The sequence below is a fragment of the Streptomyces sp. NPDC021212 genome (assembly GCF_044332925.1).
GTDB lineage: Bacteria > Actinomycetota > Actinomycetes > Streptomycetales > Streptomycetaceae > Streptomyces.
The window spans coordinates 1-57,671 of record NZ_JBIRPZ010000027.1; the positions used below are offsets into that span (position 1 = coordinate 1).

The window sequence follows — 57,671 nt, forward strand, 5'->3', positions numbered from 1 at the left end:
ACCGCGCTCGCTCGCCTGCACGTGACCGGCATCGCCGTCGACTGGCGGGCGTTCTACACCGGCACCGGCGCGCGGCAGGTCGAACTGCCCACCTACGCCTTCCAACGGCAGCGGTACTGGCCCGAGGCGGCTCGGAGCGCGGGGACCGAGGCCGGGATGGCCGTGGACGGGGTCGACGCGGAGTTCTGGGCCGCGGTCGAGAGTCAGGACCTGGAGGCCCTGGCGGCCCGCCTGGAGATCGACACGGACGCGTTGGACGGCGTGGTGTCCGCGCTGTCGGCTTGGCGTAACCGGAGCCGGACCCGGTCGGCGGTGGATTCGTTGCGGTACCGGGAGACATGGCAGGCGTTGAGCGGCACGCTGCCGACGGCGTTGTCCGGGACCTGGTTGGCCGTGGTCCCGGCAGACGAGGCCGAGCACGAATGGGTCCGGTTCGTGCTTGCCGCGCTGGGCGGGGACGTGGTGCGGGTGCTGGTCGAAGACGCCGAGCGCGCGCCGTTGGCCGAGCAACTGGCCCGGCAACTGGCCGAGTTGACCGCGCAGGGTGTGGCAGAGCCCTCGGGCGTGGTGTCTCTGCTCGCGGCTGACGAATGGGCTCGTTGGTCGGGGGTGCCCGCCGGTGCGATGGACACGGCGGTTCTGGTGCAGGCGCTGGAGGATGCCGGGATCGGGGCGCCCGTGTGGGCGGTGACTCGCGGCGCGGTGTCGGTGGAGCCCGCCGATCCGGTGAGCCACCCATTGCAGGCCGCGGTGTGGGGACTGGGCCGGGTCGCCGCGCTGGAGTACCCGGAGCGTTGGGGCGGACTGCTCGATCTGCCGCAGGAACTCGACGACCTGGTCGTGCGACGGTTGGTCGGGGTGCTGGCCGGGCCGGGTGATGAGGACCAGGTCGCGGTTCGCGCCTCGGGCGTCTACGGCCGTCGGTTGGTGTCCGCTCCCGCGCCCACCCCGTCCGTCGATCCCACGCTCACCCCCACCGTCGAGGGTGAGGGCGCGACGTGCTGGGACCCGTCGGGCACGGTGCTGATCACCGGTGGTACCGGCGCGCTGGGTGCGCACGTGGCCCGGTGGCTGGCCGAACGCGGCACGGAACACCTGCTGTTGGTGAGCCGCCGTGGACCGGGCGCGCCGGGCGCACCGGAACTGGAGGCGGAGCTGACCGCACTGGGCGCCCGGGTCACGGTCGTGGCCTGCGATGCCGCCGATCGGGCCGAACTGGAAGCCGTACTGGCCGCCGTCCCCGCCGAGTTCCCGCTGACCGGTGTGGTGCACGCGGCCGGGGTGCTGGACGACGTGATGCTGGACGGTCTGACCCCGGAGCGGTTCGAGGGAGTGTTCCAGTCCAAGGTCGCTCCGGCGCTGCTGCTGGACGAGCTGACGGCCGACCGCGATCTGTCCGTGTTCGCGCTGTTCTCATCGGTGGCCGGCGCCCTGGGCAACCTCGGCCAGGCGAACTACGCGGCCGCCAACGCGGTGCTGGACGCGCTGGCCCTGCGGCGCCGGTCGCGAGGTCTGCCCGCGACCTCGATCGCCTGGGGCGCCTGGAGCGGCGACGGCATGGCCGCGCGGGCGCGGCACGCGGGGACTACGGCGCTGGAACCGCGGCTCGCGCTGGAGGCCCTGTCCGAGCTGGTGGCCGAGCCGTACGCGACCACGGTGGTCGCTGATCTGGGCGACAAGCAGGTGCTGGAGGCGCTGTTCAGCCTGCGGTCCATCGCGTCGCTCACGACGCTGCCCGGCGCGCATGAGGCCGCGGAGACGGTCAGGGAAGCGCGGCGCGAGAGCGAAACGGCGGCATCGGCACTGCGCGAGCGTTTGCACGCGGCCCCGGAGAGCGGACGGCTGCCGGTGCTGCTCGACCTGGTCCGTACCCATGCGGCCGCCGTGCTCGGGCACCCCGGCCCGGATGCCATCAAGCCGGACAGGGCCTTCCAGGACCACGGGTTCGACTCGCTGACCGCCGTGGAACTGCGCAAGCGGCTCGGCCTGGTCACCGACTTGACCCTGCCCAGCACCATGGTCTTCGACTATCCGACCCCCATCGCGCTGGCCCGATATCTGCGGGCGGAGCTGCTGAGCGACGCCGCCGACGGCACCGACACCACCGATACGTACGGCACGGGTGCCGCACCGGCCGCGCCCACCGACGACGAGCCGATCGCGATCATCGGGATGAGCTGCCGCTTCCCCGGTGGCGTCAACTCGCCCGAGCGGTTCTGGGACCTTGTCTCCTCCGGGGTGGACGCGGTCTCGGAGTTCCCGGTCAACCGTGGCTGGGACACCACCGGCCTGTACGACCCGGATCCGGACCGCAGTGGCACGACCTACTCCACACAGGGCGGGTTCCTGCACGACGCGGGCGCGTTCGACCCGGTCTTCTTCGGCATCTCGCCGCGCGAGGCGCTGGTGATGGACCCGCAGCAGCGGCTGCTGCTGGAGACCGCGTGGGAGGCCGTCGAACGGGCCGGGATCGACCCGGCCGCCCTGCACTCCACCCTGACCGGCGCGTTCATCGGCTCCAGTTACCAGGACTACGGCCGTGGCGCGGGCGACGGCACCGAGGGCCACATGGTCACCGGGTCCATCCCGAGCGTGCTGTCGGGCCGCGTGGCGTACGCGCTCGGTCTCGAAGGCCCGGCCGTCACGGTCGACACAGCCTGCTCCTCGTCGCTGGTCGCCCTCCACCTGGCCTGCCAGAGTCTGCGCGACGGCGAGAGCTCGCTCGCGCTGGCCGGGGGCGCCACGGTAATGACGACGCCGGACGCGTTCGTGGCGTTCAGTCGCCAGCGCGCGCTCGCCGCCGACGGCCGTTGCAAGGCGTTCTCCGACGGTGCGGACGGCATGGCGCTGGCCGAGGGCGTCGGGCTGCTGCTGGTCGAGCGGCTGTCGGACGCGCGGCGCAACGGGCATCCGGTGCTCGCCGTCATCCGCGGCAGCGCGATCAACCAGGACGGCGCCTCGAACGGACTGACCGCGCCCAACGGCCCCTCCCAGCAGCGGGTGATCCGCAAGGCACTGGCCACCGCGCGGATCTCGCCCGCCGAGATCGACGCGGTGGAGGCACACGGCACCGGCACGCCGCTCGGCGACCCGATCGAGGTGCAGGCGCTGCTGGCGACCTACGGCCGTGACCGGGATCCGGAGCGGCCGGTGTGGCTGGGGTCCGTGAAGTCGAACATCGGCCACACCCAGTCGGCGGCGGGTGTGGCGAGTGTGATCAAGATGGTGATGGCGCTGCGGCTCGGCGTTCTGCCGCAGACTCTGCATGTTGACACGCCTTCGTCGCATGTGGACTGGTCCTCGGGGGCGCTCCGGTTGCTGGCCGAGCCGGTGCCGTGGCCGGAGACCGGGCAGCCGCGCCGGTGCGCGGTGTCGTCTTTCGGGATCAGCGGTACGAACGCGCACGCGGTGCTGGAACAGGCACCGGTCGAACCGGACCCCGAACGCGAACCCACCCCGGCTCCGTTGCCGTCCGAGCAGGCTCGGGAACTGGTGCCATGGGTGCTGTCGGCCCGGGACGGAGCCTCGCTGCGCGACCGGGCGGCAGACCTGGTATCGCACGTCGAAGCCGCTCCGGTGGACGTCGCCGATGTCGGCTTCTCCTTGGTGACATCGCGGTCGGTGTTCGAGCGGCGCGCGGTGGCCGTGGGCGCGGACCGCGCCGAATTGGTGGCCGCACTGGGCGGGTTCGCCGATGAGGACCTGTCGGCTCCCGTGGTCCGGGGCGAGGCCGATGTCGAGGGGAAGACGGTGTTCGTCTTCCCCGGGCAGGGCACGCAGTGGGCTGGAATGGGCGCCGCTCTGCTGGAGCGGTCACCGGTGTTCGCCGAGCGGCTCCGCGAGTGCGCGACGGCCCTGGGCCGGTTCGTGGAGTGGTCGCTGGAGGACGTACTGCGGCAGGAGCCCGGTGCGCCGTCGTTGGAGCGCGTCGACGTCGTGCAGCCGGTGTCGTTCGCGGTGATGGTGTCGCTGGCGTCGGTGTGGGAGTCGTACGGCGTCATCCCGGACGCGGTCGTCGGCCATTCGCAGGGCGAGATCGCGGCGGCCGTGGTCGCGGGCGCGCTGTCCGTCGAGGACGGTGCCCGCGTGGTGGCGTTGCGCAGCCAGGCGATCGGCCGGCGCCTCGCGGGGCGCGGCGGCATGATGTCGGTGGCGCTGTCCGCCGACGAGGCCCGGTCCCGGCTGGAGGCTTGGGACGAGCGGTTGTCGATCGCGGCCGTGAACGGCCCCGGTGCCGTGGTGGTGTGCGGCGATCCGGAAGCGCTGGACGAACTGTCCGCCCGCCTGACCGAGGAGGGCGTACGGGCGCGGAAGATCGCTGTGGACTACGCCTCGCACTCGGCGCACGTCGAGGATCTGCGCGACGAACTGCTCACCGAGCTGGCGCCGATCACCCCGCGCGCCTCGCTCGTCCCCCTGCTGTCCACCGTGACCGGTGACTGGCTCGACACGAGCGGCATGGACGCCGAGTACTGGTACCGCAACCTCCGCCGGACCGTGCGCTTCGCGCCCGCGGTCGCGCAGCTGCTGGAAGAGCAGCACCGCGCGTTCATCGAGGTCAGCGCCCACCCGGTGCTGACCATGGGGGTGCAGGCCCTGATCGACGAGGCCGCGGTGCCGGCCGTGGCCGTCGGCACCCTGCGCCGTGGCGAGGACGGGCCGCGACGCGTGCTGACGTCCCTGGCGGAGGCGTACGTACGGGGCGTACGCGTCGACTGGACCGCCGCCTTCGGGACGGCGGCCAAGCGGGTCGACCTGCCCACGTACCCTTTCCAGCACCAGCAGTTGTGGGTACCGCCGGTCGAGGCCGAGCGGGTCGAGGCGGCCGACCCGGCGGACGCCGCCTTCTGGGCCGCCGTCGAGCGCGCGGACCTCGCGGGTCTGACCGAGAGCCTGGACGTCGACGAGGAGGCCCTCGCGGCGATCCTGCCGGGACTGACCGCCTGGCGCCGTCGCAAGCACGAGCAGTCCACCGTGGACGACTGGCGCTACCAGGTCACCTGGACGCCGCTGCCCGCCCTGCCCCGGGCGACGCTCTCGGGCACCTGGCTGGTCGTCACCGCCGAAGGCGAAGGCCGTACGGGCGAGGGTGGTATCGGCGACGACGTGGTGGCCGCGTTGCGGGCCCACGGCGCACGCGTACGCCGGGTGGCGCTGGACGAGTCCTGCCTGGACCGTGCCGTGCTGGCGTCCCGACTGGCCGACGCGGTCGAGACGGATGAGGCGGACGGGGCAGACGAGACCAACGGCATCGCCGGGTTCGTGTCCCTGCTGGCCGCCGCCGAGGAGCCGTGCCGGGCGTATCCCGAGCTGGCCGCCGGCACGGCCCTGGGCGTTGCCCTCGTACAGGCCCTGGAGGACACCGGTGCCGAGGCACCCCTGTGGTGCCTGACCCGGGGCGCGGTCGCCACCGGGCGTTCCGACCAGGTCACCCGCCCGGTCCAGGCGCAGACGCTCGGCGTGGGCTGGACCGCCGCGCTGGAACACCCGCGCTTCTACGGCGGAGCGGTGGACCTGCCGGAGACCCTGGACGAGCGGGGCGGGCAGCGGCTGGCGGCCATACTGGCCGGAGCCGGGCCCGGGGCCGGACCGGAGACCACGGGCGGCGAGGACCAGCTCGCCCTACGCACCTCCGGTGTGCTGGCCCGGCGCATCGTGCGCGCCCCGGCCGGCGACCGCGAGCCGCGCCGGACCTGGGAACCGCGCGGCACGGTGCTGGTCACCGGCGGCACCGGCACGCTGGGCCCGCATGTCGCGCGCTGGCTGGCGAACCAGGGCGCCGAACGGATCGTCCTGGTCAGCCGCCGGGGCATGGCCGCGCCCGGCGCCGCCGAGCTGGTGGATGAATTGGCCGGGCAGGGCACCGAAGCCACCGTCGTCCCCTGCGACATCACCGACCGCGAGGCGCTCGCCGCGCTGCTGGACCGGCTGACGGCCGAAGGCCACACCCCGCGCACCGTCATTCACGCCGCCGCCGTCATCGAGCTGCACACGCTGGCGGAGACGGACATGGCGGCGTTCGCGAGGGTCATGCACGCCAAGGTCGCCGGTGCGCGGAACCTGGACGAGCTGCTGGCGGACACCGAACTCGACGCCTTCGTGCTGTTCTCGTCCGTCGCCGGCATGTGGGGAAGCGGTCAGCACGCCGCGTACGTGGCGGGCAACGCCTACCTCAGCGCGCTGGCCGCCCACCGGCGCGCCCGCGGCCTGACCGCGACGTCCGTCCACTGGGGCATCTGGGCCAACGAACTCGGCATCGGCCGGGTCGCCCCGGACCAGATCCGGCGCACCGGCCTGGAGTTCATGGACGCGGGCCTCGCGCTGACCGGGATGCGGCGCGCGATGGACGACGACGAGACCGTGCTCGCGATCGCCGATGTCGACTGGGACCGCTACTACCCGGTGTTCGGCTCGGTCCGCCCGACGCCGCTGTTCGACGAGGTGCCCGAGGTGCGGCGGCTGGTCGAGGCCGCCGAAGCGCAGGCCGGGCAGGCGGGCAGCGGCGAGTTCGCGGCGAAGCTGGCCGCTCTGCCGCCCGCCGAGGCGGACCGGCTGCTGCTGGACACCGTACGAGGCCAGGCCGCTGCCGTGCTCGGCCATGGATCCGTCGAGACGGTGGCCGAGCGGCGCGCCTTCCGGGAGGTCGGCTTCGACTCCCTGACCGCGGTCGACCTGCGTAACCGGCTCGCCGCGATCACCGGGCTCAGCCTGCCCGCGACCATGGTGTTCGACTACCCGACCCCGGTGGCGCTGGCCGAGTTCCTGCGTAGCGGGATCACCGGCGACCAGCAGCGGACCGCGGCCCCGGCCGTGTCCGCCACCACCGACGAGCCGATCGCCATCATCGGCATGAGCTGCCGCTACCCGGGCGAGGCCAATTCGCCGGAAGAGCTGTGGGAACTGGTCATGGGGGGCGCGGACGCGATCTCCGGATTCCCGGCCGACCGCGGCTGGCCCACCGACACCCTGTACGACCCGGACCCGGACACCCCGGGGCGTACGTACTGCGCGCAAGGCGGTTTCCTGCACCACGCCGCCGACTTCGACCCCGCCTTCTTCGGCATCTCGCCGCGCGAGGCGATGACCATGGACCCGCAGCAGCGACTCCTGCTGGAGACCGCGTGGGAGGCGTTCGAACGCGCCGGGATCGTCCCCGACACCGTGCGTTCCACCCTCACCGGCGCGTTCATCGGGGCCAGCTACCAGGACTACCAGGCAGGGGGCCCGCCCAGCGGCGACGGCGCGGACGGCTCGGAGGGCCCGGACGGGCACGCGGTCACCGGCACGCTGTCCAGCGTGCTGTCGGGCCGGGTCTCCTACCTGCTGGGCCTGGAGGGCCCCGCGGTCACCCTCGACACCGCCTGTTCCTCCTCGCTGACGGCGTTGCACCTGGCCTGCCAGTCGCTGCGCAACGGCGAGAGCACGCTCGCGCTCGCCGGTGGCGTGAGCCTCATGTCCACGCCGAACACCTTCATCGGCTTCAGCCGCCAGCGGGCGCTGGCCCCCGACGGACGCTGCAAGGCGTACGCGGACTCCGCCGACGGCATGGCGCTCGCCGAGGGCGTGGGCATGGTGCTCGTGGAGCGGCTGTCGGACGCCCGGCGCAACGGGCACCCGGTCCTCGCGGTGGTCCGTGGCAGCGCGGTCAACCAGGACGGCGCGTCCAACGGCCTGACCGCCCCCAACGGGCCGTCCCAGCAGCGCGTGATCCGGCAGGCCCTGGCCAACTCGGGGCTGTCCGCGGCGGACATCGACGCGATCGAAGGCCACGGCACGGGTACCGCGCTCGGCGACCCGATCGAGGCGCAGGCGCTGCTGGCGGCCTACGGACAGGACCGGACGCGGCCGCTGCTGCTGGGCTCGGTCAAGTCCAACATCGGACACACCCAGGCCGCCTCCGGCGCGGCGAGTGTGATCAAGATGGTGATGGCGCTGCGCCACGGCGTCCTCCCCCCGACCCTGCACGCCGACACCCCGTCGTCCCACGTGGACTGGTCGGCGGGCGCGGTGGAACTGCTGACCGAGCCCACCGACTGGCCGCAGACCGGGCGGCCGCGCCGGGCCGGCGTGTCCTCGTTCGGTATCAGCGGTACCAATGTGCACACCGTTCTCGAACAGGCACCGCTCGTCGAGGAACCCGCCGAGCCCGCGGCCGGGCCTCGCGCGGAGATCGTTCCCGTCGTGCTGTCCGGCCGTACCGACGACGCGCTGCGGGCGCAGGCCGGCCGGCTGCTGTCCCTGGTCGAGGACCGGCCCGGAACGCACCTCACGGACCTGGCGTACTCACAGGCGCTGTGCCGGTCGAGCTTCGAACGCCGCGCGGCCGTCATCACCCGCGACCAGGACGGTCTGCGCCGCGGCCTGCTGGCGCTGCGGGACGGCCTGAGCGACGCGAGCGTGGTGCACGGCGGCGGGGCCGGCACGGGCCGGGCCCGGCTCGCCTACCTGTTCACCGGGCAGGGCGGCCAGCGTCCCGGCATGGGACGGGAGCTGTACGAGCGGTTCCCGGTGTTCGCCGACGCGCTGGACGCCGTACTGGCGCACCTCGACACCGAGCTGGCCCGCCCGCTGCGCGAGGTCATGTTCGCGGACGACGGCACACCCGAGGCCGCGCTGCTCGACCGGACCGGCTACACCCAGCCCGCACTGTTCGCGATCGAGGTGGCGCTGTTCCGGCTGCTCGAATCCTGGGGCATCGCACCCGACTACCTCGCCGGGCACTCCGTCGGTGAACTGGCCGCGGCACACGTCGCGGGCGTGTTCTCGCTGGAGGACGCGTGCACGCTGGTGGCCGCACGCGGGCGGCTGATGGAGGACCTGCCCGCCGGAGGGGCCATGGTCGCCGTCGAGTCCACCGAGGACGAGGTCGCTCCGCTGCTCACCGACCGCGTGTCCATCGCCGCCGTCAATGGCCCGGCCTCGCTGGTGATCGCCGGGGACGAGGACGCCGTCGAGGCGATGGCGGCCGGCCTGGCGGCGCGCGGCAGGCGGACCAAGCGGCTCCGGGTGAGCCACGCCTTCCACTCGCCGCGCATGGACGCCATGCTCGACGACTTCGCCGCCGTCGCCGCGCGCGTGACCTACCACGCCGCGGCGATCCCCCTCGTGTCCACCGTCACCGGCGAACTCGCCACCGATGAGGAGCTGGGCTCCGCGGACTACTGGGTGCGGCACGTCCGCCGCACCGTCCGCTTCGCCGACGGCATGGCCACCCTCGCCGGGCGGGGCGTACGCACCTTCCTCGAGCTCGGCCCGGACGGGGTGCTCAGCGCCATGGCCCAGGACTGCCTGGACGACGAGGCACGGGCACGCACCGCAGTGATCCCGGCACTGCGCCGTGACCGCGACGAGGTGCCCGCCATCACCGCCGCGCTGGCGGGCGCGCACGTGGACGGCGTGCCCGTGGACTGGTCCGGCTTCTTCGCCGGAATGGGCGCACGGCGCATCGAACTGCCCACCTACGCCTTCCAGCGCCGGCGGTTCTGGGCGGAGCCCGCACTTCCGGCGGCGCCCGCCGCCGGGGACGGAGCGGACGCCGACTTCTGGTCCGCGGTGGAGCGCGAGGACACGGACTCGCTGGCCGCCACCCTCGACCTCGACGCCGAGGCGGTGAGCGTGCTGGCCCCGGCGCTGTCGTCGTGGCGCCGTCGCCGCCGTGACAGGTCCAGCGTCGACGCACTGCGCTACCAGGCGATCTGGAAGCCGGCGAGCGCCACGCCGACGTCGCAGGCCCTGCCCGGCCGGTGGCTCGTGCTCACCCCGGCCGGGTCCGGCGACGACACGTGGCAGACCGCTGTGATCGACGGCCTCGGCGCGCCGACCGTACGCGTCGAGGTCACCGCGGCCGACCGCGGATCGCTCACCGAGTGGCTGCCCGAGGGCGAGTTCGCCGGGGTGCTCTCCCTCCTCGCGCTCGATGACGACGACGCGTTGGACGGTGGCGGGGGCTCTGCCCGCACGGCCACCGCGTTCCAGGCGCTCGGCGACGCCGGGATCGACGCCCCCCTGTGGTGCGTCACCCGGGGCGCGGTGTCCGTCGGCCGCTCCGAGCCGGTGCACAGCCCGGCCCAGGCCGCCGTGTGGGGCCTCGGCCGCGTCGTCGCACTCGAACACCCCCGGCGCTGGGGCGGGCTGATCGACCTGCCCGAGCGGATCGACCCGGCCACGGTGCGCCGGCTCCGGAGCGTCCTCGCGGACGCCGGCACGGACGCCGAGGACCAGGTCGCCGTACGCGCCTCCGGCGTGTTCGCGCGCAGGCTCGCACACAGCCCGGTGACGACGGACGACAGGGCCGGGCGCGAGTTCACACCGCGCGGCACCGTCCTGGTCACCGGCGGCACCGGCGGCCTCGGCGGACACGTCGCCCGCTGGCTGGCCCGCGAGGGCGCGGACCATCTGCTGCTGATCAGCCGACGCGGACCGGAGGCGCCGGGCGCCGACGGTCTGCGGCGGGAACTCACCGAACTCGGCGCCCGGGTCACCATCACGGCCTGCGACGCCGCTGACCGGGACGGACTCGCCGCGGTCCTCGCGGACATTCCCGAGGACTGCCCGCTCACCGCGGTCATGCACACCGCGGGCGTGATCGAGGACCGCGTCGTGGACGACCTGACGCCGGATGATTTCGCGGCCGTACTGCGCGCCAAGGCGGTGTCCGCGCGGAACCTGGACGAACTGACCCAGGACGCCGAGCTGTCGGCATTCGTGCTGTTCTCCTCGACGGCCGGCGTCATCGGCGCCGCCGGGCAGGGCAACTACGCCGCCGCGAACGCCTACCTGGACGCCCTCGCGGAACACCGCAGGACCCGGGGCCGCGCCGCCGTGTCGATCGCCTGGGGCCCGTGGGCCGGATCGGGCATGGTCGGCGGCAGCGCCGTGGGCGGCGGCATGGACGCCGACCACGACAGCGGCGAGATCGAACGGCGGGTACGGCGTGGCGGATTCACGCCCCTCGCACCGGACCTGGCCATCTCCGCGCTGCGCGCCGCCGTCGAGCACGACGACACCGCCCTCACCGTCGCCGACATCGACTGGGGCCGCTTCGTCCTCGCGCACACCTCCGCCAGGCCCGCCCCGCTCGTCGGCGACCTGCCCGAGGTGCGGCAGGCCCTCGTGACCGACGGCGGCGCCGCCGCGGCCCGTATGCCCGGCGAGTCGGAGCTACGGCAGCGGCTGGCGGGCATGCCCGACGCCGAGCGCGGCAGGTTCCTGCTGGATCTGCTGCGCACCCAGGTGGCCGCGGTGCTCGGCCACGCCGACGCAACCACCGTCGAGGCCGACTGGACCTTCCGGGACCTGGGCTTCGATTCGCTGACCACGCTGGAACTGCGCAACGGGATCGCCACGGCCACCGGGCTGACCCTGCCCGCCTCGCTGGTGTACGACTACCCGACCCCGCAGGAACTGGCGGAGTTCCTGCTCGCCGAGTTGCTCGGATCGCTGCCGGAGCGGGCGGACCCCGCCACCCGGCCGGCGGACCCCGCCACCCGGCCCACGGCCGACGACCCGATCGCGATCGTCGGCATCGGCTGCCGCTTCCCCGGCGGCGTGACCTCGCCCGAGGACTTCTGGCAGCTGCTCTCGGAGGGGCGCGACGCGATCTCGCCGTTCCCGACCGACCGGCACTGGGACCTGGACGCGCTGGCGGCCGGGTCGTCCATCACCCGCGAGGGCGGATTCCTCAGCGGCGTGGCCGAGTTCGACGCCGGGTTCTTCGGGATCTCGCCCCGCGAGGCGCTTGCCATGGACCCGCAGCAGCGGTTGCTGCTGGAGACCTCGTGGGAGGCGCTGGAACGGGCCGCCATCGACCCCGGCGCGCTGCGCGGCAGTCAGACGGGCGTCTTCGTCGGCACCAACGGCCAGGACTACACCACCGTGCTGCGGGCCGGTTCCGAGGACGTACAGGGGTACGCGGCCACCGGCAACACCGCGAGCGTGCTGTCGGGACGCGTGTCGTACGTGCTCGGCCTCGAAGGCCCGGCGGTCACCGTCGACACCGCCTGCTCGGCCTCGCTGGTCGCCCTGCACTGGGCCACCCGGGCGCTGCGCGGCGGCGAGTGCTCGCTGGCGCTCGCCGGTGGCGTGTCGGTGATGTCGGGCCCGGACGCCTTCGTGGAGTTCAGCGCCCAGGGCGGGCTGGCCCCGGACGGCCGCTGCAAGGCGTTCTCGGCCGACGCGGACGGCACCTCCTGGTCGGAGGGCGTCGGCGTGCTCGTACTGGAACGGCTTTCCGACGCGATACGCAACGGGCACGAGGTCCGCGGCATCGTGCGCGGTACCGCCGTCAACCAGGACGGCGCGTCCAACGGCCTCACCGCCCCCAACGGCCCCTCCCAGCAACGCGTCATCCGGCAGGCGCTGGCCGACGCGGGGCTGGCGTACACCGACGTCGACGCCGTCGACGCACACGGCACGGGCACCACGCTGGGCGATCCGATCGAGGCGCAGGCGCTGCTGGCGACCTACGGCCAGGACCGCGAGCGCCCCCTGCTCCTGGGCACGGTCAAGTCGAACCTCGGTCACACCCAGGCAGCGGCCGGTGTCGCGGGTGTGATCAAGATGGTCCTGGCGATGCAGTGGGGCACGCTGCCCGAAACACTGCACGCGGACGCCCCGTCCCCGCACATCGCCTGGGCCTCGGGGGAACTCGCGCTGCTCAGCCGTCCCACCGCCTGGCCCGAGACCGGCGGACCTCGCCGGGCGGGCGTGTCGGCGTTCGGCATGAGCGGCACGAACGCCCACGCCATCATCGAACAGGCACCGGCGGACACGCGGCGACCGGAAACCGAACCCGCCCGGACCGTACCCGCGGTAGTGCCGTGGCTCGTCTCCGGCAAGACCGCGGAGGCGCTGCGCGCCCAGCTCACGCGGCTCACGTCCTTCACCGAGCACCACCCCGAGCTGCCCGCCGTCGACGTGGCCTACTCGCTGGCGACGGCCCGCTCCGCCTTCGCGCACCGCGCGGTGCTGCTCGCCACCGAGGACGGAGTGACGGAGGTCGCGCGCGGCGTGGCACGCGGCGCGCGCGGACCGGTCGCCTTCCTGTTCTCGGGGCAGGGGAGTCAGCGGCTGGGTATGGGGCGGGAGCTGTACGGGCGTTTCCCGGTGTTCGCGGAGGCGCTGGACGCCGTGCTGGCGCAGTTCGATCCTTCGCTGCGGGAGGTGCTGTGGGGCGGGGCGCCGGAGGTGCTGGATCGGACCGGGTTTGCGCAGCCCGCGTTGTTCGCGGTGGAGGTGGCGTTGTTCCGGCTGGTCGAGTCGTGGGGTGTGGTGCCGGATTATGTGGCCGGGCATTCGATCGGTGAGGTCGCGGCGGCGCATGTGGCGGGGGTGTTCTCGCTGGAGGATGCCTGCCGTCTGGTGGCGGCTCGGGCGCGGTTGATGGATGAGTTGCCGGCCGGTGGGGCGATGGTGGCGGTTGAGGCGGCCGAGGATGAGGTGGTGCCGCTGCTGACCGACGGGGTGTCGGTGGCGGCGGTGAACGGTGTGGGGTCGGTGGTGGTGTCCGGTGAGGAGGGCGCGGTCCTGGCGATCGGGGCCCACTTCGAGGGTGAGGGGCGCAGGACGAGCCGTTTGCGTGTCTCGCACGCGTTCCACTCGCCGTTGATGGACCCGATGCTGGAGGAGTTCGGCCGGGTGGCCGGGGAGTTGGAGTTCCGTGAGCCGCGGCTGGCGGTGGTGTCGAACCTGACCGGCACGGTCGCCACCGCCGGTGAGCTGTGCTCGCCGGAGTACTGGGTCCGGCACGTCCGGGGGACGGTCCGCTTCGCCGACGGCATCCAAGCCCTGCGCGAGGCGGGCGTGGGCGCGTACGTCGAACTCGGCCCGGACGGGCAGCTGTCCGCCGCGACGGGGCAGCTGGTCGAAGGCCCGCTGGTGGTGCCGGTGCTGCGCCGCGACCACGGTGAGGAAACCGCGCTGGTGACCGCGTTGTCCCGGCTGCATGTGCACGGCACTTCCCTCGACTGGCGCGCCTTCTTCGCCGGGACGGGCGCGGGATGCGTCAGCCTGCCGACGTACGCCTTCCAGCGTCGGCACTTCTGGCCCGAACCGGCGACGCCGAGCGCGTCGGCCGACCCGGTCGACGCCGAGTTCTGGTCGGCGGTGGAGCGCGAGGATCCGGCGGCACTGGCCGAGACGCTCGGCCTCGACGGCGACGCGGCGAGCGCGATGGCCCCGGCACTGTCGGCGCTCTCGTCGTGGAACCGCCGCAGGCGCGAGGTCGCAGTCGCCGATGGCTGGCAGTATCGGGTGAGCTGGGTGCCGGTGCCGGTGCCGGACGTGGTCGCCGAGCAGCCGGGTCGGTGGCTCGTGCTCGCGGAGGCGGATGACCCTTGGGCTTCCGCCGCCGTCGATGCCCTGGGTGGTGACGCGCCGGATGCTGAGGCCGTCTGCGTGGTCCGCCGGGTGTCCGACGCCGACCGTACCGACTTCACCGGCGTGGTCTCGCTGCTTTCGTCCGAACCCGGTCCGCTGGAGCTGCTGGAGGCGCTGGCGGAGGCCGGGATCGCCGCGCCGCTGTGGTGCGTTACGCGGGGCGCCGTGAAGACGGGGCCCGGTGACCGTGTCGATGACGCCCGTCAGGCGGCGGTGTGGGGTGCGGGGCGGGTGGCCGCGCTCGAACGGCCCGAACGCTGGGGTGGCGTGATCGACTTGGTCGAGGCGCCGGACGCGCGGTTCGCCGCGCTGCTCGGCTACGCCTCCGATGGGCCTCTTCCGCTGCCCGCCCCGGAGGACGAGCTCGCGGTGCGGCCCTCCGGGGTGTTCGCGCGGCGCCTCGTCCGGGCCACGGCGCCCGCCGGGAGCTGGACCCCGTCCGGCACCGCGCTCGTCGTCGGCACCGGACCGATGGGCGTCCGGGTCGCCCGCTGGCTGGCCCGGGAGGGCGCCGGGCATCTCGTCCTCATCGGGCGCGACACAGCCGGCCTGACGGATGCGGATCTCGCTGCCGAGTGGGGAACCCCGGTCACCGTACTGGCCTGCGACACCGCTGATCGCGACGAGCTGGAGGCCGTACTGGACGCCCTCCCGTCCGGTGAGCTGACCGCCGTCGTGCACGCCGAAGAGCTCGTCGGCGCCACGTTCTCCGAAGCGCTCGGCGGAGTGACGAACCTCGACGATCTGCTCGCCGACCGTGAGTTGGACGCGTTCGTCCTGTTCAGCTCGGTCGCCGGAGTGTGGGGGGTACGAGGCCGAGGCGCCGAGGCGGCCACGGGGGCCGTTCTGGAAGCCATGGCGCAGCGGCGCCGCGACCGTGGCATGGCCGCGCTGTGCGTCGCGTGGGGTGCGTGGGCGGAGGTCACCGAGCGGTCGACGACCGGCCACCTCCGGGCGAGCGGGCTGCCCGTGCTGGACACGGAGGTGGCGCTCGCGGCCCTCGGCCGTGCGGTCGCGAGTGGCGAGGCATCGCTGACCGTGGCCGACGTGGAGTGGGACAGCTTCGCGCCCGCCTTCACCGCGGCTCGGCCCGGCGCGCTCCTGGCCGACCTGCCGGAGGCTCGCGCGGCGCTCGACGCCGCGCTACGGGACGGCGAGACCGCCGGCATCGCAGGGATCGCGGGCACCGAGGGACCTGCGGCGACCGAGCTTCGGGACAGGCTGCTCGGCCTGCCCGAAACCGAGCGATTCGGCGAACTGCTCGCCGTGGTGCGGGAGAAGAGCGCCCTGGTGCTGGGGCACACCGACGCCGGTGCCGTCGAGGCCGATCTGCCCTTCCGGGACCTCGGGTTCGACTCCCTGACCGCCGTCGACCTGCGCGACCAGCTCACCAGGGCGACCGGACTGAGCGTGCCCGCCACCGCCGTATTCGACTTCCCGACCCCGAACGAACTGGCCGACCACCTGCTGACCGCCCTGCTCGGCGAGCGGACCGCCCCGGCCGCCCCGGCCGCCCCGGCGGCGCTGTCCGCCCGTACGGCCGACGACCCGATCGCGATCGTCGGCATGAGCTGCCGCTTCCCCGGCGGGGTGCGGTCGCCGGAAGACCTCTGGGAACTCGTCCTGGCCGGCACCGACGCCGTCGGTGACATGCCGGTGGACCGAGGCTGGGACTTCGACGCCCTTCTGAACGGCGACACGGGAGGCAACGGCGCAAGCGTCACCCGCAGCGGCGGCTTCCTGCACGACGCGGCCGACTTCGACCCCGGCTTCTTCGGGATCTCTCCGCATGAGGCCCTGGTGATGGACCCGCAGCAGCGCCTCGTACTCGAATCGGCCTGGGAAGCCCTGGAGCGGGCGGGAATCGACCCGGCCGCGCTGCGCGGGACCGACACCGGAGCGTTCGTCGGCGGCGGCAGCGGCGACTACCGCCTGCCCGAGCACCTCGGCCGGTGGGAGACCGCGCAGTCGGCGAGCCTTCTCTCCGGCAGGCTGGCGTACACCTTCGGGCTCCAAGGCCCCACCGTCTCGGTGGACACCGCCTGCTCGTCGTCGCTGGTCGCTCTCCACCTGGCCGCGCAGGCGCTGCGGTCGGGGGAGTGCTCGGTGGCGCTGGCGGGCGGCGTGACCGTGATGGCGACCCCGGTCGGCTTCGTGGAGTTCAGCGCACAGGGCGCGCTCTCGCCGGACGGCCGTTGCAAGGCGTTCTCCGAGGACGCGGACGGCACGGGCTGGGCCGAGGGCGTGGGCATGCTGGTGATCGAACGCCTCTCGGACGCGCGCCGCAGCGGTCACCCCGTGCTCGCCGTACTCCGCGGCTCGGCGATCAACCAGGACGGCGCCTCCAACGGTCTCACCGCGCCGAACGGACCGTCGCAGCAGCGGGTGATCGAGCGCGCGCTGGCCGCCGCCGGACTCTCGCCCGCCGACATCGACGCGGTGGAGGCGCACGGCACGGGCACCACGCTGGGCGATCCGATCGAGGCACAGGCCCTGCTGGCGACCTACGGGCAGGACCGGACGCGTCCGCTGCTGCTCGGCTCCCTGAAGTCCAACATCGGGCACACCCAGGCCGCCTCGGGCGCGGCGGGGGTGATCAAGATGGTGCAGGCGATGCGGCACGGCTTGCTGCCGAAGACTCTGCACGCGGACACGCCTTCGTCCCATGTGGACTGGAACGCCGGTGCGGTCCGGCTGCTGACCGAACCGGCCCAGTGGCCGGACCCCGGCCGCCCGCGCCGGGTGGGCATCTCCTCGTTCGGCGCCAGCGGGACGAACGCGCACGTGATCCTGGAGCAGGCACCGCCGACCGAGGAACCCGCGCGACTGTCTCCCGCCGACGGTGAGACCGTTCCGGTCCTGTTGTCCGCCAGGACGCCGGACGCCTTGCGGGCGCAGGCACGACGCCTGTTCGCCCACGCCGACGCGCGGCCCGGGCTCGAGTGCGCCGACGTGGCGTACTCCCTGGCCACCACCCGCTCGCTGTTCGAGCACCGGGCCGCGCTGCTGGCCACCGACCGAAGCGAGCTGCTGGCCGCACTGGCCGCCCTCGCCGACGGCGAAGACGGCCCGCACATCCTCCGCGCGGATGCGCCACGCCCCGGGAAGCTGGCCTTCCTGTTCTCGGGGCAGGGGAGTCAGCGGCTGGGTATGGGGCGGGAGCTGTACGGGCGTTTCCCGGTGTTCGCGGAGGCGCTGGACGCCGTGCTGGCGCAGTTCGATCCCTCGCTGCGGGAGGTGATGTGGGGCGGGGCGCCGGAGGTGCTGGATCGGACCGGGTTTGCGCAGCCCGCGTTGTTCGCGGTGGAGGTGGCGTTGTTCCGGCTGGTCGAGTCGTGGGGTGTGGTGCCGGATTATGTGGCCGGGCATTCGATCGGTGAGGTCGCGGCGGCGCATGTGGCGGGGGTGTTCTCGCTGGAGGATGCCTGCCGTCTGGTGGCGGCTCGGGCGCGGTTGATGGATGAGTTGCCGGCCGGTGGAGCGATGCTGGCGGTTGAGGCGGCCGAGGATGAGGTGGTGCCGCTGCTGACCGATGGGGTGTCGGTGGCGGCGGTGAACGGTCCGGGATCGGTGGTGGTGTCCGGTGACGAGGATGCCGTTCTGGCGATCGGGGCCCACTTCGAGGGTGAGGGGCGCAGGACGAGCCGTTTGCGTGTCTCGCACGCGTTCCACTCGCCGTTGATGGATCCGATGCTGGAGGAGTTCGGCCGGGTGGCCGGGGAGTTGGAGTTCCGTGAGCCGCGGCTGGCGGTGGTGTCGAACCTGACCGGCACGGTCGCCACCGCCGGTGAGCTGTGCTCGCCGGAGTACTGGGTCCGGCACGTCCGGGAGACGGTCCGGTTCGCCGACGGGGTCCGCGCCCTGGCGGACCGCAAGGTCACGGCGCTACTGGAACTCGGCCCGGGCAACGTACTGCTGGGCATGGCCCGCACCACCCTGCCCGACGACGCTGCCGCGGTGCCGACGCTGCACCCGGAGCGGCCGGAGCAGGCGTCCGTCGCGGCGGCCCTGGCCCGGCTGCGGCTGCGCGGTGTCACCGTCGACTGGCAGTCGTACTTCGCGGGAACCGCGCGGCAGGTGGACCTGCCGACCTACGCCTTCCAGCACGAACGGTTCTGGCCGGACGCCACGCCCGCGCCCGCGTCCCGTACGAGCGAAAGGGACGGGGCAGGCCAGGCGGACGACGCCTTCTGGTCCGCCGTCGAGGGCGCGGACTTCGCCTCGCTCGGAGCGGCGCTGAACGTCGAGGACGACGCGCTGTCGCGGGTGCTGCCCGCGCTGCTGGACTGGCGCAGGCAGCGCCAGGAGGAGTCCACGCTGGACGGCTGGCGCCACCGCATCGTCTGGAAGCCGGTCTCCGGTGCTCCCGCCGACACCCCGACGGGGACGTGGCTCGCCGTCCTCCCCGCCGCGTACGCCGACGACCCGTGGGCCACCGCGGCCCTGGACGCGCTGGGCACCGATGTGGTGTGCGTGCCGGTCACTGCGTACGACCGCCAGAAGCTGGCGGCCGGCCTCCGCGACCACGCCGACGCCCATTCCGGTGCCTACGCCGGTGTGCTCTCCCTGCTGGCACTGGACGAAGCGGATTCCGGCACCGGTGCCCCCTCCGGCACGGTCGGCACCGCCACGCTCGTGCAAGCGCTGAGTGACGCCGGGATCACCGCCCCGCTGTGGTGCGTGACGCGCGGTGCGGTGTCGGTCGGGCGCTCGGATGCGGTGACCGGGCCGGTGCAGGCGGCCGTCTGGGGCCTGGGCCGGGTCGTCGCGCTGGAGTACCCGGACCGCTGGGGTGGTCTGATCGACCTCCCGGGCGAACTCGACGAGCGGGTCGCCGCCGGATTCGCCGCCGTGCTGGCCGGATGGGACGGCGAGGATCAGGTAGCGGTCCGCAAGAGCGCGGTATTCGGCCGACGGCTGATCCCGTCCCCCGCCGACCGGCCCACCGAACGGCCCGACCGGCACGCCGCCGCGCCCACCGGCGCGGGGGCCTGGGAGCCGACCGGAACGGTCCTCATCACCGGTGGCACCGGTGCGCTCGGCGGACAGGTCGCCCGGTGTCTCGCCCGCGCGGGTGCGCCGCATCTGTTGCTCGCCGGGCGACGGGGCTCCCAAGCGCCGGGAATCGGCGCGTTGTCCGAGGAACTGGCCGCGCTCGGGACGCGGGTCACCGTCGCCGCGTGCGATGTCGCCGACCGGGCGCAGCTGACCGCGCTGCTGGAGGGCGTTCCGGCCGAACACCCCCTGACCGGGGTGGTGCACACCGCTGGTGTGCTGGACGACGGCGTGCTCGACCGGTTGACCCCGGAGCGGTTCGGGACCGTGTTCCGGTCCAAGGTCACCTCCGCGCTTCTGCTCGACGAGCTGACGCGCGGGGCGGACCTGTCGGTGTTCGCGCTCTTCTCCTCCGCGTCCGCCGTCGTGGGCAACCCCGGTCAGGCGAACTACGCGGCGGCGAACGCCGTGCTGGACGCCCTGGCCGAGCAGCGGCGGGCGCATGGCCTGCCCGCGACCTCGATCGCCTGGGGTGCCTGGGGCGGTGGCGGCACGGCGGGGAAGGCCGAGGCCGAAGAGGCGGCCCGCCGGGCGGGGGTCCACGCGATGGACCCGGAGCTGGCGAGCGAGGCGCTGCGCCGGCTGGTGACGGAAGCGGATCCCACCGCGCTGGTCGCCGAGATCGCCCCGGAACGGTTCGCCCAGGCGTACGGCGCGGCCCGGCCGAGCCCGTTGCTCCGCGAACTGCCGGGCTACCAGGAGCTGGTGGCCGCACGCGGCGAACCGGCGGACTCCGCGGGCGACGTGCTGCGGGAGCGGCTGGTGAGGCTCCCCGCGGGCAGGCGTCTGGAGGCCGTGCTCGACCTGGTCCGCACCCGGTCCGCGTACGTACTCGGCTACCGCACCGCGGACGCGGTCGGCGCCGAGCGGCCGTTCCGGGACCTGGGGGTGGATTCCCTCGGCGCCGTCGAACTGCGCAACCAGCTCGGCGCCGCGACCGGCCTGAGCCTGGCGGCGACGCTGGTGTTCGACTACCCGACGCCCCTGGCACTGGCCGAGCACATCGCCGGACGGCTGGCGCCCGACGGCTCCGGGGCCGGGGCCCAGGACGCCGAGGTCGCCGAATCGGCCGAGGACGCGGAGATCCGGTCGTTGCTCGCCTCGGTGCCGGTCGGCCGACTCCGCGAGATCGGCCTGCTGGAGCCGCTGCTCCAACTGGCGGGCGACGGGACCGGGACCGGGGCCCCCGCATCGGACGCCGAACCGGACGAGGAGTCCATCGACGCCATGGCACTGGAGGACCTGGTACGCGCCGCCCTCCAAGGACAACCCGACGGTGAGTCACGCCGAGGACCCGACGACGACACGTTCCCCGACGACGAGTCACCCGAACGACGGAGGCAGTCATGAGCACGTCCGGCGAGCAGGTCGCCCAGGCACTGCGCGCGGCGATGAAGGAGACCGAGCGCCTCCGGAGGCAGAACCGGCATCTGATCGCCGCGGCCACCGAACCGGTCGCCGTCGTCGGCATGGGCTGCCGCTACCCCGGCGGCGTACGCTCCCCGGAGGACCTGTGGCGGCTGGTGGCGGCCGGCACCGACGCGATCTCCGGATTTCCCGTCGACCGTGGCTGGAACCTGAGCGCACTGCGCGGCGCCCAGGTCGACGAGCGCGGCAACGAGGTCAGCCGGCAGGGCGGATTCCTCGACTGCGCCACGGAGTTCGACCCCGGCTTCTTCGGCATCTCGCCGCGTGAGGCGCTGCGGATGGATCCGCAGCAGCGGCTGCTGCTGGAGACCTCGTGGGAGGCGATCGAACGGGCGGGCATCGACGCGAACCGCCTGCGCTCCAGCCGGACCGGCGTGTTCATGGGCACGAACGGCCAGGACTACGCGTACCTGATGGTGCGCTCGCTGGACGACGCGACCGGCGAGGTCGGCACCGGGATCGCGGCGAGCGCGGTGTCCGGGCGGCTGTCGTACACCCTGGGGCTGGAGGGGCCCGCGCTGACCGTCGACACGGCGTGCTCGTCCTCGCTGGTCGCCCTGCACCTCGCCACGCAGGCGCTGCGCGGCGGCGAGTGCTCGCTGGCGCTCGTCGGCGGGGTCAACGTGATGTCCACGCCGGGGCCGCTCATCGAGTTCAGCCGTCAGGGCGGCCTCGCCCGTGACGGGCGGTGCAAGGCGTTCGCCGACTCCGCCGACGGCACCGGCTGGTCCGAGGGTGTCGGCGTGCTGGTGCTGGAGAAGCTGTCCGACGCGCGGCGCAACGGGCATCCGGTGCTCGCCGTGGTGCGCGGCAGCGCGGTCAACCAGGACGGCGCGTCGAACGGGTTCACCGCGCCCAACGGCCCGGCGCAGCGGCGCGTCATCCGGCAGGCGCTGGCCGCCGCCGGACTCGCCCCGGCCGACGTGGACGTGGTGGAGGCGCACGGCACCGGCACGCCGCTGGGCGACCCGATCGAGGCGCAGAGCCTCCTGGAGACCTACGGCCAGGAACGGGATACGCCGCTGCTGCTGGGGTCGGTCAAGTCGAACCTCGGGCACGCCCAGGCCGCGGCCGGGGTCGCCGGGGTGATCAAGACGGTCATGGCGATGCGTCACGGCACCGTGCCGAAGACCCTCCACGCCGACACGCCGTCATCTCGTGTGGACTGGTCCGCCGGAGCGGTGGACCTGCTGAGGGAGTCGCGCGAGTGGCCGGACACCGGCCGCCCTCGGCGCGCGGGCGTGTCGTCGTTCGGCGTGAGCGGCACCAACGCGCACGTCATCCTCGAACAGGCGCCGGACACCCCCGCCGAGGAGACCCCCGGGGCCCCCGGGACCTCCACGACGGCGGAGCGGCGGCCGACCGCGCTGCCCTGGGTGCTGTCCGGAGCCACCGAGGCCGCCCTGCGGGACCAGGTCACCGCCGCGCTCTCCCTACTGGACGAGGAATCCGGACCGCGCCCGCTCGACGTGGCGTTCTCCCTGGCGACGTCCCGGACGAGTCTCGAACACCGGGTGGCCGTCGTCGCGGACGGCCGCGAAGCGCTCCGGGACGGGCTGGTGGCCTGGGCCGAGAACGGCGCGGCGCCCTCCGTGGTGGACGGCACCGTCCCCGACCGCACGAAGCTGGCCATGCTGTTCTCCGGGCAGGGGGCGCAGCGGCTCGGCATGGGGCGGGAACTGTACGACCGGTTCCCGGCGTTCGCCGAGGCGCTGGACGCCGTCCGGGCCGCACTCGATCCGGGTCTGGACCGCCCGCTGCGTGATGTCATGTGGGGCAAACACGCCGACGAACTCGACCGGACCGGATACGCCCAGCCCGCGCTGTTCGCCATCGAGGTGGCGCTGTTCCGGCTGCTCGAATCGTGGGGCGTGCGGCCTGATGTCGTCGCCGGGCACTCCATCGGTGAGGTCGCGGCCGCGCACGTCGCAGGCGTGCTGTCGCTGACCGACGCGTGCACGCTGGTGAACGCGCGGGCGCGGCTCATGGAGGATCTGCCCGCCGGCGGGGCGATGGTCGCGGTACGGGCCACCGAGGACGACATCACGCCCCTGCTGACCGAGCGGGTGTCGGTCGCCGCGGTGAACGGGCCGTCCTCGGTGGTCGTGTCCGGCGACGAGGAGGCCGTACGGGAGATCGCGGCGCGGCTGGAGGCGCGGGGCCGCCGTACCAGCCGGCTGCGGGTGTCGCACGGCTTCCACTCGCCGCTGATGGACCCGATGCTCGCTGCCTTCCGTCAGGCCCTCGCCGGGCTGGAGTTCCACGAGCCGCGGATCGCGGTGGTGTCGAACCTGACCGGCCAGGTGGCCGACGCGGGTGAACTGTGCTCACCGGAGTACTGGGTGCGGCACGTACGGGAGACCGTGCGCTTCGCCGACGGGGTACGGGCGCTGGCCGACGCCGGGGCCCACGTGTTCGCGGAGCTCGGGCCCGACGGGGTGCTCTCGGCGGCGGCCCGCGAGTCGGTGCCGGAGAAGGCCGCGGTGCTTCCCCTGCTCCGCAAGGACCGCGGTGAAGAGGCCGCGCTGGTGACCGGGGTCGCAGGGCTGCACGTGGGCGGGGTCGCGGTGGACTGGGCGGCGTTCTTCGCGGGCACCGGGGCCCGCCGAGTCGACTTGCCGACCTACGCCTTCCAGCACGAGCGGTTCTGGCCCTCCGGGGCCGACCTGTCCACGGACCTGTCCGGGACGGGGCTGGAGCCCACCGGGCACCCGCTGCTCGGCGCGGTGATGGTCGTGGCCGGTGCGGACGAACTGGCGCTGACCGGCGTGCTGTCCCCGGCGGCGCAGCCCTGGCTCGCCGACCACAGGGTCGGCGGTGTGATCCTTTTCCCCGGCACCGGATTCCTGGAACTGGCCGTCCGGGCTGGTGACCAGGCGGGCTGCGACCGGGTCGAGGAACTCACCATGGTCGTACCGCTCGCGCTGGCCGAGGACGGCGGGACCCAGGTCCAGGTGCGGGTGGGCGAACCCGACGACGAGGGCGGCCGGGAGATACGGTTCTTCGCGCGCCCCGCGGAGGAGCCCGGGGCGGCCTGGACGCTGCACGCCGTCGGACGGCTCGCCCCGGGCGAGCGGGTGGCCGAATTCGACGCCACGCGATGGCCGCCGCCGGGCGCGAAAACCATGGACATCGACGGGTTCTACGACCGGTACGCGGAATCCGGCCTGGACTTGGGGCCGACGTTCCGCTGCCTGCGGGCGGCCTGGCGCCGGGGCGACGAACTCTTCGCCGAGGTGGCCCTGCCGCAGACGGCACGCGACGCCGGCGATTTCGGCATCCACCCCGGACTGCTGGACTCGGTGCTGCACGTCGCGGCGGACTCCGGCGACGGCGAGCGGTTGGTGCCCTTCGAGTGGACCGGGGTCTCGCTGCACGCCTCCGGCGCCGACGTGCTGCGGGCCAGGGTGCTCAGGACCGGCCCCGACACCGTCGTCGTCGCCGCGGCCGACGTACACGGCGCGCCCGTGATCTCGGTGGACTCGCTGTTCCTGCGGGCGCCGTCGGCCGCGCCCGCCACCACGCCCGCGGGCCCGGACCCGGCCGACTCGCTGTTCCGCCTGGACTGGGTCCCGCAGACCACCCCGGACGCCGTGGACGGGACCTGGGCCGTGATCGGCGCGGACGACTTCGGACTGGGCGCGGCGCTGGACTCGACGGGTACCGTCTGCCAAGGTGCGCCGTCCCTGGCCGAGTTGGCCGAGTCGGCCGAGGTGCCGCAGGTCGTCGCCGTAACGCCGGCGGGGGGCTGCGGTCCCGAGGCCGTGCACGCGCTCACGTGCCGTGTGCTGGGCCTGATCCAGGAGTGGCTGGCCGAGGAACGCTTCACCCGCTCCCGCCTGGTGTTCGTGACCCGGGGTGCGATCGCGTCGGACGGCGAGGACGTCACCGACACGGCCGCCGCGGCGGTGTGGGGCCTGGTGCGGTCCGCGCAGTCCGAGAACCCGGGCCGGTTCCTGCTGGTGGACCTCGACGACGCGGCGGCGGCAGGCCCCGTACTGCCGGGCGTGCCCGGGTTGCTGGACCTCGACGAGCCGCAGGCGCTGATCCGGGCCGGGCAGCTGCGGGTCGGCCGGCTGGCGCGTGTGGCGTCGGGCGGCGGGCTGGTGCCGCCGGCGAACCGGCCGTGGCGACTGGACAGCCGGGCGAAGGGCAGCCTCGACGCGCTGGCCCTGACGGAGTGCCCCGAGGTTCTCGAGCCGCTGACCGGGCGCCAGGTGCGGGTGGCCGTGCGGGCGGCCGGGATCAACTTCCGCGACGTGCTGAACGCCCTGGGCATGTACCCCGGCGAGGCCGGGCTGTTCGGTTCCGAGGCGGCGGGCGTGGTCGTGGCGGTCGGCCCGGAGGTGAGCGGCCTGCGGCCCGGCGACCGGGTGCTGGGCATGGTCTCCGGTGGGTTCGGCCCGGCCGTCGTGGTGGACGAGCGGCAGCTGACGGCCGTGCCGGAGGGCTGGTCGTGGGAGACGGCCGGGTCGGTGCCGCTGGTGTTCCTCACGGCGTACCACGCGCTGGTGGACCTCGCCGCGGTACGGCCGGGCGACAAGGTGCTCGTGCACGCGGGCGCGGGCGGTGTCGGCATGGCGGCGATCCAGCTGGCGCGCCAGCTCGGCGCGGAGGTGTTCGCCACCGCGAGCGAGGGCAAATGGGACACCCTGCGTGGACTGGGTGTCGCCGAGGACCATATCGCCTCCTCCCGCAGCACCGGCTTCGAGGCGGCCTTCGCCGCCGTCGCGGGTGACGGCGGGATCGACGTCGTACTCAACGCGCTGTCCGGCGAGTTCGTGGATGCGTCGCTGCGGCTGCTGGGTCCCGGCGGCCGGTTCCTGGAGATGGGCAAGACCGACGTACGGGACCCGGACAGTGTGCCCGAGGGTGTGCGTTATCACGCTTTCGACCTGGGCTGGGTCGCCCCCGACGGCATCCAGCGGATGCTCGCCGCGCTGATGGAGCTGTTCGGGGTGGGCGCGCTGGAGCCGCTGCCCGTGCGTGCCTGGGACGTGCGGCGGGCGCCGGACGCGTTCCGCCACATGAGTCTGGCGCGGCACGTCGGCAAGCTCGTCCTGACTCTGCCGCCCGCGTGGGACCCCGAAGGCACCGTCCTGATCACCGGCGGTACCGGCGGTCTGGGTGGGGAACTCGCCCGCCATCTGGTCGCCGAGCGCGGGATGCGGCACCTGGTGCTGGCCGCGCGCCGCGGGCCGGACGCGCCCGGCGTGCACGACCTGCGGGCGGAACTGTCCGAGTACGGCGCCGAGGTCTTGGTGGTTGCCTGCGATGTGGCCGACCCGGACGCCGTACGGGCACTGGTGGCCGCGATCCCCGGCGAGCATCCGCTGACCGCGGTGGTGCACACGGCGGGCGTGCTCGACGACGGCGTCGTCGGCTCGCTCACCCCCGAGCGCGTGGACACGGTGCTGCGGCCCAAGGTGGACGCGGCCTGGCACCTGCACGAGGCCACCCGCGAACTCGACCTGGCCGCCTTCGTCCTGTACTCCTCGACCGCCGGTGTGATGGGCGCCCCGGGGCAGGCGAACTACGCGGCGGGCAACGCGTTCCTGGACGCCCTCGCGCACCACCGCAGGGCCGCCGGGCTGCCCGCCGTGTCGCTGGCCTGGCCCGCGTGGGAGCAGGGCGTCGGCATGACCAGCGGCCTGGAGAACCAGGACCTGCGCCGCGCCGCCGCCCTCGGCCTGCCGCTGCTCTCGACGGCGCGCGGACTGGCCCTGTTCGACGCCGCCACCGCCGGCGACGACGCGCTGGTGGTCCCGCTGCCGGTCACCGGGGGCACGGGCGGGGGAGCACTCCCCGCGCGGGCAGCGGTCCCGGCGCTGCTGCGCGGACTGGTCCGCACCGGCCGCCGCGCCGCGACCAGCGGCGGAGCCGGCGCGTCGCGAGCTGCCCTCGCCGAGCACCTGCGCGGGCTGCGGCCCGAGGAGCGGGCGCGCCATCTGGTGAACCTGGTGCGCGACGAAGCCGCGCGCGTGCTCGGGCACACGTCGCCGGACTCCGGCCCGGGCGGCTCGGCCGTTTCCGCGGACAAGGACTTCCGTCGGCTCGGGATCGACTCGCTGACCGCGATCGAGCTGCGCAACCGGCTGTCCTCGGTCACCGGGCTCACCCTGCCCGCGACGCTGGTCTTCGACTACCCCACGCCGCGTGGGCTCGCCGGGTTCCTGCTGGGGGAGCTGGTGGAGGAAGGCCAGAACGCGGACGCCCCGGCCTCGCTCACGCCGGTCGCGGTGGCCGATGACCCCATGGTCATCGTCGGAATGAGCTGCCGGTTCCCGGGCGGGCTGGACTCGCCGGAGGATCTGTGGCGGTTCGTCGAATCGGGCGGCGATGCCATCTCCGGCTTCCCCGAGGACCGGGGCTGGGAAGGGAACGCGGAGGGCGACGGCGCCGCGGGCGGGTTCCTGCGCGGCGCGGCCGACTTCGACGCGGGCTTCTTCGGGATCAGCCCGCGTGAGGCGCTGGCCATGGATCCGCAGCAGCGGCTGCTGCTCGAAGTGTCCTGGGAGGCCGTCGAGCGGGCGGGCATCGATCCGGTGGCGCTGCGGGGCAGCAGGACCGGAGTGTTCGTCGGACTCAGCGGCTATGACTACTCCACGCTGGTCATGCAGTCCTCCGCGGACGTCGAAGGCCATGCGACCACGGGCCTGTCGGGGAGTGTGGCGTCAGGTCGGCTGGCCTACGTCCTCGGGCTGGAAGGCCCGGCGGTCACGGTGGACACGGCGTGCTCGTCGTCGCTGGTGTCGCTGCACCTCGCCACGCAGGCCCTGCGTGCAGGGGAGTGCTCGCTGGCCCTCGTGGGGGCGGTGATGGTCATGGCCACCCCGGTGACCTTCGCGGGATTCTCCCGGGTCGGCGGCCTGGCGCCGGACGGCCGCTGCAAGGCGTTCGCCGAGGCCGCGGACGGCACCGGCTGGTCCGAGGGCGTGGCGACGCTGGTAGTGGAACGGATGTCCGACGCGGTGCGCAACGGACACGACATCCTCGCAGTGGTGCGGTCCTCGGCGGTGAACCAGGACGGTGCCTCGAACGGTCTGACCGCGCCGAACGGCCCCTCCCAGCAGCGGGTGATCCGCCAGGCGCTGGCCGGTGCCGGGCTGAACCCGGCGGAGGTCGACGCGGTGGAGGCGCACGGCACCGGCACCACCCTCGGCGATCCGATCGAGGCACAGGCGCTGCTGGCGACGTACGGGCAGGACCGGGAGCACCCGCTGTACCTGGGCTCGGTGAAGTCGAACCTCGGCCACGGGCAGGCGGCGGCAGGCGCCGCCGGACTGATCAAGACGGTCATGGCGATGCGGCATGGGGTGCTGCCGCGGACGTTGCACGTGGACGAGCCGTCGTCCCATGTGGACTGGTCGGCAGGGGCCGTTGAGCTGTTGACGGAGAACGTGGCGTGGCCGGAGACGGACCACCCGCGCCGGGTGGGAGTGTCCTCGTTCGGGATCAGTGGTACGAACGCGCATGTGATCCTCGAGCAGGGTCCCGAGCCGGTGGTGGAGGCCGGTGGGGAGCCGGAGGTCAGGCCGGCGGTGGTGCCGTGGCCGGTGTCGGCCGTGAGCGATGCGGCGCTCGATGCGCAGGTGGAGCGGATCACGTCGTTCGCGGACGGGCGGCTGCCGTTGGACGTCGGGTTCTCGTTGGTGACGGGCCGGTCGGTGTTCGATCATCGGGCGGTGTTGCTGTCGTCGGCGGATGGTGTGGTCGAGGTGGCCCGGGGTGTGGCTGCCGAGGGCCCGCTTGCTGTGGTGTTCTCGGGGCAGGGTGCGCAGCGGATCGGGATGGGGCGGGAGTTGTACGGCCGGTTCCCGGTGTTCGCGCGGGCCTTGGACGCGGTGCTGGCCGAGTTCGATCCAGCGGTGCGTGAGGTGATGTGGGGTGAGGATGCCGGGGCGCTGAATGCGACGGGGTGTGCTCAGCCGGCGCTGTTCGCGGTCGAGGTGGCGCTGTTCCGGCTGGTGGAGTCGTTCGGTGTCGTGCCGAGGTTCGTGGGTGGGCATTCGATCGGTGAGGTGGCCGCGGCGCATGTGGCGGGTGTGCTGTCGTTGGAGGACGCGTGTGCTTTGGTGTCCGCGCGTGCTCGGTTGATGCAGGCGCTGCCGACCGGTGGTGCGATGGTGGCGGTCGAGGCTACCGAGGACGAGGTGCGGCCGTTGCTGTGCGACCGGGTGTCGGTCGCGGCGGTGAACGGGCCGTCGTCGGTGGTGCTGTCCGGTGAGGAATCGGCGGTCGCGAAGATCGTCGCGCGGTTGGAGGGGCGTCGTAGGAGCGAACTGGCGGTCAGCCACGCGTTCCATTCGCCGCTGATGGATCCGATGCTGGACGAGTTCCGTACGGTGGTCGGGGAACTCACCTTCCACGAGCCCACGATGCCGGTCGTGTCGAACCTGACCGGTGCGCTCGCGACGGCCGGCGAGCTCTGCTCACCGGAGTACTGGGTACGCCACGTCCGCGAGACCGTACGGTTCGCAGACGGGATGCGGACGCTGTCCGGCGCGGGCGCGGCGGTGTTCCTGGAACTGGGCCCGGACGGTGTGCTCTCGCCGGTGATCCACGAGTCGGTGGCCGACGGGACCACGGTCGTCCCGGTCCTGCGCAAGGACCGGGACGAGGAGACCGCAGCCCTGACCGCCCTCGCGCGCCTGCACGTGGCCGGGGTGGACGTGGACTGGCCTGCCTTCTTCGCCGGGACCGGTGCGCGCCGGACCGACCTGCCGACGTACGCGTTCCAGCGCGAGCGGTTCTGGCCGGAGGCGGCCGAACCCGTGGCAGCGGGCGACGGCATCGACGCGGAGTTCTGGTCGGCGGTGGAGCGGGAGGACCTGGATTCCCTCGCGTCGAGCCTCGATGTGGACCCCGACACCCTCGGCGCCATCGTGCCCGCGCTGTCGTCCTGGCGCGGCCGGCGCCGGACGAGGTCGACGGTCGACTCCTGGCGCTACCGGGAGAAGTGGCGGCCCCTGGAGGATTCCTTCCCGGCCGTACTGCCGGGCACCTGGCTGGCGGTGCTCCCCGCCGAGGGCGACGGCTGGGCGCGTGACGTCGTGGACGCGCTGGGTCCCGCCGTGATCCGCTTCGCACCGGCGGATGGAGACCGTACGGTGCTCACCGCGCGGTTGGCCGAACTCACCGCCGACGGAACCGAGTTCGCAGGCGTGGTATCACTCCTCGCCGCGTCGCCGGACGGCCTCGCGGACACGGCGGCGCTGCTGCGGGCCCTGGGCGACGCGGACATCGCGGCGCCCGTGTGGGCGGTGACCCGCGGTGCGGTGTCCGCGGATCCCGGCGGCCCGGCGATCGATCCGGGACAGGCCGCGTTCTGGGGACTGGGCCGGGTCGCGGCACTGGAGTACTCGGACCGCTGGGGCGGCCTGGTCGACGTACCGGGCGTGGACGCGCTGAACGCGGACGTCGCGCGGCGGCTGATCGGCGTGCTCTCGGGATCACTCCCCGGCGCCGGTGACGAGGACCAGGTCGCGGTGCGGGCCTCGGGGGTCTTCGGCCGACGTCTGGTGCCCGCGCCCGCAGGGAACGCGGCACGGCGGTGGCAGCCGACCGGCACGGTGCTGATCACCGAGGGCACCGGGACGGTGGGCGCGCACGTGGCGCGGTGGCTGGCCGGGCACGGCGCGGAACACCTGCTGCTGCTCGCCCGTCCGGGGCCGGACGCGTCCGGTGCGGCGGAGCTGGAGGCCGAACTGACCGCGCTCGGCACGCGGGTCACGATCGCGGCTTGCGACGCGACGGACCGGGCCGGACTGGAAGCGGTGCTGGCGGCGATCGGGCCGGAGTCCCCGCTGACCGGTGTCGTGCACGCGGCCGGTCACCTGGAAGAGCCCACCGCGCTCGACGGTCTGCCCGCGCGGCGTTTCGAGGACGTGTTCCGGGCCAAGGTCGAGCCCGCCCTGCTGCTGGACGAGCTGACCCGCGACCTCGACTTGTCGGTGTTCGCGCTGTTCTCCTCGGTGGCCGCCGCCGTCGGCAGCCCTGGCCGGGCGGACTACGCCGCCGGGAACGCGGTGCTGGACGCGCTCGCCGAGCGCCGCCGGGCACAGGGCCTCCCGGCGACATCGATCGCCTGGGGCGCCTGGCGAGGGGCCGGAGCGCCGGAGGCGGCCGGATCCACCGTCCTCGATCCACGGCTCGCGATGGAGGCGATGGCCGAGCTGGTGGCCGAACCGGACGCGACCGCGGTCGTCGCCGACCTCCGGCAGCCGCAGTTGCTGAAGGCTCTGCTCAGCCTCCGTACCAGTGCCGCGTTCACCGGACTGCCTGGCGCCCGCGCGGCCGCACGGGCGGCGCGGAAAGCCCGGCGCGACGGCGAGTCCACAGTGTCGGAGCTGCGTGAGCGCCTGCTCGCCACCCCGGCGACCGAGCGGGGGGCGGTGCTGCTGGACGTCGTACGGACCCATGCCGCCGCCGTACTCGGACACGCCGACCCGGAGGCCATCGGCGCGGACCGGGCGTTCCAGGACCACGGGTTCGACTCGCTGACCTCGATGGAACTGCGCAACCAACTGGCCCACGCCACCGGCCTGGCGCTGCCCGCGAGTCTGCTGTTCGACTACCCGAGGCCACGGGTGCTGGCCGAACACCTCGTCGCCGAGCTGCTGGGGCGGGGGGAGCGGGCCGATGCGCCGGTCCTCACCCCGGTTTCGCCCGGCCCCGCGGACGACCCGGTGGTGATCGTCGGCATGGCCTGCCGGTTCCCCGGCCGGGTGCGTACCCCGGAGGAGTACTGGGACCTCGTCGCGTCCGGCCGGGACGGCATCGCCGGGTTTCCCACCGATCGCGGCTGGGACCTGGAGACCCTCGCCGGGAATCAGCCCGGCTCCAGCGCGACCCTCGAGGGCGGTTTTCTCTACGACGCGGCCGACTTCGATCCGGGCTTCTTCGGGATCAGCCCGCGTGAGGCGCTGGCCATGGATCCGCAGCAGCGGCTGCTGCTCGAAGTGTCCTGGGAGGCGATCGAGCGGGCGGGCATCGATCTGGAGGGCCTGCGCTCCAGCCGGACCGGGGTGTTCGTGGGCACCAACGGCCAGGACTACGTGCACCTGGTGACCCGCGCGCGCGAAGACCTCGGCGGTCACATCGGCACCGGGCTGGCGGCGAGTGTGCTCTCCGGTCGGCTGTCCTACGTCTTCGGACTGGAAGGCCCGGCGTCCACCGTCGACACGGCGTGCTCGTCGTCGCTGGTGTCACTGCACCTGGCCGCGCAGGCCCTGCGTGCCGGGGAGTGCTCGCTGGCCCTGGCCGGTGGCGTCACCGTGATGACGACCTCCGTGAGCTTCGAGGGGTTCAGCATCCAGGGCGGGCTGGCGCCCGACGGACGGTGCAAGCCGTTCGCCGAGGCCGCCAACGGAACCAGTTGGTCCGAGGGCATCGGCATGCTGGTGGTCGAGCGGCAGTCCGACGCGGTGCGCAACGGGCATCACATCCTCGCCGTGCTGCGGGGCTCCGCCGTGAACCAGGACGGTGCCTCGAACGGTCTGAGCGCGCCGAACGGCCCCTCGCAGCAGCGGGTGATCCGCCAGGCGCTGGCCGGTGCCGGGCTGAACCCGGCGGAGGTCGACGCGGTGGAGGCGCACGGCACCGGCACCATGCTCGGCGATCCGATCGAGGCGCAGGCGCTGCTGGCGACGTACGGGCAGGACCGGGAGTATCCGCTGCTGCTGGGCTCGGTGAAGTCCAACATCGGCCACACGCAGGCCGCGGCGGGCGTCGCCGGTGTCATCAAGTCCGTACTGGCGATGCGGCATGGGGTGCTGCCGCGGACGTTGCACGTGGACGAGCCGTCGTCCCATGTGGACTGGTCGGCGGGGGCCGTTGAGCTGCTGTTGGAGAACGTGGCGTGGCCGGAGACGGACCACCCGCGCCGGGTGGGAGTGTCCTCGTTCGGGATCAGTGGTACGAACGCGCATGTGATCCTCGAGCAGGGTCCCGAGCCGGTGGTGGAGGCCGGTGGGGAGCCGGAGGTCAGGCCGGCGGTGGTGCCGTGGCCGGTGTCGGCCGTGAGCGATGCGGCGCTCGATGCGCAGGTGGAGCGGATCACGTCGTTCGCGGACGGGCGGCTGCCGTTGGACGTGGGGTTCTCGTTGGTGACGGGCCGGTCGGTGTTCGATCATCGGGCGGTGTTGCTGTCGTCGGCGGATGGTGTGGTCGAGGTGGCCCGGGGTGTGGCTGCTGAAGGTCCGCTTGCTGTGGTGTTCTCGGGGCAGGGTGCGCAGCGGATCGGGATGGGGCGGGAGTTGTACGGCCGGTTCCCGGTGTTCGCGCGGGCCTTGGACGGGGTGCTGGCCGAGTTCGATCCCGCGCTGTGTGAGGTGATGTGGGGTGAGGATGCGGAGGCGCTGAATGCGACGGGGTGTGCTCAGCCGGCGCTGTTCGCGGTCGAGGTGGCCTTGTTCCGGCTGGTGGAGTCGTTCGGTGTCGTGCCGAGGTTCGTGGGTGGGCATTCGATCGGTGAGGTGGCGGCGGCGCATGTGGCGGGTGTGCTGTCGTTGGAGGACGCGTGCCGGCTGGTGTCGGCGCGGGCCCGGTTGATGCAGGCGTTGCCGGTCGGCGGGGCGATGGTGGCGGTGCAGGCGACGGAGGACGAGGTGCGGCCGTTGCTGTCCGACCGGGTGTCGGTCGCGGCGGTGAACGGGCCGTCGTCGGTGGTGTTGTCCGGTGAGGAATCGGCGGTGCTGGAGGTCGCCGGGCGTTTCGAGGATCGTAGGACGAGCCGTTTGCGGGTCTCGCACGCGTTCCATTCGCCGCTGATGGATCCGATGCTGGACGAATTCCGTACGGTGGTCGGGGATCTCACCTTCCACGAGCCCACGATGCCGGTCGTGTCGAACCTGACCGGTGCGCTCGCGACGGCCGCCGAGCTCTGCTCACCGGAGTACTGGGTACGCCACGTCCGCGAGACCGTACGGTTCGCAGACGGGGTACGGACCCTCTCCGAGAGCGGCGTGAAGACCTTCCTCGAACTCGGGCCCGACGGCGTGCTCTCGGCCATGATCCAGGGTTCGGCGCCGAACGGGACCACCGTCGTTCCCGCGCTGCGCAAGGACCGGTCCGAGGAAGCCGCCATGGCCACCGCGCTCGCGCGCCTGCACGTCACCGGCGCTCCGGTGGACTGGCGGGTGTTCTACGCGGGCACCGGTGCGCGCCGGACCGACCTGCCGACGTACGCGTTCCAGCGCGAGCGGTTCTGGCCGACGGCATCGCTGCGCTCCGCGGACGCGGCCGGCCTCGGTCTGGCCGCGACCGAACACCCCATGCTCGGCGCCGTGATGGCCGTCGCGGGCTCGGCGGAGGTGGTCCTCACCGGCACCCTGTCGCTCACCCTGCACCCCTGGCTCGCCGACTACACCGTCGACGGTGCGGTCATCCTGCCGGGCACGGCCTTTCTGGAGGCCGCGATCCGAGCGGGCGACCAGGTCGAGTGCGAGCGGGTGGCGGAACTGACCCTGACCGAGCCGCTGGTGGTGCCGGAGCGGGGCGCGGTGCGGATTCAGACGCGGGTCGGCGAACCCGACGACGCCGGGCGCCGGGAGCTGTGGTTCCACGCGCGTTCCACCGACGACCCCGACGCCCCGTGGACGCCGCACGCCCACGGGTGGCTCGAACCGGGGGAGCGGGGGGCCGGCTTCGACGCGGCACAGTGGCCGCCGGCCGGCGCGACCGGGATCGGGCTGGACGACCTCTACGAGCGCTTCGCCGACGTAGGTCTGGCCTACGGGTCCGCGTTCCAGGGACTGCGGGGGGTCTGGCGGCGCGGCAAGGACCTCTATGCCGAGGTCGCGCTGCCCGACGAGGTGCGCGACGCCGACGGCTTCGGCCTGCACCCGGCACTGCTGGACTCCGTGCTGCACGCGGCTGTGTTCACCGGCGGCGAGGAGGACGGTGAACGGCTGCTCCCGGCCGAGTGGCGCGGGGTGTCGCTGCACGCCGCGTCCGCGCGGGTGCTGCGGGCCCGGCTGACCCGCGAAGCGGACAGGCTCGTCCTGGCCGCGGCCGATGCGCAGGGCGCGCCGGTCCTCTCGGCGGACTCGGTGGTGCTGCGGCCGCCGGCGGCCCGGCCGGACGCACCGGCCGGCCCGGACCACCGGAAGTCCCTGTTCCATCTCGAGTGGGTGGAACGGCCGGAGCCCGGGACAGCCGCCGACGACTCCGCCTGGTTCGTCCTCGGGCCCGACGAGCTCGGGCTGGCCGACGCGCTCGGTCAGGACGCGGAACCAGTGAAGTCCCTAGCCGAAGTGCGCGATCGTGGCGGCGCGGTGGCACCGCGGATTCTCGCGGTACCCGTCGCGGGCCATATGAATGGCGGCCCGGAGACGGTGCACGAGGTGACGCATCGGGTGCTGGCGCTGATGCAGGAGTGCCTGGCCGAGGACCGGCTGGCCCGCACCCGCCTGGTGTTCGTCACCAGGGGAGCGGTCGCGCCGGAGGGCGAGGACGTACCGGGCCTGGCCGCCGCGGCGGTGTGGGGCCTGGTGCGGTCCGCGCAGATGGAGAACCCCGGCCGGTTCCTGCTCGCCGATCTCGACGGCTCGGCCGCCTCCGCGGCCGTGCTGCCGAGCCTGCCGGGTACGGACGAGGAGCAGTTCATGGTGCGGGAAGGGACCGTTCGGGTCGCGCGCATGATGCGTGCGCCCGAACCGTCCGCGCCCGCCCGGGACGGCTCCCCCTGGGGGCCGGAGGGCACGGTGCTGATCACCGGTGGCACCGGCGGCCTGGGTCGCGAGCTGGCCCGGCACCTGGTGACCGAGCGTGGGGCCCGGCATCTGGTGCTGGCGAGCCGCCGAGGCGCCGAGGCGCCGGACGCGGCGGAGCTGCGCGACGAGCTGACCGCCCACGGCGCGGAGGTGTCCCTCGCCGCCTGCGACTTCGCCGACCCCGTCGCCGTACGGGAAGTCCTGGCCGCGGTCCCCTCCGCACACCCGCTGACCGCGGTGGTGCACACGGCCGGTGTGCTCGACGACGGAGTGCTCGACGCGCTGACCCCGGAGCGGGTGGACGCGGTGCTGCGGCCGAAAGTCGACGCCGCGTGGTATCTGCACGAGGAGACGCGGACGGCGGACCTCGCGGCGTTCGTCGTCTACTCCTCGGTGGCGGGCGTGATGGGCAGCCCCGGGCAGGCGAACTACGCCGCCGCCAACGCCTTCCTCGACGCGCTGGCCCAGCACCGCAGGAGCGCGGGGCTGGCCGCGACATCGCTGGCGTGGGGCCCCTGGGCGCAGGGCACCGGCATGACCAGCGGGCTGAGCGATGCCCACATCGAGCGCATGAACCAGTCCGGAACGCCACCGCTGACCCTGGAACAGGGCCTCGCCCTCTTCGATGCCGCCACCGGCCGCGACGAGGCGAACCTGATCGTGATGCGTACGGCGGGCAAGGCCGGCCCCAGCGCGACGATGTTCGCCGGCGCCGTGCCTCCGATCCTGCGCGGCCTGGTCCGCGCCGGTCGCCGGACCGCCGCCGCCGAGAACCGGGCGGCCGACCTCGCGGCGCGGCTCGCGGATACCCGCGAGCACGAGCGGGTGCGCTTCCTCACCGATCTGGTGCGGGGCGAGGCCGCGGCCGTACTGGGGCACGGTTCGCCGGACCAGGTGAGTGCCGAGCGGGAGTTCGACCGGCTCGGGTTCGACTCGCTCACCGCGCTCGAGCTGCGCAACCGGCTCACCGCCACGACAGGGCTGCGGATGACCGCGACCCTGATCTTCGACTACCCGACACCGGCCGCTGTCGCCGGCCTCCTGGCGACCCGCCTCGGCGAGCCCGCCCCGGCGGACGCGGGCCCCGCCCTGCCCGCCGAACTCGACCGACTGGAAACGGCGCTGTCCGCAGCGCTGTCGGCGAAAGACCTCGGCGAGGCCGTCAGGGCCGGGGCCGCGGCGCGGCTCCGGAAGATGCTCGCACGGGTGACCGGCACCGGCACCGAGACCGGCGAACAGGACGTACAGCAGCGGATCGAGGCGGCGAGCGCCGACGAGGTCCTGGCCTTCATCGACAGTGAGCTCGGCCGACCGACGGACCACTGATCCCCGATCCCCGGTCGATCTCTCAAGCGGAAGCAGAAAGGCGCCTTGACCATGGCGGACGAAGAGAAGCTCGTCGAATACCTGAAGCGGGTCACCGCGGATCTGCACCAGACGCGGCGGCGGCTTGAGAAGGCCGAGTCCGGCAGGCACGAGCCGGTGGCGATCGTCGGCATGGCATGCCGGTTCCCCGGCGGGGTGCGCTCGCCGGAGCAGCTGTGGGACCTGGTGGCCTCGGGCGATGACGCGATCTCCGGCTTCCCGACCGATCGCGGCTGGGATGCCGAAGTACTCGGCGGGGACGGCCGCGGCCGCAGCGCCGCCGGCGAAGGCGGATTCCTCTACGACGCGGCCGACTTCGACCCCGGCTTCTTCGGCATCAGCCCGCGCGAAGCCCTCGCCATGGACCCGCAGCAGCGGCTGCTGCTCGAAGTGTCCTGGGAAGCGATCGAACGCACCGGGATCGACCCGCTCTCGCTGCGCGGCAGCCAGACCGGCGTGTTCGTCGGCACCAACGGCCAGGACTACATCCGGCTGGTGGCCGAGGCACGGGAGGACATGGACGGCCACGGCGGGACCGGGCTCGCGGCAAGCGTGATCTCCGGGCGGCTTTCCTACGTGTTCGGCCTCGTGGGCCCCGCCGTCACCGTGGACACGGCGTGCTCGTCGTCGCTGGTGTCGCTGCACCTGGCCGCGCACGCGCTGCGCAGCGGGGAGTGTTCCCTGGCGCTCGCGGGCGGAGTCACCGTGATGGCGACCCCCGCCAGCTTCGCCGGGTTCAGCCTGCAGGGCGGACTGGCGCCCGACGGCCGCTGCAAGCCCTTCGCCGAAGCCGCGGACGGCACCGGCTGGTCCGAGGGCGTCGGCGTGCTCATGGTGGAACGGCTGTCCGACGCGATACGCAACGGGCACGAGATCCTCGCCGTGATACGGGGATCCGCCGTCAACCAGGACGGCGCGTCCAACGGTCTCACCGCGCCCAACGGCCCCTCCCAACAGCGGGTGATCCGCCAGGCCCTCGCCAGTGCCGGGCTCTCCCCGGCGGACGTGGACGCGGTGGAGGCGCACGGCACCGGCACCACCCTCGGCGACCCGATCGAGGCCCAGGCCCTGCTCGCGACGTACGGGCAGGACCGGGAGCAGCCGCTGTACCTGGGCTCGGTGAAGTCGAACCTCGGACACACGCAGGCCGCGGCGGGCGCCGCCGGACTCATCAAGACGGTCATGGCCATGCGGCACGGAGTGCTGCCGCGCACGCTGCACGTCGACACCCCCTCGTCCCATGTGGACTGGACCGAGGGCGCGGCCGAACTGCTCACCGCCAACACCGACTGGCCCCGGACCGACCGCCCGCGACGGGCGGGCGTGTCCTCGTTCGGGATCAGCGGCACCAACGCCCATGTCATCCTCGAACAGCACACGCCGGACGAACCGGATGCCGCCGAGAGCCTCTCCCCGGTGCCCGGCGCGGTGCCCTGGCCCGTCGCGGGCAGGACCGAGGCCGCGCTGGCCGCGCAGGTGGAGAGCCTGAAGCAGTTCGCGGCACAGAACCCCAAGTGCTCGCCGCTCGACGTCGGTTTCTCCCTCGCCACCGCCCGGTCGGCGTTCGAGCACCGCGCCGTGCTCCTGGCCTCCGACGAGGGGCTCCTCGAAGTCGCCCGGGGAGAGGCCGGGGACGCGCCGGTGGCCGTCGTCTTCTCCGGGCAGGGCGCACAGCGCCTCGGCATGGGACGCGGCCTCTACGACCGCTTCCCGGCCTTCGCGGAAGCGTTGGACGCCGTGCTCGCGGAGTTCTCCCCGCCCCCGTCCACGGCGTCGGAAAGCCTCGCCGGGTCGGGGCCGGAACGGTTGCGTGATGTGATCTGGGGCGAGGACGCCGACGCGCTGAACGACACCGGCCACGCTCAGCCCGCCCTGTTCGCGATCGACGTGGCGCTGTTCCGCCTGGTCGAATCGCTGGGCGTGCGCCCGCGGTTCGTGGCCGGGCACTCGATCGGCGAGGTGGCGGCCGCACACGTCGCGGGCGTACTGTCCCTCCCCGACGCCTGCCGCCTGGTCGCGGCACGCGCCCGTCTGATGCAGAAGCTCCCCGCCGGCGGCTCCATGGTGGCCATCGAGGCCACCGAGGACGAGGTCCGGCCGCTGCTCACCGACCAGGTGTCGATCGCGGCCGTCAACGGTCCCTCGTCGCTGGTGCTGTCCGGCGAGGAGGACGCCGTCTCCGAGGCGATCGCCCACCTGGAGGGGCGCCGCACGAGCAGGCTGTCGGTCAGCCACGCCTTCCACTCGCCGCTGATGGACCCGATGCTGGAAGAGTTCCGCTCCGTCGTCGAGCGACTGACCTTCGACAAGCCCGAGATCGACATCGTCTCCAACCTGACCGGCGCGCTCGCCACGCCCGACGAGCTGCGCTCGCCCGACTACTGGGTGCGGCACGTCCGCGAGACCGTACGGTTCGCCGACGGCGTACGGGCGCTGGCCGCCGCCGGTGCCGGTGTGCTGCTCGAGCTTGGCCCGGACGGGGTGCTCGCGCCGCTGATGCGCGAGTCCGTGCCGGAGCGCATCGCCGTCGTTCCCCTGCTGCGCAAGGACCGCGACGAGGAATCAGCGGCCGTCACCGGCCTGGCCAGGCTGCACGTGGCCGGGGCCGGTGTGGACTGGCGGGCGTTCTTCGCGGGCACCGGCGCCCACCGGACCGACCTTCCGACGTACGCCTTCCAGCGCGAGCGGTACTGGCCGGAAGCGGCCGGGTCCGTCCCGCTCTCCGGCTCGGTGGACGGGGCGGATGCCGAGTTCTGGGCCGCGGTGGAGCGCGAGGACCTGCCGTCCCTGGCGGCCCGCCTGGACATCGACACCGACGCGCTGGGCGGCGTGGTGCCCGCGCTGTCGGCCTGGCGCGCCAAGCGACGGGCCCGTTCGCTCGCCGACTCGCTGCGGTTCCGGGAGAGCTGGCAGCCGCTGCGCGGCGCGTCCGCGGCCGCCCTGCCGGGCGTATGGCTGGTGGCGCTGCCCCCCGACGGGTCGGAAACCGACACCCCGTGGGTGCGGTCGGTGCTGGACGGGCTCGGCCCGGACGTGGTCCCGGTGACGCTGGAGAAGCGGCCCGACCGTTCCGAACTCGCCCAGCAGCTTGGCGAGTTGGCGGCGGGCGGCACAAGGTTCGCCGGAGTGGTCTCGCTGCTTGCGGCGAACGAGGCACGCCGCTGGTCGAGCGTGCCGGTGGGTCTGGTCGACACCGCCGTACTCGTGCAGGCCCTCGACGACGCCGGGATCCACAGCCGGGTCTGGGCGCTGACCCGCGGCGCCGTGTCGGTGGACGAGAACGACCCCGTCACCAGCCCGCGGCAGGCCGCCCTCTGGGGACTCGGCCGGGTCGCCGCCCTGGAGTACCCGGACCGCTGGGGTGGCGTGATCGACCTGCCGCCGGAGCCGGACGACCGTACGCTCCGGCGGCTCATCGGCATCCTCGGCGGGCCCGGCGACGAGGACCAGGTCGCCATCCGCGCCTCCGGCGTGTTCGGCAGGCGGCTGCTGCCCGCTCCCTCCCGCGACCCGGCGCCGGCCTGGCAGCCCGCCGGCACGGTGCTCATCACCGGCGGCACCGGCGCGCTCGGTGCGCACCTGGCCCGCTGGCTGGCCGAGCACGGCGCGGAACACCTGCTGCTGCTCAGCCGCCGCGGCCCCCAGTCGCCGGGCGCGGCGGACCTGGAGGCGGAACTGACCGCGCTCGGCGCGCGCGTCACCATCGCCGCCTGCGACACCGCGAACCGCGCCGAGCTGGAGGCCGCTCTGGCGGACATCCCCGAGGAATTCCCGCTGACCGGGGTCGTGCACGCCGCCGGCGTGCTGGACGACGCCGTGCTCGACGGGCTGACCCCGCAGCGGTTCGGCGCGGTGTTCCGGGCGAAGGTCTCCCCGGCGATGCTGCTCGACGAGCTCACCCGCGACCGGGACCTGTCGGTATTCGCCCTGTTCTCCTCGGTGGCCGGTGCCGTCGGCAACCCTGGCCAGGCGAACTACGCCGCGGCCAACACGGTGCTCGACGCGCTGGCCCAGCAGCGCCGGGCGCAGGGCCTGCCCGCGACCTCCGTCGCCTGGGGCGCCTGGCAGGGCGGCGGGATGGCCGCCGGCATCGAGGACGTGCTGCACGAGACCGGTACCACGGTGCTGGAACCCGGGCTGGCCCTCGGCGTGCTGGCCGAACTGGTCGCCGCGCCCGACCCGGTCACGGTCGTCGCCGACCTGGGGCAGCAGGACGTCCTGGAGGCGCTGTTCAGCCTGCGGCCCAGCGCGTCGCTGAGTGCGCTGCCCGCCGCCCGCGCGGCGCAGCGGTCGGCCCGCGACGTCCGGCGCGACAGCGAGTCGGCGGCCTCCGCCCTGCGGCGGCGGCTGTACGCGGTGCCGGAGTCCGAGCGTACGGCGCAGCTGCTTGACCTGATCCGGACGCACGCTGCCGGGGTCCTCGGGCACGCCGGCCCGGACGCCATCAGCGTGGAGCGGGTCTTCCAGGACCACGGGTTCGACTCGCTGACCTCGATGGAGCTGCGCAACCAGCTGGCCCGCGCCACCGGCCTCGCGCTGCCCGCGAGCCTGCTCTTCGACTACCCGAGGCCCCAGGCACTGGCCGAGCACCTCGCGGCCGAACTGATGGGCCACGGGACCGAGGGTGACGAAGCGGCGCTCGTCGTGGCACCCGCCGGTGTCCCCGACGGCGCCGACGACCCGGTCGTGATCGTCGGTATGGCCTGCCGCTTCCCCGGCGGCGTCGACTCGCCCGATCAGCTGTGGGACCTGGTCTCCTCCGGCCGCGACGCCATCTCGGACTTCCCCACCGACCGCGGCTGGGACCTGCGGGGCGAGGGCGGATTCCTCTACGACGCCGCCGACTTCGACCCGGACTTCTTCGGCATCTCGCCGCGTGAGGCACTGGGCATGGACCCGCAGCAGCGGCTGCTGCTGGAGACCGCGTGGGAGGCGATCGAGCGGTCCGGCATCGACCCCGTCGGGCTGCGGGGCAGCAGGACCGGCGTTTTCGTCGGCAGCAACGGCGTGGACTACATGCATGTGATCGCCCGCGCCCGGGACATGGAGGGCCGGGGCGTCATGCTCGGCCCCAGCGTGATGTCGGGTCGGGTGTCCTACGTCTTCGGCCTGGAAGGACCGGCGGTCACCGTCGACACGGCCTGCTCGTCGTCGCTGGTGTCGCTGCACATGGCCGCCCAGGCTCTGCGGGGCGGTGAGTGCTCGCTGGCGCTGGCCGGTGGCGTGACGGTCATGACCACCTCGGCCAGCTTCGCGGGGTTCAAGCACCATGGCGGGCTCGCCCCGGACGGGCGGTGCAAGGCGTTCGGGGACTCCGCCGACGGGACCGGCTGGTCCGAGGGGGTCGGCGTGCTCGTCGTGGAGCGGCTGTCCGACGCGCGGCGCAACGGCCACCCCGTCCTCGCGGTCGTGCGGGGCAGCGCGCTCAACCAGGACGGCGCGTCCAACGGACTGACGGCGCCCAACGGCCCCTCCCAGCAGCGCGTGATCCGGCAGGCCCTGGCGAGCGCCGGCCTGACCCCGGCGGACGTGGACGCGGTGGAGGCGCACGGCACCGGCACCACCCTCGGCGACCCGATCGAGGCGCAGGCCCTGCTGGCGACCTACGGCCAGGACCGGACGCGCCCGCTGCTGCTGGGCACGGTGAAGTCCAACATCGGCCACACCCAGGCCGCCGCCGGCGCGGCCGGCCTGATCAAAACGGTCATGGCGATACGCCACGGCGTGCTGCCACGGACGCTGCACGTGGACGAGCCGTCGTCCCACGTGGACTGGTCGGCGGGAGCCGTTGAGCTGCTGACCGAGAATGCCGCATGGCCGGAGGCGGGGCGCCCCCGCCGCGCCGGGGTGTCCTCGTTCGGCATCAGCGGCACCAACGCCCACGTGATCCTCGAACAGGCCCCACAGGAGCCGGTGGAGGATGCCGAACCGCCCACCGTCACGCCCGGCGTCGTGCCGTGGGTGGTGTCGGCCAAGAGCGAGACGGCCCTCGAAGCCCAGGTGGACCGGGTGCGGTCCCTCGCGGCCGGGACCGCGGAACGCGCTCCGCTGGACATCGGGCTCTCGCTCGCCACGGAACGGTCGGCGTTCGACCACCGGGCGGTGCTGCTGGCCTCCGAGGGCGGAGTGGCCGAGGCCGCCCGGGGCGTGGCCGGCCAGGGCGCGCCGGCGGTGCTGTTCTCCGGTCAGGGTGCGCAGCGGCTCGGCATGGGACGGGAGTTGTACGCCCGGTTCCCGGCATTCGCCGAGGCCCTGGACACGGTGCTGGCAGGGCTCGATCCCGCGCTGCGCGAGGTGATGTGGGGCGAGGACGCCGAGGCGCTGAACCGGACCGGGGCCGCTCAGCCCGCCCTGTTCGCCGTCGAGGTGGCGCTGTTCCGGCTGGCCGAATCCCTCGGCATCGCGCCGAAGTTCGTGGCCGGCCACTCGGTCGGTGAGATCACCGCCGCTCACGTCGCGGGAGTGCTGTCCCTCGCCGACGCCTGCGCACTGGTGTCGGCGAGGGCCCGGCTGATGCAGGGCCTGCCCGGTGGCGGGGCGATGGTGGCGGTCGAGGCGACCGAGGACGAGGTGCGGCCGCTGCTGTCCGACCGGGTGTCGGTCGCGGCGGTGAACGGGCCGTCGTCGGTGGTGCTGTCCGGAGAGGAGACAGCGGTCGCGGAGATCGTGGCAGGGTTCGAGGACCGCCGGACGACCGGGCTGGCGGTCAGCCACGCGTTCCACTCGCCGCTGATGGACCCGATGCTGGACGATTTCCGTGCGGCAATCGGCGGGCTCACCTTCCACGAGCCGCGCATCCCGGTCGTCTCGAACCTGACCGGGCGGCTCGCCACGGCCGACGAGCTGCGCTCGCCCGACTACTGGGTGCGCCACGTCCGCGAGACCGTACGGTTCGCCGACGGCGTCCGCACACTGGCCGACGCGGACGTGCGAACGTTCCTCGAACTGGGCCCGGACGGCGTACTGTCGGCCATGGTCCAGGAGTCCTCACCGGACGAGGCCGTGGCCGTGCCGATGCTGCGCGCGGACCGTCCGGAGGAGACAGCGGCCGTCACCGCGCTCGCGCGGCTTCACGTGACCGGTGTGCCCGTGGACTGGCAGGCGTTCTTCGCGGGCACCGGCGCCCGCCGGGTGGACCTGCCGACGTACGCCTTCCAGCGCGAGCGGTTCTGGCCGTCGGGCTCGACCGTCCCGACGGACCTGTCCGGCGTGGGCCTCGCCCCGACCGGGCACCCGCTGCTCGGCGCGGTGATGGTCGTGGCCGGTGCGGACGAACTGGCGCTGACCGGCGTGCTGTCCCCGGCGGCGCAGCCCTGGCTCGCCGACCACAGGGTCGGCGGTGTGATCCTTTTCCCCGGCACCGGGTTCCTGGAACTGGCCGTCCGGGCTGGCGACCAGGCGGGCTGCGACCGGGTCGAGGAACTCACCATGGTCGTACCGCTCGCGCTGGCCGAGGACGGCGGGACCCAGGTCCAGGTGCGGGTGGGCGAACCCGACGACGAGGGCCGCCGGGAGATACGGTTCTTCGCGCGCCCCGCGGAGGCGCCCGAGGCGGACTGGACGCTGCATGCCGTCGGACGGCTCGCCCCGGGCGAGCGGGTGGCCGAGTTCGACGCCACGCGGTGGCCGCCGCCCGAGTCGACCCCGGTCGACCTCGACGGGCTCTACGAGCGCTACGCCCGGGCGGGCCTGGAGTACGGACCGGCCTTCCGCGGCCTGCGGGCCGTCTGGCGCCGTGGCGAGGAGGCGTTCGCCGAAGTCGTCCTGCCGGACGAGGCACCGGACGCGGACGGCTTCGGGATTCACCCGGCGCTGCTCGACGCGGTGCTGCACGCCGCCGCGTTCGCCGGGGAGGAACCCGAGTATGCCCTGCCCTTCTCGTGGAACGGCGCCGTACAGCACGCTTCCGGCGCGTCCGTCCTGCGCGTTCGGCTGGTGCGCACCGGCCCGGGCACCGTCACCCTGGCCGCGACCGACGTCGAGGGCACACCGGTGATCTCGGTGGACTCGCTGACACTTCGGCCACCGTCCGCCCAGCCGGATACGCTCGCCGGGCGGGACCCGCTCGACTCGCTCTACCGGGTCGAATGGGTTCCCGCCCCGACCGAGCCCGCACCCCTCGCCGGGGCACGGTGGGCCGTCATCGGAGACGACCAGCACGACCTGGGCAACGCGATGGCCCTGGGCGGCGAGACCATCGCGGCCTACACCGCGACCCTGGCCGGGGCGATCGGCGAGGGCGGCGACAACGGACCCGTGCCGAACGGCTTCGTGGTCTCGGTCGCGGGAGGACCCGGCCCCGAGGCCGTACACGAAGCCACTCACCGTGTGCTGGGCCTGATCCAGGAGTGGCTGGCCGAGGAACGCTTCACCCGCTCCCGCCTGGTGTTCGTGACCCGGGGTGCGATCGCGGCGGACGGCGAGGACGTGACCGACCCGGCCGCGGCGGCGGTGTGGGGCCTGGTGCGGTCCGCGCAGTCGGAGAACCCGGGGCGGTTCCTGTTGGTGGACCTCGACGACGCGCACATATCGGCCGGGGCGCTGTCCGGTCTGCTGGCCACCGACGAGGAGCAGTGGGTGCTGCGGGAACGGACCGCGCGGGTCGGTCGGTTGGCGCGTGTGGTGTCGGGTGGGGGGCTGGTGCCGCCGGTGAACCGGCCGTGGCGACTGGACAGCCGGGCGAAGGGCAGCCTCGACGCGCTGGCCCTGACGGAGTGTCCCGAGGTTCTCGAGCCGCTGACCGGGCGCCAGGTGCGGGTGGCCGTGCGGGCGGCCGGGATCAACTTCCGCGATGTGCTGAATGCTCTGGGTATGTACCCGGGTGAGGCCGGGTTGTTCGGTTCCGAGGCGGCGGGCGTGGTCGTGGCGGTCGGGCCGGAGGTGAGCGGCCTGCGGCCCGGCGACCGGGTGCTGGGCATGGTCTCCGGTGGGTTCGGCCCGGCCGTCGTGGTGGACGAGCGGCAGCTGACGGCCGTGCCGGAGGGCTGGTCGTGGGAGACGGCCGGGTCGGTGCCGCTGGTGTTCCTCACGGCGTACCACGCGCTGGTGGACCTCGCCGCGGTACGGCCGGGTGAGAGGGTGCTCGTGCATGCGGGCGCGGGCGGTGTCGGCATGGCGGCGATCCAGTTGGCGCGCCATCTCGGCGCGGAGGTGTTCGCCACCGCGAGTGAGGGCAAATGGGACATCCTGCGTGGACTTGGTGTCGCCGAGGACCATATCGCCTCCTCCCGCAGCACCGGCTTCGAGGCGGCCTTCGCCGCCGTCGCGGGTGACGGCGGGATCGACGTCGTACTCAACGCGCTGTCCGGTGAGTTCGTGGATGCGTCGCTGCGGTTGCTGGGTCCCGGTGGCCGGTTCCTGGAGATGGGCAAGACCGACGTTCGGGACCCGGACAGTGTGCCGGGGGGTGTGCGTTATCACGCTTTCGACCTGGGCTGGGTCGCCCCCGACGGCATCCAGCGGATGCTCACTGCGCTGATGGAGCTGTTCGGGGTGGGGGCGCTGGAGCCGCTGCCCGTGCGTGCCTGGGACGTGCGGCGGGCGCCGGAGGCGTTCCGCCACATGAGTCTGGCGCGGCACGTCGGCAAGCTCGTCCTGACTCTGCCGCCCGCGTGGGATCCCGAAGGCACCGTCCTGATCACCGGCGGTACCGGCGGTCTGGGTGGGGAACTCGCCCGCCATCTGGTCGCCGAGCGCGGGATGCGGCACCTGGTGCTGGCCGCGCGCCGCGGGCCGGACGCGCCCGGCGCGCAGGACCTGCGGGCGGAACTGTCCGCGTACGGCGCCGAGGTCTTGGTGGTTGCCTGCGATGTCGCCGACCCGGACGCCGTACGGGCCCTGGTGGCCGCGATTCCCGGCGAGCATCCGCTGACCGCGGTGGTGCACACGGCGGGCGTGCTCGACGACGGCGTCGTCGGCTCGCTGACCCCCGAGCGTGTGGACGCGGTGCTGCGGCCCAAGGTGGACGCGGCCTGGCACCTGCACGAGGCCACCCGCGAACTCGACCTGGCCGCCTTCGTCCTGTACTCCTCGGTGTCCGGGGTGATGGGCAGTCAGGCCCAGGCGAGCTACGCCGCGGGCAACGCCTACCTCGACGCCCTCGCGGCGTACCGGCGCGGCCAGGGGCTGCCCGCCACCTCGCTGGCGTGGGGCTTCTGGGGCCGCCGCACGGGAATGACCGGCCACCTCACCGAGACCGACATCCAGCGTATGAGCCGGTCCGGCACGCCGCCGCTGACCCCGGAGCTGGGCCTGACCCTCTTCGACGCGGCCATCACGTGCGACGAGGCCCAGCTGGTCCCGCTCCGGGTGGACCGGTCGCGGGCGCTCCAGCAGGTGCACCCGCTGCTGCGCGACCTCATCCCCAGCTCCCGGCCCACGGCGGCCGGGACGGCGAGGTCGCTGGCCACCGTACGGGACCGGCTCCGCGGCCTCGACCCGGACGAGCAGCAGAAACTGCTGGTGGACCTGGTGGTCGGCACCTCGGCCGTACTGCTCGGCCGGCGCGACGCGGACGCGATCGATCCGCAGGACGCGTTCCTCACCATGGGCTTCGACTCGCTGACCGCGCTCGAATTGCGCAACCAGCTCGGTGAGGCGCTCGGCACGCGGGTGCCGACCTCGGTGGTGTTCGAGACCCGGACGCCCGCCGGGCTCGCCCAGTGGCTGCGCGACCGGCTCGCGCACCAGGGCGGCATGAGCGCGGCCGCCGAACCCGGAGCGCTCACCACCGTCCGGGAGAACGCCCAGGACTCGCTGGTCGGCATGTTCTTCGACACCGTGAACTCCGGCAGGCAGCTGGAGGCGATGCGGCTGCTGATGGCCGTCGCCGCCACCCGGCCGTCCTGCGAGGTGTCCGCCGAGGTCGAAGAGCTGCCGCAGCCGGTGACCCTGGCCACGGGCCCGGGCAAGCCCCGGCTGATCTGTATCAGCGCCCCCGGCGCGAACGGAGGCGTCCACCAGTACGCCCGGATCGCCTCCCGGTTCCGCGGCGACCGACACGTCTCCGCGCTGCCGCTGCTCGGCTTCGCCGAGGGCGAGCCGCTGCCCGCCACCAGCGAGACCGCGGCCCGGCTGATCGCGGAGAGCGCGCTGCTGGCCAGTGACGGCGAGCCGTTCGTCCTCGTCGGCTACTCCACCGGCGGCACCTTCGCCTACCGGGCCGCGGGCGTGCTGGAGGAGGTCTGGGGCATTCGCCCCGAGGGCGTCATCATGCTCGACACCCTCAGCCTCCAGTACGAGGCCGGGGAGCAGGTCGACTGGGACGTGGTCCAGAACGACTACCTCGCCGGCATCGACTCCCCGTCGGTGAAGCTGAACAGCGCCCGGCTGTCGGCGATGGCGTACTGGTTCATACGGATGACCACCGGAGGCGCGGAGCGATACACGACCTCGGTGCCGAGCCTGCTCATCCGGTGCGCGGAGTCGCTGCCCGGGGTCGGGCACGGGGATACGGTGCCCACGGTCCCGGCCTCCACCACGCGCCTGATCGACACCGACCACCGGACGCTGATCGCCGACGCCTCCCAGGAGACCGCACGGCTGATGGAGGAATGGCTCACCACCCTGGAATCCGACGGTGGCGCGTAGTGCCATCCGCCGCAAGGACTAAGGGAATGTAAAGATCCCGCGGCCTTAGCCTCCGGGCTGAACTCCACTCGTCCGACTTTCTCAAAGGCGGTACGGCGTCATGACGGTCAGGCCCGGCACCGAGCCCTCCGGCGATCCCGTAGTGATCGTCGGAATGGCGTGCCGATACCCAGGCGGGATCGATACTCCCGAAGACCTGTGGAACCTCGTCGTGTCGGGGCAGGACGCGACCGGCGGCCTCCCCGCCGACCGCGGCTGGGACCTGGCCGCCCTCGCCGGCGACGGCCCGGGCCGCAGCGCGTCCCAGCGGGGCGGCTTCCTGCGCGGGGCCGCGGAGTTCGACCCCGGCTTCTTCGGGATCAGCCCGCGCGAGGCCCTGGCCATGGACCCGCAGCAGCGGTTGCTGCTCGAGGTGTCCTGGGAGGCGGTCGAGCGGGCGGGAATCGACCCGCTGTCCCTGCGCGGGAGCCGCTCGGGTGCGTTCATCGGCACCAGCGGCGAGGACTACGCACTGGTCGTTCAGCGGGCGGAGGAGGACCTGGCCGGGCACGCCGTCACCGGCACCTCGCCGGGCGTGGCGACCGGCCGGCTCGCCTACTTCCTCGGCCTGGAGGGCCCGGCGATCACGGTGGACACCGCGTCGTCGTCCTCGCTGGTGGCGCTGCACTGCGCGGTGCGGGCGCTGCGGGCGGGAGAGTGCTCGCTGGCGCTGACCGGCGGCGCGACCGTCATGTCCACCCCGCGGGGTCTCGTCGGCTACTCCCGGCAGGGCGGGCTCGCGCCGGACGGCCGGTGCCGGGCCTTCTCCGACGACGCGAACGGCACCGTGTGGGCCGAAGGCGTGGGCGTACTGCTGCTGGAGCGGCTGTCCGACGCGCGGCGCCACGGCCACCCGGCGCTCGCCGTCGTGCGCGGCAGCGCGGTGAACTCCGACGGCGCCTCACGCGGGTTGACCGCGCCGAACGGCGCCTCCCAGGAACAGGTGATCCGGCAGGCACTCGAGGACGCCGCGCTGGGCACCTTCGAGGTGGACGCGGTGGAGGCGCACGGCACCGGCACCCGAGTGGGCGACCCGGTCGAGGCGCGGGCCCTGCTCGCCACGTACGGCCAGGGCCGGAGCCGCCCGCTGTATCTCGGCTCGCTGAAGCCGAACCTCGGCCACGCGCAGGCGGCGGCGGGCGTGGCGGGCGTGATCAAGACGGTGCTGGCGCTGCGGCACGGGACCCTCCCGCGCACCCTGCACCTGAACGTGCCCACGTCCCAGGTGGACTGGGCGGCGGGGGCGGTCGAACCGCTGCGTGAGAACACCGCGTGGCCGGATACCGGTCGGCCGCGCCGCGCCGGGGTGTCCTCGTTCGGCATCAGCGGAACCAACGCGCACGTCATCCTCGAACAGGCGCCGCCGGTCGCACCGGCCGACGAGCCCGAGCGGAACCCGGAGAACCCTCCGGCCGTGGTGCCCTGGGTGGTGTCGGCCAGGACCGAGGCCGCGCTGGACGCCCAGTTGGACCGGATCCGGTCCACTCCGGTGTCCGCAACGGATCCCCACGCCGCCGTCGATGTCGGATTCTCCTTGGCCACCGGCCGTTCGGCGTTCGATCACCGGGCGGTCCTGCTCGCCGCCGGCGAGAGCCGGTCCGAAGCGGCGCGCGGCGTCGCCGGGAAGAGCCGGACGGCGGTGGTGTTCTCGGGGCAGGGCACCCAGCGACTCGGCATGGGACGGGAGTTGTACGGCCGTTTCCCGGTGTTCGCCGAGCGGCTGGACGCGGTGCTGGCGGAGTTCGACCGCCATACGGACCTGCTGCGGACGAACGTGCCGCTGCGGGACGTGCTGTGGGGCGAGGACCCGGACCTGCTCGACCGGACCGGGTTCGCCCAACCCGCGCTGTTCGCCGTCGAGGTGGCCCTGTACGGGCTCGTGGAGTCGCTGGGCGTGACGCCGGACCTCCTGGCCGGGCATTCGATCGGCGAGGTGACGGCGGCACACGTGGCCGGGGTGTTCTCGCTCGCCGACGCGTGCCGCCTGGTGGCCGCGCGGGCCGGGCTGATGCAGGCGCTGCCGGACGGCGGAGCCATGGTCGCGGTGCGGGCCACCGAGAACGAAGTGCGGCCGCTGCTGACCGACCGCGTATCGATCGCGGCGGTCAACGGCCCGTCGCGGGTGGTGCTCGCCGGAGCGGAGCGCGAGGTTGTGCGGATCGCCGAGACGCTGGCGGCCGAAGGCCGCAGGACCACCCGGCTTTCCGTGTCGCACGCCTTCCACTCGCCGCTGATGGAACCGATGCTCGCGGAGTTCCGGCGCACAGTGGAGCGCCTGGAGTTCCAGGAGCCGCGCGTCCCCGTGGTGTCGAACCTGACCGGGCGGCTCGCGACGGGCGGGGAGCTGTGCTCGCCGGAGTACTGGGTGCGCCACGTCCGCGACACCGTCCGCTTCGGCGACGGCCTCGCCACCCTCCGCGAGGCGGGCGCCACCGTCCTGTTGGAACTCGGCCCGGACGGCACGCTGTCCGCCATGGCGGGGGACAGCCTGGCCGATACGCGGGTGACCGCGGTGCCCGCCCTGCGCGAGGACCGGGGTGAGGAGACCGCGTTGGTGACCGCACTGAGCCGGCTGTACGTGGCCGGGGTGCCGGTGGCGTGGCGCGCGTTCTTCGCGGGCACGGGCGCACGCCGGGTGGACCTTCCGACCTACGCCTTCCAGCACGAACGCTTCTGGCCGACCGTCCCGGCGGGCGGCAGCGGCGCGTACCCGCCCGGCTCGGGACACCCGCTGCTGGGCACGGTCGTGGAACTCGCCGAGGACGCCGGCCTGGTGTGCGGCGGCCGCGTCTCGGTGGCCGCGCAACCGTGGCTTGCCGACCACAACGTGTGCGGCCGGATCGTGCTGCCCGGCACGGCCCTGGCGGAACTCGCCGTCCGGGCCGGTGACGAGGCCGGGTGCGCCCATCTCGAAGAGCTTGTCCTCACCTCGCCGCTCGTCCTGCCCGAATCCGGTGCGGTGGAACTTCAGCTGCGGGTCGGGGCCGCCCGGGAATCGGGACGGCGGCCGGTGACCGTGCACGCGCGGCCCGTCCCGGCCTTCGGTGCGCCCTGGATCGAGCACGCCTTCGGTGTGCTCGCCCCCAAGAGCGGCGTGGACCCCGGGCTCGACACGGCCGCATGGCCGCCTCCGGGGGCCGAGCCGGTCGAGGCCGGGAGTTTCCGGAGGCGGTGGGCCGAGGCCGGATTCTCCTACGGGCCGATGCTCCAGGGGCTGCGCGCGGCCTGGCGGCGCGGCGCGGACGTGTTCGCCGAGGTGGTCCTGCCACCGGAAGCCGACACGGCCGCGTTCGTCCTGCATCCCGCGCTGCTGGAGGCCGCCAGGCACGCCATCCCGCCCGGCGCCGACATCGGCCTCCCCTCGTACCTGCACGGCTTTTCCCTGCACGCGTCCGGTGCCACCGCACTGCGTGTGCGGCTCTCGGCCCAGCGGGACGGTTCGCTGGCGATCGAGGCCGTCGAACCGGGCGGGGAGCCGGTGCTGTCGGTCGACGCCCTGTTCGTACGCCCGGTGCCGCAGCTCGACGACCCGTCCCCGGCGACCGAACCCGCCGCCGAGTACGTCGCCGAGTACGCCGCCGACCGGCCCGCCGAGCGACCGGGAGTTGCCGCGCCGCGGCCGGAGAAGCTGCGCGGCATGCCCGCCGCTCGACGGTCCCGCGCCCTGCTCGACCTGGTGCGAGCCGAGGCGGCCGCGGTGCTGGGCCACGCGGACCCCGGCAAGGTGGACGCGAACCTGGCCTTCCGGGAACTGGGCTTCGACTCGCTGACCGAGACCGAACTGCGCGCGCGCCTCGGCGCGGTCACCGGGCTGAGACTGCCCGACACCTTCGTGTTCAGCCATCCGACCCCCGCGTCGGTCGCGGGCCACCTGGCGGACCGCATGGGGGACGGTCAGGCGGACGACACCGGCCCCGACGCGAAACCGCCCGATCCGATGCCCGATCGGGTTTCCACCGAGGACATCGATTCGCTGCCGGTGGACCGATTGCTCGACCTCATCGACGAGGAATTCGACCCCCAGTAAGCAGCCACACTTTCGTTGAGCCGTGAGGACGGTCCGGTGCCAGAAGACCAGCAGGGCAAAATCGTCGAGTACCTCAGGCGGGTCACCGCCGACCTGCGGCGGGCGCGAGCGCGGGTCGAGGAACTGGAGCAGCGCGCCGGCGAACCCATCGCGATCGTCGGCATGGGCTGCCGCCTGCCCGGCGGCGTCTGCTCCCCCGAGGAGCTGTGGGAACTGGTCCGCGCCGACGGGGACGCCATCACAGGGTTTCCCACCGACCGCGGCTGGGACCTGAGCGCTCTGCACGGCGACGGCCCGGGCGGCAGCCCCACCCACGAGGGTGGATTCCTGGCCGGGGCGACCGAGTTCGACCCGGGCTTCTTCGGCATCTCCCCGCGCGAGGCCGCGGCGATGGACCCGCAGCAGAGGCTGTTGCTGGAGGTGTCCTGGGAGGCGCTGGAACGGGCCGGGATCGACCCGCTGACCCTGCGCGGCAGCCGCTCCGGCGTGTACGTCGGCACCTACCATTGGGGTTACCGGCAGCCGCCGGACGCGGACGGCGACGACCAGCAGGGCCACGTGATGACCGGCACCGCGGCCAGCGTTCTCTCCGGCCGCCTCGCCTACACCCTGGGTCTGGAGGGCCCGGCCGTCACGGTGGACACCGCGTGCTCGTCCTCGCTGGTCGCGCTGGACATGGCGGTGCGGTCGCTGCGCGGCGGGGAGTCCTCGCTCGCCGTCGTCGGCGGGGTCACGGTGCTGTCGGACCCGGCGATCTTCCCGGAGTTCGGCAGGCAGGGCGGGCTGGCCCCGGACGGGCGGTGCAAGGCGTTCTCCGAGCAGGCGGACGGCACCGGCTGGTCCGAGGGCGTCGGGGTGCTCGTCGTCGAACGGCTGTCGGACGCGCGGCGGCACGGTCATCCCGTACTCGCGGTGGTACGCGGCAGCGCGGTGAACTCCGACGGCGCCTCGAACGGCCTGACGGCGCCGAGCGGAACGGCGCAGGAGCGGGTCATCCGGCAGGCACTGGAGAACGCCGCGCTGACCACCTCCGACGTGGACGTGGTCGAGGCGCACGGCACCGGGACCCGGCTCGGGGACCCCATCGAGGCGCAGGCGCTGCTCGCCACCTACGGCCAGGGCCGGGAGCCGGACCGCCCGCTGTGGCTGGGCTCGCTCAAGTCGAACATCGGCCACACGCAGGCGGCCGCCGGAGTCGCCGGGGTCATCAAGATGGTGCAGGCGATGCGCCACGCCACGCTGCCTCGTACGCTGCATGCCGAAACGCCCTCCACGCGGGTGGACTGGTCCGCCGGCCGGGTCGTGCTGCTGCGCGAGACCATCGCGTGGCCGGAGACCGGCCGGGCCCGGTGCGCGGGGGTGTCGTCGTTCGGGATCAGCGGTACGAACGCCCATGTCGTCCTGGAACAGGCCCCCGAGACACCCGAGACACCCGAGACCCCCGAGGCCCTGGGGGCGCCGGAGAGCCACACCGACCCGGTGCGGGTCGTGCCGGACGCGGTGCCCTGGGTGGTCTCCGCCAGGACCGGCGCCGCCCTCGAGGAGCATCTCCTCCGGGTGCGGTCCCTGCGCGGCGGGCCGGCTTCCCCGGCCGACACCGGATTCTCCCTGGCGAAGGGCCGGTCGGTCTTCGAGCACCGCGCCGTGCTCCTGGGCTCCGCCGAGGGCGCACCGGAACTCGCCAGGGGCGTCGCGGCCGAACGGACACTCGCGGTGCTGTTCTCGGGACAGGGCAGCCAGCGGATCGGCATGGGCCGCGAACTGCACGCGCGCTTCCCGGCCTTCGCGGAAGCATTCGACGCGGTACTCGTGGAGCTGTCCGAGCACCTGCCACCGCCCGGCACCACCGGTCTCCTCCGCGAAGTGATCTGGGGCGAGGACGCCGAGCAGCTGAACCGCACCGGCTTCGCCCAACCCGCTCTGTTCGCGATCGAAGTAGCCCTGTTCCGCCTCGCGGAGACATGGGGCCTGAGGGCCGACTACCTGGCCGGGCACTCGATCGGTGAGATCGCGGCCGCTCACGTCGCGGGAGTGCTGTCTCTTCCGGACGCCTGTGCGCTGGTGGCGGCCAGGGCCCGACTGATGCAGGGCCTGCCCGGTGGCGGGGCGATGGTGGCGGTCGAGGCGTCTGAGGACGAGGTCCGGCCGTTGCTGTCCGGTGAGGTGTCCGTGGCGGCGGTGAACGGGCCGTCGTCGGTGGTGCTGTCCGGCGAGGAGACCGCGGTCGAGGAAGTCGCCGCCCGGTTGGAGGGCCGTCGGACGAGGAGACTGGCTGTCAGCCACGCGTTTCATTCGGCGCTGGTGGATCCGATGCTGGAGGAGTTCCGTGCGGCCGTCGGCGGGCTCACGTTCCATGAGCCGCGCATTCCGGTCGTGTCGAATGTGACGGGGAGACTCGCGAGCGCCGGTGAGCTGGGCACGCCCGACTACTGGGTGCGCCACGTCCGCGAGACCGTACGGTTCGCCGACGGCGTGCGCGCGATCGCCGCCGAGGGCGCCGGCGCCTGGCTGGAGCTGGGGCCGAACGGCGTCCTCACGGCCATGGCCCAGGAGTCCCTGGCGCCCGACGCCGTCGCCGTTCCGTTGCTGCGCGAGGACATCGGCGAAGAACTCGCGGCCGTGACCGCGCTGGCGCGGCTCCACGTATCGGGGGTGGCCGTCGACTGGCCCGAGCTGTTCGCGGACACCGGCGCGCACCGGGTCGACGTACCCACCTACCCGTTCCAGCACCAGCGGTTCGCGCCGGTCGCGGACACACCCGCCCGGGACGGCGGCGGCGTCGAGGCGGAGTTCTGGGCGGCGGTGGAGCGGGAGGACGTCGCGTCGCTGGCGACGAACCTGGACGCCGACGCCGCGGTGCTGCGCACCGTACTGCCCGCCTTGTCCTCGTGGCGGACCCGGCACCGCGAGAGGTCCACGGTGGACTCGTGGCGCCACCGCGAGACCTGGCGGCGGCGGAGCTTTGGGCCCGGGAAGGCATCGGGCACCTGGCTGGTCGTCACCCCGCCGGGCGGGCCGGACGAGGACTGGATCTCCACCGTCGCCGATGCCCTGGGGCCGGACACCGTCCGCGTCGAAGCCGGGGACGCCGACCGTACCGCCCTCGCCGAACGCCTCACCACCGCGACCGATGGTCTTCCGCCCGTGGCCGGGGTGCTCTCCCTGCTGGCAGCGGACGAATCAGCGGACGACACGGGAGTACCCGCCGGGCTCGTCCGCACGACCGCGCTGGTGCAGGCGCTGGGCGACGCCGGACTGCACTGCCCGTTGTGGTGCGTCACGCGCGGCGCGGTGGCCGTGAACGACGCCGAACACCTGGCCGGCCCGGCGCAGGCGGCGGTGTGGGGGCTGGGACGCGTGGCCGCGTTGGAGTACCCGGACCGCTGGGGTGGCCTGATCGACCTGCCCACCGAGCTGAACGAGCACGCGGCCGCCGCCTTCGTCGCGGTACTGGCGGGCCTGGACGGCGAGGACCAGGTCGCCGTACGGCCGTCCGGTACGTACGTACGCAGGCTGGTGCCCGCCCCGGCCCCGCGCCCCGCGGCGGAGTGGGAGCCGTCCGGCACAGTGCTGATCACCGGCGGGACCGGTGCGCTCGGCGCGCACGTGGCGCGCGCGCTCGCCCGACGCGGGCCGGCCACCCACGGACCGGCCGGGAGCGGCGGACCGCGCCTGCTGCTCGTCAGCCGGAGCGGCCCCGCCGCCCCGGGCGCGGCGGACCTGCGCCGGGAGCTGACCGAGCTGGGCGCGGACGTCACCATCGCCGCCTGCGACGCCGCTGACCGGGCGGGGCTGGAGGCCGTACTGGCGGACATCCCGGCCGACCGGCCGCTGACCGGGGTGGTGCACGCGGCAGGTGTGCTGGACGACGGCGTACTCGACCGGCTGACCCCGGACCGGTTCGCCGCGGTGTTCCGCGCCAAGGTCGCGTCGGCCCTCCTGCTCGACGAGCTCACGCGTGACGCGGACCTGTCGGCGTTCATCCTGTTCTCCTCCGTGTCGTCCGTCGTGGGCAATCCCGGACAGGCCAACTACGCGGCCGCCAACGCCTCACTGGACGCGCTGGCGCAGCGCCGGCACGCGCGGGGCCTGCCCGCGACCTCGATCGCCTGGGGAGGCTGGGACAGCGCCGGCATGGCCGCCCGATCGGGCTCCGCAGCATCCGGCGGCGTCGCGCTCGCAAGGCTGGATCCGCGGCTCGCGGTCTCGGCGCTGTCCGAGGCGGTGACCGAACCGCATCCGACGCTGGTGGTCGCCGACCTATTGCACTTCGCGTCGCAGGCCCCGCCCTCCGGCCTGCGCCGGACCCCACTGCTGGAAGAGCTGCCGTACGCGCGGCACGCGCCCCGCGAGGGCAGCGCACCGGCGCCGCGGCTGCGCGACCTCCCGGAGGACGAGCGGGCCGCGCGGGCGCTGGAGACGGTACGGGAGCGCGCGGCCGCCGTGCTCGGGCACCCGTCCGCGAACGCGACGCACGTGGTGCACGCGGACAAAGCCTTCCGGGACTCCGGATTCACTTCCCTGACCGCGGTGGAGCTGCGCAACCAACTCGCGGCCGAGACAGGACTGGCGCTGCCCACCGGCGTCGTATTCGACTACCCGACCCCCCGGCTGCTGGCCGAACATCTGCTGGCCGGACTGGGCGGTGAACGGTCCGTCCCGGACGTACCGGCCCCGCCCGCGGCACCGGCCGGGGCCGCCGACGAACCGCTGGCGATCGTGGGCATGGCCTGTCGGCTGCCCGGCGGTGCGAACACCCCCGAGCAGCTGTGGGAGCTGCTGGCCGAGGGGCGGGACGCCGTCTCGGACTTCCCCGCCGACCGCGGCTGGGACCTCAGCGTCTTCGACGGCGACGGGCCGTGGAGCGGCGCCCGCTTCGAGGGCGGATTCCTCTACGACGCGGCCGAGTTCGACGCCCCGTTCTTCGGGATCTCGCCACGCGAGGCGGTGACCATGGATCCGCAGCAGCGGCTGCTGCTCGAAGTGTCCTGGGAGGCTGTCGAACGCTCAGGACTCGACCCGCGGACCCTGCGCGGCAGCAGCACCGGGGTCTTCATGGGCAGCAACGGGCAGGACTA

At 73.8% G+C, this 57,671-nt stretch carries 4 protein-coding genes and 1 pseudogene (1 of these 5 running past the window's edge); all 5 read left to right on the forward strand.

What is annotated here, in order from left to right; all coding sequences use genetic code 11:
• A partial coding sequence (locus tag ACH4SI_RS41195; protein ID WP_398305911.1) for a type I polyketide synthase occupies window positions 1-20,781 on the forward strand: 20,781 nt, incomplete at its 5' end.
• Window positions 20,778-36,899, forward strand: coding sequence for a type I polyketide synthase (locus ACH4SI_RS41200; protein WP_398305914.1), 16,122 nt, complete (start codon window positions 20,778-20,780; stop codon window positions 36,897-36,899). The genes ACH4SI_RS41195 and ACH4SI_RS41200, both read left to right, overlap by 4 nt.
• 45 nt (window positions 36,900-36,944) lie before the next feature.
• Window positions 36,945-48,527 (forward strand): type I polyketide synthase, encoded by an 11,583-nt coding sequence (locus ACH4SI_RS41205; protein WP_398305917.1) that lies wholly within the window; start codon window positions 36,945-36,947, stop codon window positions 48,525-48,527.
• 142 nt (window positions 48,528-48,669) lie between these two features.
• Entirely contained in the window at window positions 48,670-52,593 is a 3,924-nt protein-coding gene (locus ACH4SI_RS41210) for a type I polyketide synthase (protein WP_398305920.1), read from the forward strand.
• Window positions 52,594-52,629: 36 nt separating this feature from the next.
• A pseudogene (locus ACH4SI_RS41215) lies at window positions 52,630-57,671 on the forward strand (type I polyketide synthase); its annotated part runs 4,507 nt beyond the window's last position; the annotation flags it as partial.

Excerpts from the sequence above, each read along its gene's own strand:
- ACH4SI_RS41200 (WP_398305914.1), top strand. The coding sequence starts at position 20,778 with ATGAGCACGTCCGGCGAGCAGGTCGCCCAGGCACTGCGCGCGGCGATG.